The organism is Nocardia pseudovaccinii NBRC 100343, assembly GCF_001613225.1.
GTDB classification, from domain to species: domain Bacteria; phylum Actinomycetota; class Actinomycetes; order Mycobacteriales; family Mycobacteriaceae; genus Nocardia; species Nocardia pseudovaccinii.
The window spans coordinates 1-43165 of record NZ_BDBY01000270.1 but is presented as its reverse complement, the minus strand read 5'-3'; the positions used below and the strand labels follow the sequence as shown (position 1 = coordinate 43165).

Annotated in this window: 45 protein-coding genes; 26 read left to right on the top strand and 19 right to left on the bottom strand. The window is 65.5% G+C overall.

Annotated elements, in window-relative coordinates; all coding sequences use genetic code 11:
- Positions 1-90: 90 nt before the first annotated feature.
- The 3 genes from NP3_RS33525 (at position 91) to NP3_RS33515 (ending at position 2011) form a co-directional block, all read left to right on the top strand.
- Positions 91-735 carry a YqgE/AlgH family protein gene (locus NP3_RS33525; RefSeq protein WP_084509359.1) on the top strand — a complete coding sequence of 215 codons (645 nt, stop codon included), beginning with the start codon at positions 91-93 and terminating at the stop codon, positions 733-735.
- 62 nt (positions 736-797) lie between these two features.
- Positions 798-1307, top strand: a complete 510-nt coding sequence (locus tag NP3_RS33520) for a sigma-70 family RNA polymerase sigma factor (protein ID WP_063045755.1) — start codon at positions 798-800, stop codon at positions 1305-1307.
- Positions 1304-2011, top strand: coding sequence for an anti-sigma factor family protein (locus tag NP3_RS33515; RefSeq protein WP_063045754.1), 708 nt, complete (start codon positions 1304-1306; stop codon positions 2009-2011). The genes NP3_RS33520 and NP3_RS33515 overlap by 4 nt, the downstream gene beginning before the upstream one ends.
- Before the next feature lie 53 nt (positions 2012-2064).
- Here NP3_RS33515 and NP3_RS33510 read toward each other — a convergent pair whose 3' ends face one another.
- From NP3_RS33510 to NP3_RS33500, 3 genes are all read right to left on the bottom strand, one after another.
- The gene (locus tag NP3_RS33510; protein ID WP_063045753.1) at positions 2065-2841 is read right to left on the bottom strand and encodes an ABC transporter permease; all 777 of its coding nucleotides are present in this window, start codon (positions 2839-2841) and stop codon (positions 2065-2067) included.
- Complete coding sequence (locus tag NP3_RS33505; RefSeq protein ID WP_063045760.1) at positions 2838-3815, bottom strand: ATP-binding cassette domain-containing protein; 978 nt, start codon at positions 3813-3815, stop codon at positions 2838-2840. Before NP3_RS33505 ends, NP3_RS33510 begins: the two co-directional genes overlap by 4 nt.
- A 159-nt stretch (positions 3816-3974) precedes the next feature.
- Positions 3975-4490, bottom strand: a complete 516-nt coding sequence (locus NP3_RS33500) for an EXLDI protein (protein ID WP_040697293.1) — start codon at positions 4488-4490, stop codon at positions 3975-3977.
- Between the two features lie 201 nt (positions 4491-4691).
- On the opposite strand from NP3_RS33500, the gene NP3_RS33495 reads away from it, so the two are divergent.
- From NP3_RS33495 to NP3_RS33465, 7 genes are all read left to right on the top strand, one after another.
- The gene (locus tag NP3_RS33495) at positions 4692-6386 is read left to right on the top strand and encodes a thiamine pyrophosphate-binding protein (protein WP_063045752.1); all 1695 of its coding nucleotides are present in this window, start codon (positions 4692-4694) and stop codon (positions 6384-6386) included.
- Positions 6383-7042, top strand: coding sequence for an SRPBCC family protein (locus NP3_RS33490; protein WP_063045751.1), 660 nt, complete (start codon positions 6383-6385; stop codon positions 7040-7042). Before NP3_RS33495 ends, NP3_RS33490 begins: the two co-directional genes overlap by 4 nt.
- A gap of 9 nt (positions 7043-7051) precedes the next feature.
- On the top strand, positions 7052-8095 hold the full coding sequence (locus NP3_RS33485) for a 3-oxoacyl-ACP synthase III family protein (protein ID WP_063045750.1): 1044 nt from the start codon (positions 7052-7054) through the stop codon (positions 8093-8095).
- Positions 8092-9126: an aminotransferase class I/II-fold pyridoxal phosphate-dependent enzyme gene (locus NP3_RS33480; RefSeq protein ID WP_063045749.1), complete on the top strand. Its 1035-nt coding sequence runs from the start codon at positions 8092-8094 to the stop codon at positions 9124-9126. Before NP3_RS33485 ends, NP3_RS33480 begins: the two co-directional genes overlap by 4 nt.
- Before the next feature lie 310 nt (positions 9127-9436).
- Positions 9437-9820: a cupin domain-containing protein gene (locus tag NP3_RS33475; protein WP_063045759.1), complete on the top strand. Its 384-nt coding sequence runs from the start codon at positions 9437-9439 to the stop codon at positions 9818-9820.
- 124 nt (positions 9821-9944) lie between these two features.
- Positions 9945-10139 (top strand): ribbon-helix-helix protein, CopG family, encoded by a 195-nt coding sequence (locus NP3_RS33470; RefSeq protein WP_063045758.1) that lies wholly within the window; start codon positions 9945-9947, stop codon positions 10137-10139.
- Entirely contained in the window at positions 10136-10507 is a 372-nt protein-coding gene (locus tag NP3_RS33465; RefSeq protein WP_063045748.1) for a type II toxin-antitoxin system death-on-curing family toxin, read from the top strand. Before NP3_RS33470 ends, NP3_RS33465 begins: the two co-directional genes overlap by 4 nt.
- 49 nt (positions 10508-10556) lie before the next feature.
- On the opposite strand, the gene NP3_RS33460 is transcribed toward NP3_RS33465, so the two are convergent.
- Positions 10557-10964: an SdpI family protein gene (locus NP3_RS33460; protein WP_063045747.1), complete on the bottom strand. Its 408-nt coding sequence runs from the start codon at positions 10962-10964 to the stop codon at positions 10557-10559.
- 128 nt (positions 10965-11092) lie between these two features.
- Between NP3_RS33460 and leuS the strand changes: the two genes are divergently transcribed.
- Entirely contained in the window at positions 11093-13942 is a 2850-nt protein-coding gene (gene leuS / locus NP3_RS33455; protein WP_063045746.1) for a leucine--tRNA ligase, read from the top strand.
- A 153-nt stretch (positions 13943-14095) separates the two neighbouring features.
- Here the strand turns inward: leuS and NP3_RS33450 are convergent, their stop codons facing one another.
- Together NP3_RS33450 and NP3_RS33445 are read right to left on the bottom strand one after the other, a co-directional pair.
- Complete coding sequence (locus NP3_RS33450) at positions 14096-14866, bottom strand: polysaccharide deacetylase family protein (protein ID WP_373864800.1); 771 nt, start codon at positions 14864-14866, stop codon at positions 14096-14098.
- 192 nt (positions 14867-15058) lie between these two features.
- The gene (locus NP3_RS33445) at positions 15059-15754 is read right to left on the bottom strand and encodes an SDR family oxidoreductase (RefSeq protein ID WP_063045744.1); all 696 of its coding nucleotides are present in this window, start codon (positions 15752-15754) and stop codon (positions 15059-15061) included.
- A gap of 200 nt (positions 15755-15954) precedes the next feature.
- On the opposite strand from NP3_RS33445, the gene ggh reads away from it, so the two are divergent.
- Both ggh and NP3_RS33435 read left to right on the top strand, forming a co-directional pair.
- A complete protein-coding gene (gene ggh, locus NP3_RS33440; RefSeq protein WP_063045743.1) occupies positions 15955-17292 on the top strand; it encodes a glucosylglycerate hydrolase in 1338 nt (445 codons plus the stop codon).
- Between the two features lie 203 nt (positions 17293-17495).
- Positions 17496-18155 (top strand): glycoside hydrolase family 25 protein, encoded by a 660-nt coding sequence (locus tag NP3_RS33435; RefSeq protein WP_245721219.1) that lies wholly within the window; start codon positions 17496-17498, stop codon positions 18153-18155.
- Positions 18156-18221: 66 nt separating this feature from the next.
- Here the strand turns inward: NP3_RS33435 and NP3_RS33430 are convergent, their stop codons facing one another.
- The gene (locus NP3_RS33430) at positions 18222-20291 is read right to left on the bottom strand and encodes a PhoX family protein (protein WP_063045742.1); all 2070 of its coding nucleotides are present in this window, start codon (positions 20289-20291) and stop codon (positions 18222-18224) included.
- A gap of 267 nt (positions 20292-20558) precedes the next feature.
- Between NP3_RS33430 and NP3_RS33425 the strand changes: the two genes are divergently transcribed.
- A complete protein-coding gene (locus NP3_RS33425; protein WP_063045741.1) occupies positions 20559-20804 on the top strand; it encodes a hypothetical protein in 246 nt (81 codons plus the stop codon).
- A 57-nt stretch (positions 20805-20861) separates the two neighbouring features.
- Here the strand turns inward: NP3_RS33425 and NP3_RS33420 are convergent, their stop codons facing one another.
- Together NP3_RS33420 and NP3_RS33415 are read right to left on the bottom strand one after the other, a co-directional pair.
- A complete protein-coding gene (locus NP3_RS33420) occupies positions 20862-21680 on the bottom strand; it encodes a hypothetical protein (protein ID WP_063045740.1) in 819 nt (272 codons plus the stop codon).
- 162 nt (positions 21681-21842) lie between these two features.
- On the bottom strand, positions 21843-22385 hold the full coding sequence (locus NP3_RS33415) for a lipoprotein LpqH (RefSeq protein WP_063045739.1): 543 nt from the start codon (positions 22383-22385) through the stop codon (positions 21843-21845).
- A gap of 146 nt (positions 22386-22531) precedes the next feature.
- Here NP3_RS33415 and NP3_RS33410 point away from each other — a divergent pair, with 146 nt between their 5' ends.
- The 4 genes from NP3_RS33410 to NP3_RS33395 are packed head-to-tail and all read left to right on the top strand — an operon-like array spanning position 22532 to position 27679.
- Positions 22532-23851 (top strand): hypothetical protein, encoded by a 1320-nt coding sequence (locus NP3_RS33410; protein ID WP_063045738.1) that lies wholly within the window; start codon positions 22532-22534, stop codon positions 23849-23851.
- Positions 23851-24882 (top strand): hypothetical protein, encoded by a 1032-nt coding sequence (locus NP3_RS33405; protein WP_063045737.1) that lies wholly within the window; start codon positions 23851-23853, stop codon positions 24880-24882. Before NP3_RS33410 ends, NP3_RS33405 begins: the two co-directional genes overlap by 1 nt.
- Entirely contained in the window at positions 24882-26417 is a 1536-nt protein-coding gene (locus tag NP3_RS33400) for a tetratricopeptide repeat protein (RefSeq protein WP_063045736.1), read from the top strand. The genes NP3_RS33405 and NP3_RS33400 overlap by 1 nt, the downstream gene beginning before the upstream one ends.
- Complete coding sequence (locus tag NP3_RS33395; RefSeq protein ID WP_063045735.1) at positions 26414-27679, top strand: CHAT domain-containing protein; 1266 nt, start codon at positions 26414-26416, stop codon at positions 27677-27679. Before NP3_RS33400 ends, NP3_RS33395 begins: the two co-directional genes overlap by 4 nt.
- Before the next feature lie 4 nt (positions 27680-27683).
- Here NP3_RS33395 and NP3_RS33390 read toward each other — a convergent pair whose 3' ends face one another.
- The 8 genes from NP3_RS33390 to NP3_RS33355 form a co-directional block, all read right to left on the bottom strand.
- Complete coding sequence (locus NP3_RS33390) at positions 27684-28523, bottom strand: alpha/beta fold hydrolase (protein WP_063045734.1); 840 nt, start codon at positions 28521-28523, stop codon at positions 27684-27686.
- A 99-nt stretch (positions 28524-28622) separates the two neighbouring features.
- Positions 28623-29042, bottom strand: a complete 420-nt coding sequence (locus tag NP3_RS33385; RefSeq protein ID WP_063045733.1) for a hypothetical protein — start codon at positions 29040-29042, stop codon at positions 28623-28625.
- A 34-nt stretch (positions 29043-29076) separates the two neighbouring features.
- Entirely contained in the window at positions 29077-29433 is a 357-nt protein-coding gene (locus NP3_RS33380; RefSeq protein WP_063045732.1) for a nuclear transport factor 2 family protein, read from the bottom strand.
- Between the two features lie 174 nt (positions 29434-29607).
- Entirely contained in the window at positions 29608-29904 is a 297-nt protein-coding gene (locus NP3_RS33375; RefSeq protein ID WP_063045731.1) for a hypothetical protein, read from the bottom strand.
- 97 nt (positions 29905-30001) lie between these two features.
- The gene (locus NP3_RS33370) at positions 30002-30727 is read right to left on the bottom strand and encodes an amino acid ABC transporter ATP-binding protein (RefSeq protein WP_063045730.1); all 726 of its coding nucleotides are present in this window, start codon (positions 30725-30727) and stop codon (positions 30002-30004) included.
- A gap of 83 nt (positions 30728-30810) precedes the next feature.
- On the bottom strand, positions 30811-32601 hold the full coding sequence (locus tag NP3_RS33365) for an ABC transporter substrate-binding protein/permease (protein WP_063045729.1): 1791 nt from the start codon (positions 32599-32601) through the stop codon (positions 30811-30813).
- A gap of 186 nt (positions 32602-32787) precedes the next feature.
- Positions 32788-33582 (bottom strand): LLM class F420-dependent oxidoreductase, encoded by a 795-nt coding sequence (locus NP3_RS33360; RefSeq protein WP_063045728.1) that lies wholly within the window; start codon positions 33580-33582, stop codon positions 32788-32790.
- 48 nt (positions 33583-33630) lie between these two features.
- Positions 33631-33906, bottom strand: coding sequence for a hypothetical protein (locus NP3_RS33355; RefSeq protein WP_157124725.1), 276 nt, complete (start codon positions 33904-33906; stop codon positions 33631-33633).
- A gap of 691 nt (positions 33907-34597) precedes the next feature.
- Between NP3_RS33355 and NP3_RS33345 the strand changes: the two genes are divergently transcribed.
- The 7 genes from NP3_RS33345 to NP3_RS33315 all read left to right on the top strand — a co-directional run bounded on the left by NP3_RS33345 (position 34598) and on the right by NP3_RS33315 (position 40735).
- The gene (locus NP3_RS33345; protein ID WP_245721218.1) at positions 34598-35875 is read left to right on the top strand and encodes a sensor histidine kinase; all 1278 of its coding nucleotides are present in this window, start codon (positions 34598-34600) and stop codon (positions 35873-35875) included.
- Positions 35872-36282 (top strand): roadblock/LC7 domain-containing protein, encoded by a 411-nt coding sequence (locus NP3_RS33340; protein WP_063045724.1) that lies wholly within the window; start codon positions 35872-35874, stop codon positions 36280-36282. Before NP3_RS33345 ends, NP3_RS33340 begins: the two co-directional genes overlap by 4 nt.
- Before the next feature lie 2 nt (positions 36283-36284).
- Positions 36285-36656, top strand: a complete 372-nt coding sequence (locus NP3_RS33335; RefSeq protein ID WP_063045723.1) for a DUF742 domain-containing protein — start codon at positions 36285-36287, stop codon at positions 36654-36656.
- A gap of 67 nt (positions 36657-36723) precedes the next feature.
- Entirely contained in the window at positions 36724-37293 is a 570-nt protein-coding gene (locus NP3_RS33330) for a GTP-binding protein (protein ID WP_373864799.1), read from the top strand.
- Positions 37290-38570: a cytochrome P450 family protein gene (locus NP3_RS33325; protein WP_063045721.1), complete on the top strand. Its 1281-nt coding sequence runs from the start codon at positions 37290-37292 to the stop codon at positions 38568-38570. The genes NP3_RS33330 and NP3_RS33325 overlap by 4 nt, the downstream gene beginning before the upstream one ends.
- A gap of 145 nt (positions 38571-38715) precedes the next feature.
- Positions 38716-39810: an ABC transporter ATP-binding protein gene (locus tag NP3_RS33320; protein ID WP_063045720.1), complete on the top strand. Its 1095-nt coding sequence runs from the start codon at positions 38716-38718 to the stop codon at positions 39808-39810.
- A 277-nt stretch (positions 39811-40087) separates the two neighbouring features.
- Positions 40088-40735 (top strand): NADPH-dependent F420 reductase, encoded by a 648-nt coding sequence (locus tag NP3_RS33315; protein WP_063045719.1) that lies wholly within the window; start codon positions 40088-40090, stop codon positions 40733-40735.
- A 5-nt stretch (positions 40736-40740) separates the two neighbouring features.
- Here NP3_RS33315 and NP3_RS33310 read toward each other — a convergent pair whose 3' ends face one another.
- Positions 40741-41253 (bottom strand): winged helix-turn-helix transcriptional regulator, encoded by a 513-nt coding sequence (locus tag NP3_RS33310; RefSeq protein WP_157124724.1) that lies wholly within the window; start codon positions 41251-41253, stop codon positions 40741-40743.
- Positions 41254-41352: 99 nt separating this feature from the next.
- Between NP3_RS33310 and NP3_RS33305 the strand changes: the two genes are divergently transcribed.
- On the top strand, positions 41353-42522 hold the full coding sequence (locus NP3_RS33305) for a thiolase family protein (protein WP_063045718.1): 1170 nt from the start codon (positions 41353-41355) through the stop codon (positions 42520-42522).
- Positions 42523-42566: 44 nt separating this feature from the next.
- On the opposite strand, the gene NP3_RS33300 is transcribed toward NP3_RS33305, so the two are convergent.
- Positions 42567-42860, bottom strand: coding sequence for a hypothetical protein (locus NP3_RS33300; RefSeq protein ID WP_157124723.1), 294 nt, complete (start codon positions 42858-42860; stop codon positions 42567-42569).
- Between the last annotated feature and the right edge of the window lie 305 nt (positions 42861-43165).

Below are 43165 nucleotides of genomic sequence, written 5' to 3'. Positions count from 1 at the left end.
GCCGTGATCTACGTACCGCTGGCCGCTTATCCGCGACTCCACCACGCCGCTTGACCGACGAACCGCCCGCGCCAGTGCGATGATGTCGGAGTGGCACGCGGAGATGACCCGGACGATCGGAAAACTCGCGGCGGACACGGTGACCGCAGGCGACGCGATTTCCGGCAGGGCGAGCAGGTGGTTCGCGCAGGCACCCTGCTGGTGTCGGCGACCGAACTGGTCGAGCCGACCTTCCGGCGCACCGTCGTGTACATCATCGAGCACAACGAGGCGGGCAGCCTCGGGGTCGTACTGAACCGTCCGAGCGATACCGCGGTGCACGACGTGCTGCCACGCTGGTCCGAGGCGGCCGCCGCGCCGCGCACGCTCTTCATCGGCGGCCCGGTCAAGCGGGACGCGGCGCTGTGTCTGGGCACCGTCCGGGTCGGCGCGTCGATCGCGGGCGTCCGTGGACTGCGTCGCATCGATGGCCGCGTGGTGCTCGTCGATCTCGACGCCGACCCGGATCAGATAACTCCGCTGATCGAGGGTCTGCGGATCTTCGCGGGCTATGCGGGCTGGACCTTCGGCCAACTAGAGGGCGAACTGCAGAACAACGACTGGATCGTGCTTTCTGCGCTGCCCTCGGATCCGATCAGCACCGGCCGCCCCGACCTGTGGGCCCATGTGCTGCGCCGCCAGCCGCTGCCCCTGTCTCTCCTGGCGACACATCCGATCGAACTAGAACGCAATTGACATGCCTACGCGCATTGAACCTTTTGGCCCTCCTGATTCGTGGGATGAGCGGGAGGTGACGAATGCCCGAAGAACAAGCCGAGCTCATGCGGGTTCTATATCAGGAACATGCTTCGGCGCTATGGCGGTACACGCTCGGTTTGGTTCGCGATCCAGGTCGGGCCGAGGACATCGTGCAAGAGACGTTGTTGCGGGCGTGGCAGCGCCCCAACGTGCTCGATCAATCGACGACATCGGCGCGGGCGTGGTTGTTCACGGTCGCGCGCAATCTCGCCGTGGATGAGCACCGCAGCGCCCGCAATCGGCGCGAATTCCGTACCGACAATCCGCCGGAGCAGGCCGCTCCGGACCAGGCCGACCGGGCCCTGGACGGATGGCTGGTCGCGGACGCATTGAGCAGACTCAGCGGCGATCATCGCGAGGTGATCGTGCGGGCCTACTATCGAGGCCTTTCCACCCACCAGATCGCCGAGGAACTCGATATCCCGGCGGGCACGGTGAAATCTCGCATGCACTACGGCATGCGGGCGTTACGGCTGGCACTACAGGAGATGGGGGTGACGAATCAATGACGGACATCGCCGACGACTACTCGACGTGGGATGCACCGTACATCCTCGGCTCCCTGTCCCGCATCGAACGGCGGGAGTACGAAGAGCATCTGGACGGCTGCCCGGTCTGCCGGGCGGCGGTTGCCGATCTCGCCGGACTCCCGGGTTTGCTCTCGATGGTCGATCCCAACACCGCGCTCGCCATGATCGAGCCGCCGGAAAAGCCTGTGGCCGAGGCGGATCCCCCCGCACAGCTGCTGCCCCGGCTCGCCGATGCCGCCGAGCGGCGTAGGCGGCGCAGTCGGTGGGCGGCCGTCGGAGCTGCCGTCGCTGCGGCTGCCGCGGCGGTGGCCATCGCGGTTCCGGTGGTCACTTCGGTGACCGCAGTGGATAAGCCGAGCTCCGAACAGGTTGTGGCCGAGCGCAGTATGGAGGCGATCACACCGAATCCGGTGACGGCCAGCTTCAAGGTCGTGCAGGCCGATGGCAAGACCCGGATCGTGATGACCTGCAGCTATGGACCGAGTGACCAGAAGTACAACTGGGATCTCGACCTGTACGTCATCGGCACCGATGGCAGCCAGGCCAAACTCGATCGGTGGCCCGCCGGACCCGGCACCGAGCTGACGATCGACCGGACCCTCGATAAGACGCCGGATCAGATCCAGGCGGTGCAGATCCGGAAGGCGTCGACGGGCGAGACACTGCTGTCGGGCACGGTCTGACACACTTCGATCCCCCCGCCGAACCCGACGGGGGGATCGAAGGTTTCGATGATTCAGCGCTGGGTCTGCTTGCGGAAGACCGAGGTCGACCAGAAGTATCCGACCAGCGTGAGGCCGACGCACCAGGCGATGGAGATGATGCCGTTATTGCCGATCTCCGTGCCCATGAGCAGGCCGCGGAGGGTTTCGGTGAGCGGGGTGAACGGCTGGTACTCGGCGAACTGACGCAATCCGACCGGCATGGTGTCGGTGCCGACCAGGCCGCTGCCGAGAAACGGCAGCATGATCAGCGGGAAGGGCATATTGCTCGCGCTCTCGGGAGTCTGCGCGACCAGCCCCATGCCGACCGCGAGCCAGGTGAGTCCGAAGACGAGCATGCCGAGCAGTCCGAATGCGGCGATCCACTCGACGACATTCGCCGACGGCCGGAAACCGGCGAGCAACGCGACACCGACCATGGCGGCGATGCCGAGCAGGGCCTGGATCAATGCGCCGACCACATGTCCGGCGAGTATCGCCGACTGTGAAATCGCCATGGTGCGAAAGCGATTCACGATGCCCTTGGTGGTGTCGGTGCAGACCGAGACCGCCACGCCCGCGGTCATATACGCCGGGATCATCAACAGCATGCCCGGCGTCAGGTAGTCGATGTAGTTACCGCCGGACGACTTCTCCAGTGCGCCACCGAAAACGAAGTTGAAGGTGAGCAGCAGGATGATCGGCATGAGGATGATGCTGAAGGTCATGCTCGGATACCGCTTCGCATGAAGCATGCTGCGCCGCAGCATCGTCTTCGAGTCGGCGAGTGCGTAGGCCATCGCGCTGCTCATCGCACGGTCTCCTTTTCGGCGGTGGGATGTCCGGTGAGGGTGAGGAATACGTCGTCGAGGGTGGGGGTGTGCACGGAAAGTCCGGCGACCTCGATCTGCTCGTAGTCGAGCCGGTCGAGCACCGCGCGCAGCGATTTGACGCCGCCGTCGCTGGGGACCGCGAGGGTGAATTCCTCCTCGGCCGCGTCATCGACGACGCGCGCCTCCGGCCCCAATGCCGTTGCCGCGGCGGCCAATCCGGGCTGGTCGGCGAATTCCAGCCGGATATGTCCGCCGGGGATCCGCCGCTTCAATTCGGCGGCCGTGCCCTCGGCGACGATCCGGCCGTGGTCGAGCACCGCGATCCGGTCGGCCAGTTGATCAGCCTCCTCGAGGTACTGGGTGGTCAGGAAGACGGTCACGCTGTAGTCGTCGACCAGTGTGCGGATCATTTCCCAGATCGCCCGCCTACTGCGCGGATCCAGTCCGGTGGTCGGCTCGTCCAGGAAGATGATGCGCGGATCGCCGACCAGCGTCATGGCCAGATCCAGCCGCCGCACCATCCCGCCGGAATAGGTGGCCGCGGTCTTGTCGCTCGCCTCGACCAGGTCGAAGCGCTCCAGCAGTTCGGCGGCGAGGCGCTTGCTCTCGCGGCGCGGCAGATGGTGCAGATCGCCCATCAGGACCAGGTTTTCGCGGCCGGTCAGCAATTCGTCGACCGCGGAGAACTGGCCGGTGACACCGATCGCGGTGCGCACGGCATCGGGTTCGGTGACCAGATCGTGGCCGTCGACGCGGATTTCACCCGCATCGGGGCGCAGCAGCGTGGTGAGGATCTGCACGGTGGTGGTCTTGCCCGCACCGTTCGGGCCGAGGAGGGAGTAGATCGTGCCCTCCTGAACCGTGATGTCGATGCCGTCGAGCACCACGTGCTCACCGAACGATTTACGCAGGCCCAGCGCCGAAATGGCGGGGGCACGATGACCGTTGGTCATGGTCTTCCTTTCGAGGATTTTCATAAATCAATGCGAATGACAGCATGATTCAGCCGCACCGCGCCCGGAGTCCGGTGCGGCGTTGTGAGAGGTGGTATTCGGTTGGTATCGAGTTCGACTGTTCTTACCCGCCCGTCGGCTCCGCCGACTGCCGTCCCCCTAAATATCCAGTTCCTCGACCGGTGGACGGTCGGCGATCTGGGCCACCCGCTCGTAGAGCTTGTCCGGAATCTTTCCCTTCAATTCGCCGAGCGAATCGACGATCTCGAAAATGAAATCGCCCCAGTCCTGATCACCGACGCCCAGCATGCGACGCCAGTTCGTCAGATCCTTGACCCAGTTGGTGCTCTGCGGGTATTCGTCCCAGTTCGAATACTGGGCATGCATGACGAATTTGCCCTTCCGGCTGCGATACACCCGGACGTGTTCCATGCGCTCTTCGTTCACGTCGCGATGCTCGCCCAATAGGGCGCCGGAGAAGCGGACCTGACGCACGCCGTTGTGGCCGACCCGCAGCACTACCTCGTCGTAGCCCTCCAGCCTGCCCTCTTCCAGCTCGATGAACCGCCGCAGTGCGGTGGTCACCGCCCCCGAAAGGTTGCCGCCGACGAGCTCCTGCGCGCGCTGGAACAGTGGCAGGTCGTCGTCGGCAACGTAGATCGTTTTGTTGGGCATGAACTCACTATACGTAGATGTATACGTACACGCAAGCAGTGGCGGGTCACAAGAATCTCCCCACCGCCTCATGCGCGGAGTACATCTTGTACGAGGGATTGAACCGCTCAGCAGTCCAACTCGTAGTTCACGTGTACGCGATGCGTGACCGCGCCTGTACTCGCCTTCGGCGCACGGCAGGTCACTGCGAGAGGAGGGCCGATGCCGAGCAGGGTCGTAGATTATCTGGTTCGAGCGGTTTCTACCCTGGGGGTGCAGCACATCTTCGGTGTCGACGGCGCGAATATCGAGGATCTATACGACGCGCTATTCGATGCGCCCGACGACGTCGCGGGAATCGTTGCCAAGCACGAGTTTTCGGCCGCGACCATGGCCGACGGCTATGCCCGCTCGACCGGCGGACTCGGCGTAGTCGCCGCTACCTCCGGCGGCGGCGCGATGAATCTCGTTGCCGGACTTGCCGAATCGTTCGCGTCCCGGGTTCCGGTATTGGCGCTGGTCGGGCAACCGCCGACCGCCCAGGAGGGCAACGGCGCGTTCCAGGACTCCAGCGGGCTCGCGGGCACCATCGACGCGGCCCGGATGTTCGGGGAGATCACCCAATATTGCGCACGGGTGGATGCCGCCGCCGACCTGCCCGACAAGTTGTCCAGGGCGGTCGCCGCCGCCCGGCGCGGCGGACCCTCGGTCCTGTTGCTGCCCAAGGACGTACAGCAGAGCGATATCGGCGATACCCCGCCGTTCCGGCCGACGTCGCCGACGCATCGGCGCGACGAAAGCGGCCTGGCTCGGGTGCGCACCGCGCTGACCGCGGCACGCAAGATCGGCAAGATCGTGATCATCGTAGGCGACCAAATCGCGCGCGACGACGCCCGCGCCGAACTCGCTCGGCTGGCACGCGCATTGGATGCGTCGGTGGGCGTCGCCCCGGATGCGAAGGACACCTACGACAATGCCGACCCGGCGTTCCGCGGTGTCGCCGGGGTTATGGGACATCCGGAGTTGCCAGCGGCATTGCGCTCGGCGGCCCTGTGCCTGATCGTCGGCACACCGATGCCGATCACCGCGCGCACCGGGTTGGACGAGCTGTTGGCCGACCGCACCGTCGCGCATATCGGTGTCGCCGCGCCGTATCTGTCCGCGATCCACGCCACCAGCACCGATCTCGCGCGGGATCTGGCCGAACTCGCGGACGAATTCACCGACGGCATCGAAGAGAACCATCCGTACCCACCGCATGCTCTGACGCCGTTGCGGGTGCCCGAGTCGACCGGACCCGGTGTGCGCTACCGCGAATTGGTCGAGACGATCGAGGCGTTATTGCCCGCGGGCACGGACGTTTTCGCGGATGCTGGCAATACTGGGGCCGCGGTGGTGCACCATTTGCGGGTGCCGCGCGGCGGCCGATTCGTGGTCGCGCTCGGCATGGGCGGGATGGGCTATGCGTTCGGCGCCGCGATAGGTTCGGCATTCGCACGCCATCGCGGACCGTCCGGAACCAGACGCACCATCGTCGTCGCAGGTGACGGCGCGTTCTACATGCACGGCATGGAATTGCACACCGCGATCGAACACCAGCTGCCGGTCATCTTCATCGTGCTCAACAACAACGCGCACGCGATGTGTGTCACTCGAGAACAGCTCTATTACCAAGATCGCTACAGCTTCAACCGGTTTCGGCCCACACAACTGGGAGCGGGCATCGATGCCATGTTCCCTGAACTTCCCGCGTACTCCGTCCGTACTACCGCAGAGCTGGCCATCGCACTGGGGCGATGCGTCGAATCCGAAGGGCCGGCATTCATCTCGATCGACGTCGACCCCGACGAAGTTCCACCCTTCATCCCGTTTCTCGCGACATTGGAGAAGCTCGATACATTGGAGAAAAGGCAGTGACAACAAGCGCCCTCCCCGCCCTCAGCGACATTCCGGAAGACGTAGTCCCCGGCGTGCTGCGGATCGAGAACTCAGATAAGGACGCGACCACTCCGATCATCATGGACATGCTGCGGTCGGTGTATCCGCACGACCAGATCTTCGGCGAATACTGTCCGGTGCAGGCGTATATCGCCGCGCCGCCGGATGAGGTGTGGGAATACCTGGCCGATACCCGCAGCCTGGAGGAGTGGACCTATAGCCTGCGCGGCTTCGTCGAGACCGAGGAGCCGGGTCTGTGGCTGGCCTGGGACCGGCTCGGCCCGGCAACCAAGATCTTCACCCGCACCGTCGCGCATCGCGAGGGCATGACCGTCGACTACCACTGCGCCTGGGATCAGAGTCAGCACCTGTGGATGATCTACCTGCTGCGGGTGATCGATGCCCAGGTGGTGTTCAACAAGCCGGGTTCGGTAGTGCTGTGGGTGAACTGCCGTCACCCGTTCTACGACGAAAACCCCTATCCCGAAACGGCTCCCGAGAAGCGGCCGGTATGGGTGGGCGACTTCTGGGAGATGTTCTCCGCCGGGCACCAGCTCGAGATGGACAACCTCAAGGCGATCTGCGAATACCGTGCGGCAAACGGTCTTCCGATCAAGCCCGACTGGATGAAGTGAGGCCGCGCCATGAACTTCGCTGATCCGAACGGCCCTGGACTGCCCGCCGTCAGCCTTGTCGATGTATCGAGCTATCTGCCGGGTGAGCCGGTCGGCACCGAATACTTCACGCAGTACAGCCGATCCGATCGGATGGCCAAGAACGTCATGTTCCGCTCGCCCAAGGCGCGCCACCACGTGGGCAGGGACGAGACCGCGGTGGACATGGTCGAGCGGGCCGTCGCACCGCTGGTCGAACGCCATGGTGCACAGGCGATCTCGGATATCGACGTGCTGATCACGCATACCCAGCTGCCGGACAATCCGGTGATGGGCTGCGGACCCGAGGCAGCCCGCCGCCTCGGGATGAAGCCCCGCTTCGTATACGACGTGCACAATGGCGGCTGCGCGGCCTTCGTGCACATGATGGCCATGGCCAGGATGATCCTGCAGACCACCGACGCCCGCTCCGCGCTCATCGCGGCGACCCAGAACTGCGCGGGCCCGGTGTTCACCCAGACCGAGATCCGCAAGCTCGCCCAGGCGCCGGTGCCCGGCGACGCCTGCGGTGTCGGACTGCTCGTCAAGGATGATTCCGCGCCGATCCTGGATATCGAATGCCGCACCTATCCCGAATTCGCCGGGGATATGGAGTTCTCGACCAACGGCGAGCGTAAGTACTGGGAGCCGGGCGAGGGCCAGGGCTGTGTCAGTTTCACCGAATCGAAGATCACCAAGGTGTTCGCACGCGGCAATCGACTGGTGCCGGAGGTGGCATTGGCGGTGTGCGATCGGATCGGGGTGAAGGGCCGCGATATCGACACCTTCGTCACCAATCAGCCGAACCGGCTGTTCCTGCGCAACTGGCACGATGCGCTGGAACTGCCGCCGGAGCGGCATCCGGACACCTTCGACCAGTGCGGAAACCTGTTCGCCGCAGGCATTCCGGTCACCCTCGATACCGAGAATCGGGCGGGTCGGCTGCGCAACGGCTCGGTGGTGCTGTTGTCGGCATTCGCGCACGCCGGTGATTTCGCCGGCGCCGCCGCGGTGCGCTGGGGCGCGGCCGGATGAGCGTGCGGGTGGCCGACGAATCTCGGCCCTCGCAACAGCACCGAAGTCAGCGGACGCAGGCTCGGTTCGATCTCAGCCTGAGCGAAAATCCGTTCCCCCCACTGCCTTCGGTACTCATCGCGGTGAACCACGTACTGGCGCAGGCCAATCGCTATCCGGAGTTCCTGCCGCGTCGGCTGCCGAGGTTGATCGCGGGGCGCGTCGGGGTGCATTCGGATCAGGTGGTCGTCGGTTCCGGTGCGACCGGGGTGGCCATGCAGATCATCCAGGCATTGACCAAGCCCGGTGACGGAATCGTCTACGGGGCACCAACTTTCGACGGCTATCCGATCATGGCGGAGATGGCCGATCTCGAGGTCGTTCCAGTGCCCCTGGACGACGCGGGCAATCAGGATCTCTGGGCGATGGCGAAGGCCATCGACAAGCGGACCGGTTTGGTGGTGGTCTGCCGTCCGCACAATCCGACCGGCACCGTGATCTCGGCCGCTGAGCTGAAGGCGTTCTTGTGCTCGGTGCCGCGCCGGATGCCGGTCGTCCTGGACGAGGCGTACGCCGAATTCCTCGGTCCCGCCGATCGGGTCGATACCCTCGAACTGCTCAATCGACATCCGAATCTGATGGTCCTGCGCACCTTTTCGAAGGCGTATGGACTGGCCGGGCTGCGCATCGGCTACACCTTCGGCAGCAGCGAGTTGATCAGCCGCGTCCGCAGGCTGCAGCTGCCGTTCGGGGTGAGTTCGGCGGCGGTGGCCGCGGTCGCCGCGTCCTACGCCGCCGAACCCGAATTGGCCGCGCGCATCCTGCGCATCACCACCGCACGCGAGACCCTGCGCAGTGCGTTGCTGCACCGGCACATCGCCGTGCCGCGCAGCCACGCCAACTTCCTGTACCTGCCGGGACCCGGCGTAGCAACGGCGCTGCGCCGGGCCGGCATCGCGGCCAAGGTGTACCCCGACGGCAGCGCGCGCGTAGCTGTCGGGGACACCGAGGCGGACAACGCGGTGCTGAAGTCGCTGGAATCACTGCGGTAGGTGGTGTTGGAGCGGCGGCGTTCACGGGACCTGTGTGGTTTCCAGCGCCGCCGCCTCCGACGAGCATCATGCGATGACCTTGCGACTCGATGACGGTGACGACCGCAAGCTGAACGAGGAAGCCGCGCGCCGCCGGATCCGAGCAAGAGATCGCGAACGAAGCGGCGCATCCACCCGCGAAACAGGAAGGGTTCGAGGCGATGCCGGCGCGCATTATCGAACGGCACGCCGAATTGCTGGATCGGCTCGGATGATCCGATACCTGCCGGTTCACGAACTTCTTGGGTTCGCCCGGTGGTTCGATGGGGTGATGATGCGGTGGTCGGAGTTCCAGGTGAATGCGGCACCAGCGCGCGGGACGGCGAGTCGGGTGCTGTTCCGGTTTACGCTGGGGCGGCGTGCGGTCATCGGTCGCCAGACTGTCATCGAACCGGGTGGGACCAGTGGTTGGCACTATCACGATGGGACGCTCCTGGTACTGGTCGCCCGCGGCACCCTCGACCATCCGGGCGCGGACTGTGCCCCGGTCGCCTACCGGCGCGGCCGAATCTTCCGGGAACCCAGTGGCCCGTCCTATCCCCACGTGGCGCGGAATCCAGGGACGACACCGGTGACGCTGTTCGTGCTGTACCTGAACCCGGCTGGTAGCCCGCTATCGCGTCACGTCGATCCGCCGGAGTGCGCCGAACAGTAACGCAACCCGCGCGCAACGGACCGCTGCGGAGAAATCGAATCCGTCCGATGGCTATCTCGCCGGCCCCGCCCCAGCACTGCCATGCCGAACCCCAGCATGGTATCTGGCAGGTATCATGTGGATTATGGCGATGACCTTGCGACTCGATGATGACGACGACCGGATGCTGTCCGAGGAAGCCGCGCGCACCGGCCGCTCCAAACAAGAGATCGCGAAGGAAGCGATCCATCTGCATCTCACCGCGAACCAGGAAGTATTCGAGGCGATGCTGGCACGCACCATGGAACGGCACGCTGAATTGCTGGAACGGCTCGCGTGACCCGATACCTGACGGTCCACGAACTTCTCCTGATCGCCCGGGCTGTGAACCGCGGTACCGACGCGGTCCGGGATTACGGATTACTCGCCTCCGCCGCCGCGCGTCCGTCCACCAGGGTCTTCGGCACGGATCCATATCCGGAGTTGTTCGAAAAGGCTGCCGCGCTACTTCATTCGCTTGCTCGCAATCATGCCCTGATCGACGGCAACAAACGCACTGCGTTCCTTGCGGCGGCGCTCATGCTCGAACGTAACGGCGTCGTGCTGGCGGTGCTCCCCGACGAACAGGAACCGATCATGATTGCCGTCGCCGTTGGGGACATGGACGTGCCCGAGATCGCTGAGCACCTGCGGAAATGGAGCGAATAGCCGTCCGCACGACGTCGCGATCAGACCTGTGCTGGCGCCGACCCCGCGTTCAGTCGGTCGGGGCGCAGGCCTCGCGCAACGAGCACGCGCCGCAGGAGGAACCGCAGCCGCCGATCTCTTGGACGGGAACGAGCTCCTCGACCGCACGAGCTGCGGCATTCGCGCCCGCGCCGAGGGTGAACAGCGCCACCATCGCTGTGACCACCGCAACGATCAGCGCCGGAAAACCACCTGCGGCCAAGGCTACGAGGCCGCCTGCGAACAGCAGTGCGCCCGCGGCCACGGAGGTAGGGGCGGCGACGCGGTTGGCGATGCGGAAGGTTTCCTCGTCGTGCAGTGCCGCCTCGGTGTGCACCCCGACGAAGCGGTTGCGTGGCAGCCGGCCGGTCAGTCCGAGCACGCCGGTTGCGATGGCGACCATGGCCAGCACGAACAGGGTGAGAGCGACGACGAACACCTGAGGAGGTTATCGCACCGCCGCCACGCCGGATCCAGCCCGGCCCGATTTTCGGTGTATAAGCCCGGACGTTCTACCCTGATAGACACATCTATGACGGGGATCGGCGAGAACAAGAAGGCAGGACCGTGGCGGACACTCGTGCAACCGAAAGCGATGTACCGGAGCACAGGTACAGCGCCGGCCTCGCCGGCCGCATCGAGCGCCGGTGGCAGCGGACCTGGGATGAGCGCGGGACCTTCCACGCGCCGAACCCGGTAGGCCCGCTCGCGGGTGCGACGCCGACGGACAAGCTGTTCGTCCAGGACATGTTCCCGTACCCGTCCGGCGCGGGCCTGCACGTCGGGCATCCGCTGGGCTACATCGCCACCGACGTCTTCGCGCGCTATCACCGGATGCAGGGCCGCAATGTGCTGCACGCGCTGGGCTACGACGCGTTCGGTCTGCCCGCCGAGCAGTACGCGGTACAGACCGGAGCACATCCGCGCCAGACCACCGAGTCGAATATCGCCACCATGCAGCGTCAGCTGGACCGGCTCGGCCTTGGCCACGACCGTCGGCGCTCGTTCGCGACCACCGATCCGGAGTACTACAAGTGGACGCAGTGGATCTTCCTGCGCATTTACAACGCTTGGTACGACCAGGATCTGGACCGCGCCCGCCCGATCGCGGAACTGCAGGCGCAGTTCGACTCGGGTGCCCGGCCGACCCCCGACGGCCGCGCCTGGAACGATCTGACCGCCGCCGAACGTGCCGAGGTGCTGGACTCGTATCGCCTGGTGTACCAAACCGATTCGGTGGTCAACTGGTGTCCCGGTCTGGGCACGGTGCTGTCCAATGAAGAGGTCACCGCCGACGGCCGCAGTGAGCGCGGCAACTTCCCGGTATTCCGGAAGCGGTTGTGGCAGTGGATGATGCGCATCACCGCCTACTCCGACCGGCTGGTCGACGATCTGGACCACCTGGACTGGCCGGAGAACGTAAAGGCCATGCAGCGCAACTGGATCGGGCGATCCCGTGGCGCGCAGGTGAAATTCGATGCCGACAGTCAGCAGATCGAGGTCTTCACCACCCGGCCGGATACCCTGTTCGGCTCCACGTATGTGGTGCTGGCTCCCGAGCACGAGCTGGTCGACAGGCTGACCGCGGAGGCTTGGCCCGAGGGCGTCGATCCGCGCTGGACCTTCGAGGACGCCGGTGACCCTCGGGAAGCCGTTGCCGGATACCGCAAGGCGATCGCGGCCAAATCGGATCTGGAGCGACAGGAGAACAAGGAGAAGTCCGGCGTCTTCCTGGGTTCCTACGCGACGAACCCGGTGAACGGCGCCCAGGTGCCGATCTTCATCGCCGACTACGTGCTGGCCGGTTACGGCACCGGCGCGATCATGGCCGTGCCAGGGCACGATCAGCGCGACTGGGAATTCGCCTCGGTATTCGGCCTGCCGATCGTGGAAGTCATTTCCGGCGGAGATATTTCGGCCGCGGCCTACTCCGGTGACGGCGCGCTGGTGAACTCCGATTACCTGAACGGCCTGGCCGTCGAAGAGGCCAAGGCCACCGTCATCGCGCGCCTCGAGGCCGACGGCCACGGCAAGGGCACCGTCCAGTACAAGCTGCGCGACTGGCTGTTCGCCCGCCAGCGTTACTGGGGTGAGCCGTTCCCGATCGTCTACGACGAGGACGGCGCACCGCACGCACTGCCGGAATCCATGCTGCCGGTAGAACTTCCGGAGCTGGACGATTTCGCACCGGTCACCTTCGATCCGAACGACGCCGACTCCGAACCGTCGCCGCCGCTGGCCAAGGCCACCGACTGGGTGAATGTCGAACTGGATCTGGGTGACGGTCCCAAGCAGTACCGCCGCGATACCAATGTCATGCCGAACTGGGCGGGCAGCTCCTGGTATCAGCTGCGCTACGCGGACCCGACGAACCCGGATGCGTTCTGCGCCAAAGAAAACGAGCAGTATTGGCTGGGCCCACGCACCTCGGAGCACGGCCCGAACGATCCGGGCGGCGTCGATCTGTACGTCGGTGGTGTCGAACATGCGGTGCTGCACCTGCTGTACGCGCGGTTCTGGCAGAAGGTGCTGTTCGATCTGGGTGATGTGAGCGGTTATGAGCCGTACCGCCGCCTGTTCAACCAGGGCTACATCCAGGCGCACGCCTACACCGACGCGCGCGGTGCGTATCTGCCCGCCGCCGAGATCATCGAGCGCGACGGCAAGCACTACTTCCCGGATCCCACCACCGGCATCGAGATCGAGGCGTTCCAGGAGTACGGCAAGATCGGAAAGTCGTTGAAGAACGCCATCTCGCCGGACGAGATGTGCGATACCTACGGCGCCGACACCTTCCGCCTCTACGAGATGTCGATGGGGCCGCTGGATACCTCGCGGCCGTGGGCGACCAAGGATGTCGTCGGTGCGCACCGGTTCCTGCAGCGGGTGTGGCGACTGGTCGTCGACGAGGAGTCCGGCGCGATCCGGGTCACCGACGCGGCGCCGTCGGAGCAGACGCGGCGCCTGCTGCACAAGACGATCGCGGGTGTGGACGAGGATTACGCCGCGCTGCGCGATAACACCGCCGGTGCCAAGCTGATCGAGCTGACCAACCATCTGACCAAGAGCTACCCCGCGGGCGCGCCGCGCGAGGTGGTCGAGCCGGTGGTGCTGATGCTGGCGCCGATGGCACCGCATATCGCCGAGGAACTGTGGGAACGGCTGGGGCACAAGGAATCCCTGGCCCATGGCCCGTTCCCGGTGGCGGATCCGGCGCTGCTGGTCGAGGAGTCGGTGGAGTACCCGATTCAGGTGAACGGCAAGGTGCGCAGCCGAATTCAGGTGCCCGCCGACGCCGATAACGCGACCATCGAGGCGACCGCGCTGGCCGATGAGAAGATCGTGGCACTGCTCGGCGGGAATGCGCCGCGCAAGCTGATCGTGGTGCCGGGGCGGCTGATCAATATCGTCGCGTAAGCGCTAGCCACCGCTGCGCACGGAATTCGGCCGCACATTTTCGTGCGCGGCGGCGAATTCCGTGCGCGGAGCAGCTGATGTCGACGCAACGGACGGGCCCGTGTGCAGAGCCCTGTCAGCGCGACGGACGGATACCGTGGGCGCCGCGTTCTGTCAGCGCGGCGGCAGCAGCACGTCGTTGAGGGTCACCATGGAGAGATTGCGCTCCTTGATGATGTCCACGAGCTGCCCGTAGACGTGCGTAACCGCGGGCGCGTTCGCGTGCCCGATGATGATCGTCTGCGGATTGAAATACTTACGCGCGCACTCCAACAGGTAATCCTCGGTGATCACACCGGAGTCCGACAGCGAGCCGTACCACATGGTCGGCACGGTGTAGCCGAGATCCGCGGCGACCCGATCGACCGTGCCGTTGTGGCGACCGAAGGGCGGGCGGTAGTAGGGCGTGCCGTCCACACCGAAGTTGTTCCACAGGAAGGACTTCGCCCGCTCCAACTGCGAGGAGATGCCCGACGCGGACAGCTTGGTCAGATCAGCATGATCCCAGGTGTGATTGCCGAGCTGGATCTGACCGGAATCGACCAGGGGCCGCAACGCATCTCGGTGAATCGCCCACGAGTCGTAGTAGGCGGTCACGAAGAAGGTGAATCGCGCGCCGGTATCCCTGGCGAACTTGATGTAGGCCCCGACGACTTCCGGACTCGCACCGTCATCGATCGTGAGCGCCAAATTGGTGCCACCGCCCGGCAGTGCGGTGATGGTCTGCGCCGGAATCGGCGTCTTCGGTCCGATCGGCGGCGGGGGCAGCAGCGGCGCGGGCAGTATCGGCCCGCTGCCCGCCGAACCACTGTTGAACGGCTCCCCCTCGGCCCGCACACAGCCGGTCAATGCCAGCGCGGTGCCTGTTGCGAGCATTGTCAGCAACCGACGTCTATCCACGATCCGAACCCTCTAGCTTCGCTCTATCAGCGCACCGCCGCCCCGTCGACGCAAACGCGCAGGTAACAGACGCGAGGCTACCGAGCGAAACTGTCCCCGAGCTGAACCTCGGAACAACATGTCAAGAAAACGACACCATCTCGGCCGCACATTCGGATGAAATCACAGTGAGCCGAATCAGTAGGGCCGCAGCACGATCTCGGTCGGATGGCCGTCGCGCGGTGTGTCGATCGCGGCACGCACGGTCGCCGCGACAGTCTCCGGGCTGAGGAATTCCTCCGCGTGGTACTCGCGCCCCTCACCCGCGATGATCTCCCGCTGCATATCGGTATCGATGCGGCCGGGATGGATCGAGGTCACCCGCAGCGTCGGCTCCTCCAACCGCAGCGCGTCACCGAAAGCCCGCAAGCCGAACTTGCTCGCCGCGTAAGACGCCCACCCCGCATTCGCCCGCAATCCGGCACCCGAATTGATCAGCACCACATGACCGTTGGCCGCGCGCAATGCGGGCAGCAGCAGCCGAGTCAACTCGGCGATGGCGATCACGTTGGCTTCCAAGGTATTTCGCCACTGCTGCACCGAGGATTCGGCGATCGAATCCAGGTCCGCGATACCGGCGTTGTGTACCAGCACATCCAGGCGCCGAATCGGCGAAACAGCTTCCGCCACTGCGGAATAGTCCGTCAACTCGACCGGCCATCCGGTGGCGCCGGGCAGTTCGCCTAATATCGCGCGCAGCGCCTCGGCCGAGCGGGCGCCGAGCAACAGCTCGTGGGTCGGTGCGAGTTCGCGAGCGATCGCGGCACCGAGCCCCCGGCTGGCGCCGGTGATCAGCGCGGTCGGCTTCGGTGTGCTGGTCACGGCGGAGGTCATGGAGTCACCGTATCGGCCACCGAAGCGGGTGGTAGCACTACCCGCGCGCGGCGATGGATGCATAAAGCGAATAAGTGGAATTCACGGACGGGGCATGCGGAGTGAGATCCGGCGCACAACAGCTGGCCACCAGGGCGCACCAGGACGAGACACGAGTCACTGAGCGGGCGTACTTGCGAGTGTCATCGCAAAATAGGGGGATGGCACACCCGGGTTTCACCCCAACACAGCTCGCGGCTCGCGCCGCCTACCTGCTACGGGGCAATGATCTGGGCACCATGACCAGTGCCGCACCCCGGCTGTATCCGCACATGTGGAGCTGGGATGCCGCCTTCGTCGCGGTCGGCCTCGCCCCGCTGAGTGTCGAGCGCGCGGTCATCGAACTGGACACGCTGCTTTCGGCGCAGTGGAAGAACGGGATGATCCCGCACATCGTCTTCGCCAATGGTGTAGACGGCTACTTCCCCGGCCCGGCCCGCTGGGAGTGCAAGAAGCTGGCCGCCAATGCCCCGGACGGTCCGGACACCTCCGGCATCACCCAGCCGCCGGTGCACGCCATCGCGGTGCAGCGCATCCTCGACCATTCCCGCCGCCACGGCCGCAGCACCAGGGCGGTGGCCGAGGAATTCCTGAATCGGCGCTGGCCGGATCTGGTGCGCTGGCATCGCTGGCTGGCCCATGCCCGCGACCCCAAGGAGAGCGGCCGGATCACGCTGTATCACGGCTGGGAATCCGGGATGGACAATTCGCCGCGCTGGGATCGGGCCTACGCGAATGTGACGCCCGGCGATCTGCCGCCGTATCAGCGTGAGGATCTGCTGGTGGTCTCGGACACATCGCAGCGGCCGAGCGATCGCGAATACGACCGCTATCTGTGGCTGGTCGAGCAGATGCGCCGCGCCGGATACGACGACTACCAGCTCGCCTCGACGATGAGTTTCGCGGTGGAGGATGTCTTCGTCACCGCCATCTTCGCGCTGGCGTGTGAGGTTCTCGCCAATATCGGTGAGGAGTACAAGCAGCCCCATGCCGATGTCCGCGAACTGTATTCGTGGGCGGAACGCTTCCGCACTGGCGTGGTCGCGACCACCGACGCCCGAACCGGCGCGGCCCGGGATTTCGACGTGCGCCTCCAGCGCTGGATCAATACCGAGACCCTCTCGATGTTCGCCCCGCTGCTGTGCGGCGGCCTCCCCCGCGACACCGAACGCAGTCTGCTGCGACTGTTCGAGGGCCCGCGCTTCTGCGGCCATCCGGACTTGCGCTACGCCCTGCCGCCGTCCACCTCGCCGGTCTCCAAGGACTTCCGCTCCCGCGAATACTGGCGCGGCCCGGTCTGGCCGGTGATGAGCTGGTTGTTCTCCTGGGTCTTCGCCCGCCGCGGCTGGGCCGAACGCTCCTTCATGCTCCGCGCCGAGGGTCTGCGCCAAGCCAGCGACGGCAGCTTCGCCGAGTACTACGAACCATTCACCGGCGAACCCCTCGGCAGCATGCAGCAGTCCTGGACCGCGGCCTCGGTCCTGGACTGGCTCGGCTGACGTATCCGGGCCGGTCGCGGCAATGGTGACCGCTGTTGATGCAATTGGCCCCAAGGGGCGACCAGTGAATGCTGTGCAAATACCTCAGATGTAACTCTGGTCACATCAAGTAATGGTCGCTATCGTCGAACAGCATGGATAGTACTTGTTGGAGATCCACTCGCGCCTTGGCGTTGTCCGCGATCACGGCGGGCAGCATCCTGATGGCTACTTCGGCGGGCACGGCGGTGGCCGAACCGAGCGGGCCCGATGTGTCGTCGTGGCAGCATGTCGACGGCCGGTTCATCGACTGGTTCGCGGTGCGAAGCGCTGGGCACGCCTTCGCCATGCTGAAGGCGACGGAGGGCGTGAATTACGTCAATCCGTATTTCGTGCCGGACAGCTTGCTGATGCGGGCGGCGGGGGTCGCGCGCGGGACGTATCACTACGCGCGACCGAACCTGCCGCCGGAGCCGCAGGCGGCGCTGTACGCGACGATCGTGCTCGGACAGAACGGGCCGCTGGATCTGCCGCCGGTGCTCGATCTGGAGAATACGGGCGGACTCGGTCCGGCCGCACTGATCGACTGGACGCATCGATATCTCAATACCGTGCAGGCCCTGACCGGACGGGTGCCGATCGTCTACACCTATCCGAATTTCTGGAAGTCGGCCATGGCGAATACCAATGAATTCACCAGGTATCCGCTCTGGATCGCCGACTACCGCGGCAACGAACAACCCGAAGTCCCGGGTGGCTGGCCGACCTGGACGTTCTGGCAGACCACCGACAGCGGACGCATTCCCGGTATCGCGGGCGGCACCGACGTCAACGTGTACAGCGGCGCCCAAGGCGATTTCGCGCGCTACGCCAATATGGGCTGAACAGCACGAAACCGCTACTCCCTGCAGGTTCGAGTAGCGGCTTCGTGTGTTGCGCGGGGAAATCGACTAGGCGCCGATTCGCCCGCCACCCTTCTTCCACACCGAGACAACGGCGGGTCTGGGCAGACTATCGCCACCATCGGGCCAATGCGAGGCGGGCTTCTCCGCGGTCGCGTCATCGCGCTCGCCCGGATGCTGGACGCACACGGTGACCCGCTGCTCCGACACCGTCGGACCGCAGGTCTCCGCGCCGAACGGGACGGTCAGGAATTGTTTGGTCTCGCCGCGATTCGGCCCGTCGAGCACCACCGAGAACAGGCCGTCATTGGCGCCGTTGGCGCGTGAGGCGTCGGTGGAGATCCACAGATTGCCGTAATCGTCGAAGGCGAGATTGTCCGGTGCCGCGATCGGGCTGACCTTGGCCTTGTCGAAACCGGCGAAGTAGGTGTCGGTGGTCTTCGGATCACCGCACAGCATCAGGATATTCCAGGTGAATGTGGTGCCCGCGTGATCGTCGTCGAGTTCGAGCACCTGCCCGAATTTATTGATGTTGCGCGGATTCGCCTCGTCGATGGCGGGCTTGCCCTGCGCGCCGCGCTGCTCGTTGTAGGTCAGCGCGACATAGACCTTGCCGGACTTGGGGTTCGCCTCGAAATCCTCGGGACGGTCCATCTTGGTCGCGCCGACCTTGTCGGCGGCCAACCGGGTGAATACCGAAACCTCTTCGGCGGTGCAGCCGTCCACCTTCGAGGTGGCCTTGCCGTCCTCGCCGGTGACCAGTAGCGGAATCCACTGGCCGGTACCGGTGAAGCCCTTATCCGAGGGCACCGTGCCATTGCCGTCGATCTTGTCCGGGTGATCGCCGGTGAATTTGGCGACGTACAGCGTGCCCGCGTCCAGAATCGTCAGGTTGTGCCGCATGCTCGCCTGGCCGTTGCCGGACTGCACCTTTCGCGACGAGACGAACTTGTACATGTAGTCGAAACGCTCGTCATCACCCATATAGGCGACGACGGTGCCGTCCTTGGCGACGTGAATGGTCGCGGCCTCGTGCTTGAACCGGCCGAGCGCGGTGTGCTTGATCGGCGCGGCCGCGGCATCCCACGGATTCACCTCGACGACCCAGCCGAATCGGTTCGCTTCGTTGGGTTCCTTCGCCAGATCGAAGCGCGCCTCGTGCCGCTCCCACTTGCGCTCGGAGGCGCCGTTCGGAAAGCCGTAGCGCTTGAGCCTGGCCTTGGCGGCCTCGTCGGTGACCTTATCGCCGTTGGCGAAATACTGGTTGACGTTCTCTTCACCGGAAAGGACTGTGCCCCAAGGGGTCAGGCCGCCGGAGCAGTTGTTGAGGGTGCCGAGCACCTTGGCGCCGGACGGGTCGGCGCTCGTCTTCAGGAAGGCGCTGCCCGCGGCGGGTCCGGTGACCGTGAATTCGGTGGTGCCGGTAATGCGACGGTTGTATTTGCCGAATTCCGGTGTCAGCTTGCCGATTCCGGATTCGCCCTTTACCTGGACCACCGAAAGACCATGCGCGGCAATGGCGGTCTGGTAGTGCTCGAGTGCGGGCTCTTCCTTGTTGTAGCCCTTGAACATCTGTGGTTCGGTGGTGTACTCGTGATTCACCACCAGCAGATAGGTATTCGCCTGCCCCTCGATGGGCAGTAGGGCGGCGAAGTCGTTGTTGAAACCGAACTGTTTTGCCTGCGCGGCCGCGGACTGGGCATTCGCATCGAACTTCGGCGCGTCGGCGAACAGCGGGTCGCCCCAGCGGATCACGACATTGTGCTCGTAACCTTCCGGAATGACCAGTGCGTCATCGGAATTCGCCGCGACGGGTGCGAAGTTGGTACCGACCGGCACACCGTCGACCAGCGAGCCGCCCGCCGCCAATTCGACCTTGTCGTCTCCGCAGGCCGCGAGCACACCGGCCGCGCCGACCGCGACCACGACCCCCGCACTGCCCTTCAACATGCCGCGCCGCGTCAGCGCCGCGCGCACCATATCGCCGAAGTATTCGTTCTCGGAAGTGTTCGGAACCTCGTGGAAGCAGGCGTTGCCGCATTTGTACTGACAGGTGATGGCCGAGCGCTTCGGCGCGCCGTCCCGCTTAACGAACAGGGCGAGGGGCTTCGGTGTCACGACTGCGCCTCGCTAACGCTCGGCTCCGTCGTGCCACCGAGGTGGCCTCTGCTTATGGTTCGCTCGCTTCGCTCGCTCACGATGAACTCCTGACATAGTGCTGACCGGCGCACCGTAAGCCGCTCAGGCAATCCACAGGAAACAGTCAGATGAACGACCGACCAATTAGGTAACCCTCAATTTGCGTAGCGTGCTACTCGTGTGCGACTCCCCGCGCAGGAGGAAGATCGGAATCAAGGACATGAGTACAGAGTCAGGAGTAGTGCGATGACCTTGTCCGGAGGAAAACCCCCGCTCACCTCGAAGGCGCTGGACTATCTCGATTCGATTCTCGCGGGCGCGGTGGCCGAGGCCCGCGTCGTACTCGTCGACCACGACCATATGGGCGAAGACGGCGACGGTGGCTGCAACAGGTGTACCCACCCCACCTGTGTCGGGTTCATCCCGGGCGGTGGTGCGGTCTGCAAGCGCCCCACCTGCCAGCACAGCTTCTTCAGCCACCGCGTCTTCTGACGCAAACAAATATTGCTCCCGTTCGGTAATGAACGAGAGCAACATTCTGTGCCGGGGCTACGCATTGACTTGCAGTGCGATCACGACCTCTTGTTCGTTCTCCGGCAGATAGTGCACCTGGATGATCCGGCCGACCTGCACCTGGGCCACGCTGGCGGGCGGCAGGAACTTGTCCACGCTCGCGGTGAATGTCGTTCCGTCGGGCCGGGTCACGACCAGGCCGAGCTCGATCTTGGAATACCCGTTGCGAATTTCGCCGGGCACCGCAAGCGATTGCACGACGGCCTGAGCGGTAATGCCGCGCTCGGCGATGTCGAGTTTGGCCTTGGTGGTGAAGCCCTTTCGGATCATGGATTCGTTCATGGCGCGCTGGGCTGCCGACATATCGCCGGAGCGGTCGACCTCGACCTTGTCGGTGCGATCGGGCAGATAGCGCACCGGCAGCACGACACCGGGCTGCAGCAGTGCGAGTTCGGTGAGCGGGACGATCATTTTGGCGTGCGAGTGGAAGATCTTGCCGTCAACGCCCTCGACGCTGAAATCGATGCGGATCTGCGGCTGGTCATTGACGGTCAGCCCGGTCTGGCGGAAGGACTTGATGGTGCCGATGCCGACCAGACCATCACGGAACGCCGAGCTGTTGTTGTTACCAGTGAAGGCCGCCATGATGCCCTCCCCGATGCCCTCGCCGGTGAAGGCAAAGACCATCGGGACGATGGTCAGGGCGATGATCGGCAGCGCCATCTGCGGCCCGACCCAGGCCAGCATGCTGTCGTCGAAGGGGCCGGAGCTGGTGTAGGTGAAGCCGTGCCAGAGGTAGTAGCCGATCGAGAGGACGAAGAAGGCGGCGGCGAGCGAGCGGGCGATGTTTTTCATGGTTTCCCCTGTGTATGAAGTGGTTTGCCCCGCTCACGCCCCTTGTGTCAAGGGGCGTGAGCGGGCGCCAGCGAGCGAGCTGAAGACACAGCGCGCCTCCGCGCACGGCGGGAGCCGAGCGTCAGCGAGGCGGAGCCGTGAGCGGGTTTGTCACGGTGCGGATCAGCCACCGACCACGGTGGAGCAGGCGAAGGTGATGTCGAATTTCGAGCTCTTCGGGCTTGCGGTCGGATTGGTGAGGTCGGGCGCGCCGACGCCCTCACCGGTGACCTTGTAGGTGTTGCCGTCCTTGACCACCTTGGCCGAACCGCCGGGCATGCCGTTGCCGAAGCCGAGGGCGTAGGGCAGGCCGTTGGCGCCACCCTTGCTGCCCGCGACCGCGACCGCCTGGACGTTGTCGGTGCCGGTGATGGAGGCGCTCACGCTCAGCGTGCCGTAGGTGGCGTTATTGGTGTCGCTGAGCGCGAGGGCGAGGGTGCCGCCCTGCTTGGCGCAGGTGGTGTCGAACTTGCCGTCGAGCGCCTTGCCGTCGACCGAAGCGGTCGACTTGCCCGACGCCGGTACCGGGGCGGCCGAGGTGCCCGGCTTGGCCGAGGTGGTCGGCGAGCTGCCCGAATCGTCACTGCATCCGGTGACGAAGAGGGCGAAAGCGGCGGCCGAGGCGGCGAGGGCGGCGGCGGAGATGCGGACCGGCTTGGTGTTCATGATCTGTTCCTTTTGCTTCGTTCGGCTCCGGTGTTGGGCCGATACGAGAAAGGTAGGAATCGAACGCGCCCTACCGATCCCAGGTTTTTCGGAGTCTGAAACGGAGGAAGTTCCGTTAACCTGGTCGAATGCGACGGCCGCGCGCGATGGTGCTGGACGAGGTTTGGCGCCGACTCGAGGGCGTCGAACCGCTCAGTGGACCCCACGGCGGGCCGCTGCGGCGGACCGTGAAGCTCATCCTGGACCCACTGGTCATCCGCCCAGTGCAGCATCCGCTGTGCGCGGGCCCGATCCTCACCGCCGACGGCGCGGTAATGCTCGCCACCCGAATCCATGCCGCCGCCGACGTGCTGCGCGCGACTGCGGCCTGGTTTTCCCTGCTCAAACAGGTCCGGCGGGCGCTGCGGATCACCGAGGGCAATCCGCAGGATCTGTATTTCCAGCGCGCCTTCGAACTCGCCACCACATCGGGTGTGCCGGATCCGGACCGGGACCGGGCAACCGCCGAGGCGACACTGCGCGACGTCCACGAATTCGCGGCGGGGCGCACCACACAGGCGCTCAAGGAGTACATCACCGCGGGTGCGCGGACTGCCGAACTCGGCTCATTGATCAATATCGCGTGGGGACGACGTCCGGTGGGCGGTCCGACCGGAGAGCACGCCGAACTGTTCGCGGCGCTGCTCGACGCAGCCGCGGCGCGTGCCGGTCACAGCGCCGACGGGCAGCGGACATTCGATCAGCTCGTCGCCACCCATGCCGGGACGCACGGCGGAATCCGACTATGGGACAACAGCTTCGAGCCGACGGCACATCAGCTGGGGCTGACCGCGGTGCCGATTCCGCAGCCGCCCGCGCTCGGTTCGTCGGCCTCGAAGGCCAGTCTCGGACTGCCGTTCGATCGCACCATCTACGAGCGCGTATTCACCGTGCTGCAGGCGTCGAGTGAACGGGCCGAACTGCCGCCCATTCCGGAATTGGTGACCACGGAGATCGCCCGAAGTTGTTCGCCCTGGTCACTTTTGGATGAATCACTACGGGTCGCGGCGACGGCGGGGGCCACGCTCGCACTCGGGTTGCGGCCGATCGCACTGCATGGCGGGGAGTCGGCGGCGGCCGACACCGCGGCGCATCGGGTGATCAATGGCCGCTGGCAGCGGGAGGCATACGTCCTGCAGGCCCGGCGGCTCGCGGTGCGCACCGATATCGAAATGCCGAGTGGCCCGCTGGCGGCCATCGCGACCGAGCTGCGCACACCGTGGCGGCCATATTTGCGGCGGCTGTGGGTTCGCCTGCACGGACGCGATGTCCGGGAGTTCGGCGTCTACGAGCCGAACGAGCTGTGGGATCTGCTCGACGGTGTGGCGCGCTCGGTCATGCTGGACCATCGTATGCGGGTCAAACAGGCGCTGAGTGTGAGTTCCCTGGTCACTGAGTCGGATCCGGCGGAATCGAGGGCGAGCTGATGAGCGGGATCGTGCGGATCGAACCAGCGGGGGACGGAATCTGGATCATCGCGCCCGACGGAGCGCCGACGGTATCGGACGGCGCCGCGGCGATCGATGCGATGGTGCTGGAGGTGCTCGGCGGTCATTTGTCGTGGAGTCTGCTTGCCGGACAGACGATTCCGGCGGCGGTGATCGATGATGTCGAGCTCGCGCAGGACTGGTTGTGGGCGGTGTACGGCGAACGGATTGCCATTGCCATCGCCGACACCGAGAGCGGTGGCACCGAATTCACCGACGTGGCCGACCCCGCGGTGCCGAATCTGGTGGCCGCTGCCTGGCGGCTCGGGTTCGCGTATTGGGCCGCGCGCTGGTGGCCGGCATCGACGATCGACGGCATCACTCCGCTCGACGATCTGCTGCTGGACCAGGAGATAGCGGCACTGCGCACGCAGTGCGAACCGCTCCTCGGTGATGACGAGCCGGGCTCAGACGATGAGTTGCCTCTTTTTGTCGAAATACCTACTCGTGCAGAGGATTATGCGCTCGCCGCCGGTGGCGGGTCCGATCGTCCGGCCGGTGCGCTGTCGCTCGGTCACGGCACGGGCGGATGGGATTGGCGGCGCTGCCCGCCCGGCCTCATCGACGCGTCCGAACGGGCGGTGTCCTGGGAATCGATCCGAAGTTCGGGCACTACGACGGTCCGCGTCACCGCGGTAGCCGCGCCCCAATTGGGTTCGGACGCACCGGCACACCTGCACCCGCGTGCCCTCATCACCACACCCGTCGGCACCGCCGAGGCCGAGCTGGATCTGGTCGGCGATCTGTGGACCGGCGCGGCCACCACGCCATCCGATTCCGTTTCTACGGTGGATGTCTACGTGCCCGGCGTCGGTGCGCCCGACGCACCCGAGCTGGGTGGTCCCGAGATCCGGCGACAGATTCGTGAGCTCGCAGCCGCACGGCTGCGTCGGGCTACTGCCGCGGACGATGCGGTCGATGCACCCCTTCTTGCCGAAATCGCCGCCGCCGCATCGGATTCGGACTTCTGATGCCTGCCGATGACGGTCGCGAGCGACTCGCCGAAGGAGCGGCCGCCTATCAGCGCGGCGATGTCGCCGAGGCCAGGCGACTGTTCGAGGAAATCGCAAGGACCAGCGCGGATGGCCTGCGGGTCAGCGCACTGGTCAATGCCGCGAGCATGTCCGATGAACTCGGCGATCATGCCGGGGCGATCGTCATGTTCCGCGAGGCGCTCGCGGAGATGCCTGCGGACGCGATCGAAAAGCGGCCCGCCGCACTCATCAACCTCTCCCAGGCATTGCAGCACGTCGGCGATCTCGATGGTGCGCAGAAGGCGCTGGAGCAGGCGCGCGCACTGCTCACCGAGCACAATGACGAGAGCATGCAGCGGGTGGCCTGTCTGCTGTCGCTGACCGCAGTCGCATTCCATCGCCAGAGCTGGGCTTACGCCATCGAACTCGCCACCGAATCATTGGATGCGGCAGTGCGTTTCGCGCCGCACCTGGCCGGACATCCGCTCTCGACGCTCGGCGGGATCTACTTCGAGACCGGACGGCGCGAACTGGCCGTCGACTTCATGGGCCAGGCGCTGGCGGCCTTCGATGCCGCCGGTGATCGCAATGCGGTCGCCGAGACGGAACAGAATCTGGCCGTCATGTACGTCAGGTTGGATCGGTTCGACGAGGCGGAACCGCCGCTGCGGTCCAGCCAGGAGTATTTCGAGCGCGCCGAACTCGGATATCGCGCGGGCGTCGGGCTCAAGACCATGGGTTTTCTCGCCGAGGGCCGTGGCGATACCGATGCGGCGCACCAGCTCTATCGCCGCAGCCTCGACTATTTCCAAGCATCCGGTGCGGTGCTCGATGCCGCCGATGTGCGAGTGCGCCTGGCGACCGTGGCGTACTCGAACGGACAATACGGCGAGGGCGAGGCCCTCATCGGCGAGGCCTTCGCCGCGTATGCCGAGCGCGGTCTCGGATTGCACTGTGCCCAAATCGATTTCTGGCATGCCGCACTGCTGGAGTCGGTCATCGAGGCGGCCGAATCCCCGGATGCCGAGTTATTGGGGCGAGCGATCGGTCTCGCGGTACCGTCGGCGCTGGCCATCGATGCCGTGCGCTACACCCTGCCCAATGGCAATCAACGCGAGAAATGGAACCGCCAGATCGCCGACCCGGCAATGCGGATGGCATTCCGGTTCGCCTATTTGTCCGGCAATGGTCCGCTGATCGTGGACCTCATCGAAACACAGTGCGCGGGTACGACATTGGATATCGCCAGATCGGCTGTCGGCGCGCCGCCGCGGCTGCCGCTCGAACTATTCGATCCACCGGCTGATCCGGCGCAACCCACGGTGCAGGTCGGGACCGGGCCGCAAAGTGGGTCGGCACCGCAGTTGGGCACGGCGCTGGCCTCGGTCGCGGCGAGCGCCGGACTGCCGGTGGTGCCGCCGCCGAGGGTCGCCGTCGCACCGGACGGACATATCGCATTGGCCGGATATATCGAGGCCGCCGAGCTGCGGTACGGGCATCCGGTGCGGGACAGCCGGGTGCTGCCCGCATGACCCTCTCGGCACAACCGACCGTCATTGTGCGGATGGCGGACGCGGGCGATCTGTACATGTCGTGGCGCTGGTTGCACAACGAATACGCCCAGGGTGCGAGCATGCTGCCCGGGGATGCGATCACCGATGCCGTCGCGCAGTTCGCGCAGGCGCTGCCGAATCCGGCGCTGCCCGGCGGACTCGAACATGCCATGACCACCGGCGCTTTCGCGTCGTACGACGCGGAATATCTTGTTGCGCAGTCGCTTTCCCGCGCATTGCTGCCCTATGGCCTGGCGGCGCAGTTGTACAACCTGCACGTACGCGGAGTGCGTCCGCATATTCGGCTGCAACCCTCGCCCCGGGTAGCTCAGATTCCGTGGGAGATCATCGCTCCCAGCCCGGAACTGCGCCTGGTGGATATCGCCGATATCAGTCTGCTCGCTCCCGCCAGCATTGTGCACGGTCCGGACCGCACGGTGCGCACCTGGTCCGAGACGGGTGCATTGCCGGTGGTGGCCGTGCTCGACCCGCGCGTTCCGGGCTTTCGCGCCGATTCCGCGCTCGGCTCCGTCCTCGGCCGCATGGACCCCAAAGCCCCACTCGCCCAACGGGTTGCCGAATATTCGGCCGAGGGCCGACTACTGCCCGCGGTCGACGATCCGATCGACGCGTTCCGCCGCACGGATATCGATCGCACCTGGTTGAGCGAAGCGCTACGCGGCGGTGCCAGCCGCCTGACCTATGTGGGGCACGTAACCGCCGCAGCCCCCGAATCCGGCCAGAGCGAAGCCTCCGAACTACACCTCGCCTGCGACGCCGAATCCATCGGCTTCGCCACCCCCGTCCGAGCCCACCGCCCCCTCTCGGCCAAGGACCTACTGCTCGGCACCCACACCCTGACCACCGATCCCGTTGCCGGACCACAACTCTGGCCCATTCCGAGCCGAGTCGCGCTGATCGCCTGCGAAAGCGGCGGCGATATGCGCTTCAGCGAGGCCCTCGGCCTGGTCGCCGCCATGATCAACGGCGGCGCCGAACTGGTCACCGCCAGCCGCTGGCCGCTCCCCACCGACTTCGCCTTCCAACGCCTCGCGGGCGCACCCCCCGAAGCCCGCCCCCTGCAAGACGCCATCTGCGCCATCGACACCGCCCACGAACACCCGGACCCGGTAACCGCCCTCGCCACCTGGCAACGATCGCGCCTGACCGCCTGGCGCACCACCCACGCCATCGAACACTCCCCCCTCCTCTGGTCCGCCTTCGCCACCGTCCGCACCTGAGCGACTACGTCCGATGGGCGAGGAGGTGTTCCATGATGAGGCGGGTGAGGGATTCGGGGGCTTCTTCGGGGATCCAGTGGGAGGTGTCCTCGAGCATTTCGAAGCGGTAGGGGGCGGTGACGTGGGCGGCGGTGGCCAGGGCGGCGGTGGAGCCGATGGTGGGGTCTTCGGTGCCCCAGACGTAGAGGGTCGGGACGGTGATGGGGACGGTCGGACCGGCGAGCGGGAGGGCTCGGTACCAGTTGAGGGCCGCGGTGAGGGCATCGGGGCGGGTGAGGCGGTGGATGTAGTCGTCGATGCGTTCCTCGGGAATCTTCCAGTCGAAGATCTTGCGGAGGGCGGCGGCATCATCGGCGAGGAGGGCGCGCTCGGGGGTCCGGGGCTGGCGGAAGTAGGTGAAGTGCTGGGCTCGTTGTGCCTGGTCTTCGTCCTCGGTCATGGCCTGTGAGAACGCGGTGGGGTGCGGCTGCGATACAGCGGTCAGGGTTCGGATTCGTGCCGGGTGTTCGGCCGCTACTGCCCAGGCGACGTGCGCGCCCAAGTCGTGACCGACGAGATCGAAACGCTGCCAACCCGATTGGTCGGCGATGGCGATGACATCGGCGACCAACTCCTCGACGCGGTAATCGGCGACCTTGTCGGGACGCACCCCTGACGAATAACCGCGCTGATCGGGCGCGATGACATGGCAGCCGCCGCCACCGAGGGCGGTCAGCTGGAACTCCCATGCGATGGCCGACTCCGGAAAGCCGTGCAACAGCACAACTTCGCGCCCACCTGGTTCGCCGCTGGTCAGGGCGTCGAAGGTGCCGAATTCGGTCGGGATCTTGGTTGCCTCGAGCACGGCCTCGACTCTAGAGGCAGGCACCGACCACAAACGCCGAACGCGGCATCGGACGGTTCCGATGCCGCGTTTTGCGGGTTGGTCGAGTAGATCCAATATTCAGCGGGCCTTGCGAATGCCGAGGTACTGCAGGGCCGCGAATCCGCCGACGGTGGCTGCCTGCATCACGGTCCAGATCGAGCCGACCGTGTTCAGCTCGAGTGCGCCCTCGACGAGGGCGGCGAGGCTGACCACGACCCAGGCGGCATTACCCGCGCCGACCACGGCGGCGGCCTTGGTATTGATGGTCTTGGTCATGCCGACCAGTGCGACACCGATGCCGTAGAGGGTCAGGAAGATTCCGATCGGAATGCCGATCTTGCTGTCCAGGCCGAGCAGGGATTCGAGTGGGCCCGAAAGTGCCAGGTAGGCAAGGCCGTTGACGGTGGTGACGACCGCGTCCAGGCGCAGTGCGGTGCGCAGCAGGTTCTGGCCGGGGGCGAGCAGGGTAGACATGTAGGTGGGAGCGGTCGTGGTCATGACTGGTATTTCTTTCTGGGATAACGAGTTCGGATCAGGCTGCGGCGGGAACTTTGTCGAGGAAGCCGTAGACGTTCGCGATACGTCCGTCCTCGATGACCGCGACGTCGAAGCCGACGACCACAGCGGGGGCATCGGCGGGGCCGAGTTCCCAGGTGAAACGCACCTGGTTGTGGTGAGCGTCGACCGGTCCCGCGAGGGTGAAAACCCAACCCGGGAACTGGGCCTGAACACCTGCGATGGCCGCATCCAGTTGGTCGTGTCCGGCAACCGCGGCCAGCGGGTCGATGTAGCTGGCCTCGGGAGTGAACACAGCCTCGATTCCGGCCTTACGGGCGGCGGCATCGGTGGTGTTCCAAACTTCCAAGTACTGCGCGACGAGCTCGTTCATGTTGGCCTCCAAGGCTTCTGATCTGCGGTTTCGCTGTCGTTCGTGCTGACAGGAACTACGTTATGAGCAGAGCCATGGATGCCGAATCAGTCATCCATAAGTACTTTTCGCCGACCTATACGTATGCGATCGCCGAGCTGCGGCAGAGTCGGGCGGCAGCTCGGCGGGGCGAGCTCAGTGGTCGTCGTAGTGGCCGTTGTGCGCGGCGTGGTGGTGGCCGTCGTGGAGGTAGTCGACGTGATCGCCGTGTTGGACTGCTTCGTGGCCGCAACCCGGGCCGTGGGTGTGGTCGTGGCCTACATGTTCGGTGTGGCCGGTGGGTTCGCATTCGTCCCAGTGGCCGTTGTGCTCGCGGTGCAGGTGGCCGCCGTGGGCGTAGTCGGTGTGGTCGCCGTGCGGAACTTCGGTGTGGCCACAGCCGGGCCCATGGACGTGCTGGTGGTCGGTGTGCTCGTGATGCGCTGTGGTCATCGGACCTCCTCGTTCCCATTGCTGGATATGTGGCGCCGAGTGCGGCAACACATTAACAGGTGCGCATCTATCAAGTTTACTAAATGTGTGCTGCGGGTTACAAAACCTGCGCGAGGAAGCGCTGCAGTCGCGGAGTCCGCGGGTTGTCGAACAAAGCGTCGGGTGTGCCGGTTTCAACCACCTGACCAGCGTCCATGAACAGCACGCTGTCGGAGACGCTGCGCGCGAAACCCATTTCGTGGGTCACCACGATCATCGACATCCCCTTGGTAGCCAGATCGGCCATCAGCGCGAGAATGCCCTTCACCAACTCCGGATCCAGCGCCGAAGTGGCCTCGTCGAAGAACATGATCTCCGGCTGCATGGCCAGCGCACGGGCGATCGCCACCCGCTGCTGCTGCCCACCGGACAGATTGCCCGGCCGCGAATCGGCCTTCTCCGCCAGCCCGACCACCTCGAGCTGCTCGACGGCCAGCGCGCGAGCGGCATCCTTGGACAGCCCGCGCAGCTTGCGCGGTCCGAGCGCCACATTCTCCGCGACCGTCTTGTGCGGGAACAGGTTGAAGTGCTGGAACACCATGCCGATGCGCTGGCGCAGCTTATCCGGATCCTCGGTGAGCACCGACTCGCCGTCCAGCAGCACATCACCCTGATCGGGTTCGTGCAGGCGGTTCAGCACCCGCAGCAGTGTCGACTTGCCGGAGCCGGACGGCCCGATGACGGTGGTGGTCTTGCCCGCGTCGACATGGATATCGACGCCGCGCAGCACATGGTTGTGGCCCAGCGTCAGATGCAGACCGGTTCCGGTGAGAGAAGCACTCATGCCTCCACCTCGCTGGCGCTCGGTTCCGGCATGACTGCCTCTGGCACTGTGTTGTCGATTCGCTCGCTACGCTCGCTCATGGTTTACCCGCGCCCTTCCGTGATCGTGGCCGCCTCGACTTGGTCGATGGGCTGGTCGGGTCTGCCGGTGCGCATCCGGTGGTCGATGTAGTTCACCAGGTGCGTCAGCGGGATGGTCAGCAGTAGATAGACCAGACCGGCGGCGACCAGCGGGGAGAGATTTCCGGTCTGCGCGTTGAGATCTCGTCCGACCGCGAACAGTTCGCGCTGGGTCGCGAGCAGTCCGAGGAAGTAGATCAGCGAGGAATCCTTGATCAGCGCGATGAATTGGTTCATCAGCGCGGGCAGCACCCGGCGCACACCCTGCGGAATCACCACCAGCGTCATGGCCTGGCGGTAGTCGAAGCCGATGGCACGCGCGGCCTCCAGCTGCCCCGCCTCCACGGATTGGATGCCGGAGCGGAAGATTTCACCGATATAGGCCGAGGCCAGCAATGCCAGCGCGATCGCACCGAGCCAATACGGGTTGTTGCCGGTGATATTGCGCACGACCGGGCCGATGCCGAGTCCGATGATCAGGATGATCACGACGGCGGGCAGGCCGCGGAAGATATCGGTGTAAATCCTCGCGGGCCAGCGCAACCAGCGCGTCCGGGAGATGCCAGCGACCGCGAGCAGCATGCCGAGGATGGTGCCGAGCACGCCCGAAACCAGCGCCAGGATCAGGGTATTCGGCAGACCGGTCTTGAACAGATCGGGAAATGCCTTGCGGTACAGCGACCAGTCGAAGAACGTCTCCCGCAGCTGCTGCAACGTCGATTTCGGCGCAGTCTGGCCGCTATCGGTGGTCTTCTTTTCCGCGGCGATGGCGGCGAAGTCCGGGAGTTGCGGTGCGGGAGCGGCTTTCGAGCCCGGCTTCCAACCGGGCGGCAACTGCCTCGGTACCCAGTCGGCGTAGAGCTTGGCGTAGGTGCCATCGGCGATTACGGCGTCGAGGCCGCTGTTGAGCGCGTCGATCAGCGGCTGATTGTTCTTGGCGACTGCGTAGCCGACGAAATTGTCCAGGCTGAAGGTGTTCTGGATGATCGTGGTTCCGTCACCCGACTTCACCTGGCCCTCGGCCTGCGCCGACGGCGCGACCCAGGCATCGACCTGACCAGACTTCAGATTCGCGTACGCGGTGGCGTAATCCGGGAACTTCACCGGATCCAGATGCAGCTGGTTGACCACGTAATCGTCCTGCACCGTGCCCTGCACGACGGCGATCCGGTTACCGCGCCCCAGATCCGAAAAGCCCTTGACGGCACTTCCGTTGGGGACAACGAGGGAGAAGTAGCCGAAGTCGTAGCCGTTGGTGAATCCGACGCGTTCGCGCCGCTCCGCGGTGGTGGTGATATTCGATGAACCGACATCGAAGCGACCGCCGGAAACCTGCGAGAGCAGCGGTGCGAATTCGGTGCCGGAGAACTCCACCTGGAGACCGAGTTTCGCGCCGATCGCCCGCAGCAGCTCATTGTCGAAGCCGGTGAACGAGCCCGCCGAGTTCAGGCAGATACTCGGCGGCGCATCCGAGAGCGTGCCCACCGTGAGCTTGCCCGGCGTGATCAAACGCAGCTTGCCGGTATCGATCGCCGACACCGGCAACGTGCTCGCGGTGGTGTACTTGTCCGCACCCGCCGCGGCCGCCGAGCCGAGGTTCGTCGGTGCGGCCGATGCCGCGCTGAGTCCGGGCGGCGTGCATTGGTCTCGATCGGAGGAATCGTCGCCGGAACCGCAGGCCGTGGCGGCGAGGCCGACGGCAAGCAATAGCACGGCGATCAACGCACGAGACCGCACAGCGGGCAGACCAGCCATGGTGAGGAACCCTAACGTCCGATTCAGGGCTGACAGGCAGCTACCCCGTGGCGCGTGCGGTCGGCCACACCTCGCCGTCAAGGCCTGCGGCCGCCGGGCGTGCGCGGACGCGGCACCATGGCCCGATCCCGGAATTCGAATCACGGTGATTCGAACCCGACCGCCGATCGGCGTTGCGGTCCGGGGCTAGGCCAGACCTCTGACCGGCTCCGGATTCACTTCGTCACGCCAACGGACCGCCCGCTCGACCTCACTCAGGTCGAACTTCGGCCCGCTCACACCGACGGTGAACAGATTCACCCCGGCGTCGACGAATGTCGCCGCCCGCTCCGCACCCGGCCATTGCACCGAGCGCTCGATCTTCGCCTGATCGGTGCCGACGTCCGCGCAGTGGTCGGTGAGCACCTTGTTCTTGTGCGCGATCGCGTCGAGGTCGGCGAAGGTGTGCCATATATCGGCGTACTGCGCGACCAGCCGCAGCGTCTTCTTCTCGCCACCGCCGCCGATCAGGATCGGGATATCGCGGGTCGGCTGCGGATTCAGCTTCTTCAGCCGGGCGGTGAGCCGGGCCATATTCGCCTTCAGCAGCGCGAGCCTGGTTCCCGGCGTACCGAATTCATAGCCGTACTCGTCGTAATCCTTCTGGAACCACCCCGCGCCGATGCCGAGAATGAGCCGGCCATTGCTGATGTGGTCCACCGTGCGCGCCATATCGGCGAGCAGATCGGGATTGCGGTAACCGCCGCCGGTGACCAGCGCGCCGATCTCGATCCGTTCGGTCTGTTCGGCCCACGCTCCGAGCATGGTCCAGCATTCGAAATGCGCACCGTTGTGGTCGCCGCTCAGCGGATAGAAGTGATCCCAGTTGAAGGCGATATCGACGCCCGCATCCTCCGCGCGTAGCACGGCGTCGCGCAGGAGTCCGTAGTCGGAGGCGTGCTGTGGCTGTAGCTGTACACCGATTCGAACCGGTCGCGTCATGAGCCTGCTCCTCGTCGCTCGATCTGGTTCCCCGATCGAGGCTACCGGCTATTGGGCAGCCATGGCCGACCAGCCGAAATACGTCGCGGAGCCACCCGGAGTCACGGTCGCAGCGGGTTCACCGGTGCAGTCTTTGGACGCGTACACCAGGAAATTGCGGGTGCTGCGGTTCTCGAAACGTATGTCGCGCGCGAAGCCACTGGCCCAGCACGAGTCCAGGTTGCTCAGCTCCAGAGTGCCGTCGATGATCACCACTTCTCGGCCGTCCCCGTTCCCGGCCGAGCCCGTAGGGAAGGCGGAGGCGGAGGGGGCTGCCACGGACACCGCGGCGAGGGTAAGAGCACCTATGGTGGAGAGCATTCCAAATTTCACAGATTTGATGCTATGAGTCGCGCGCACACCGTCGGGTACGGCATTTCCCCATTCCTGGTGAGCGCCCATGAGTTCTCCCGCATGATTTCCCGTGACGGGCAAGCGACTTCGCTGACCAGCGGGACCGCCGGTACCGCGTGCGGGGCGGCTCAGTTGTCCGGCGGGAACTGGCCACTCGCCTGGACCGAGTTTCCGTTGAGGGTGAAGGTCATTACGTCGCCGCGGGCTGCGGAGCCGAAGCGGCAAGCATAGCAGCGAGTTTCGGAGCGGACGTACCCGCCAGTGCGGCGCTCGACACGGGATCGGAAGTGCCGATGCCGACAGATGGCGACAACGCGCCACACTGCAGCAAACATAGAAGCCATCGACAAGCTGGACAGATCGACTCAGGGGCGCCCGAATCGGGCGGATTCGTCATCCTCCAGCTATGCTCGACCGCGAGATTTCTAAACCGCGTGGTGGTGTGAGAAATAGAACATGCTGCTACGCAGAGAATGTCGGGAAAACGACGGGGTTCCCGGCAGTGAACGTGGATGCGGAAGTACCGAACGTGTCATCATCATCGAATCCGTCGAATGGACAGCGCCGAGGGCGCCCCGTTCGACAATTACTTCCTATTTCGGCGTTCGTGACGTGCGCCATTGTGACTGCGGCAGTTGCGGTAGCCGTGCTGTCCGCCGCGCCTGCAGGTTTCCGTACCCCGGTAGCGATCGGCAGCATTGTGGCCTCGATCGCGTTGTGCGCCACGGTAACCGCGACGGTGTACTTCCACGGTGAAGCCACGCGAGCCCGCCTGGCCATCACCGCGTATGAGGCCGCGGCCACACGAACGCGGGAATCCGATAGAGACGCGGCGGCACGCATCGCGGCCGCGAACGAGGCTGCGGATGCACATGCGCGCGACGCCAAGGGCCACGAAACCCGCCGTGCCGCAGCGATGGCGGCGTTCGCGGGTGCGGCGAGCCGCATGCAGGCGATGACCACCAGCATGCTGGCGGAGTTGCGCGAGATGGAAAACCGGCACAGCGATCCCCGCGTCCTGGAAGACCTCCTGCACCTGGATCACCGCGTTGCACAAGCGGGCCGTCTCGCCGACAGCATCGCGGTGCTCAGCGGTGCGCGATCGGGGCGCCGATGGGCGAAACCGATTGCGATGGAATCGATTCTGCGTGGCGCGATGGGACGCGTGAAGGGCTATCAGCGGGTCCGGCTACGCGCCGTTGCCGTTATCGCGATCGCCGGACATGCCGCCGAGGGCGTGATGCACACGCTGGCCGAACTCATCGATAACGCGTGCAATTTCTCCCCGCCGACCACCGAAGTGCACGTTTACGCGGCTGAAGTTCCTGCCGGTGTCGTGATCACCATCGAGGACAGCGGTCTGGTGATGAGCGAATCGGCGCTGCAGCGGGCCGAACAGGCTGTGTCGGGCGCAGGCCAGAACGGACCCGACGGCGCTTTGGATCTGTCCTCGCTGAGCGGAACTCGGCTCGGCCTGGCGGTGGTCGGCCATTTGGCCCGCAAGCACGGTCTCACCGTGTCTTATCGCCCTTCCGCGATCGGCGGAACCGCAGTGGTGGTAGTTGTCCCACGGGATCTCACCACACGCCTGGATCGTGCTCCTGGCGCGACGGCCGTACTCACGTTGCCGACGCCGGTTCCGGTCCCCGCCGCCGCGCCGCCGAAAACTCCGCCCGCTGATGCGGAATCAGTACTGCCGAAGCGGCAGCGGGGCAGCACGCTGGCTGCGGTCCACCCCGAAGGGTTGTCCGCGCCGCCGCGCCCCGCGGCGGCGGTACCCCCGCCCGCGTCGGATCCCGCCGCATTCGGTGCGTTCCAACGCGCTTTCGCCGCCGAAAGCACCGAGGTCCCTGACCCGCAATCACCTTCCCTTTCTTATGCCGTGGAGAACGATCGATGACAACGTCTGTGCCCTCGCAGTTGGGTTGGCTGTTGGAACAACTGCTGGACCGTACGCCCCGAACCCGGCATGCCCTGTTGCTATCCAGCGACGGGCTGAAGATGTGCCACACACCGGAACTCGGCACCGACAGCGCTGATCAGCTCGCTGCGATCGCAGCGGGTATCCAGAGCCTGTCCCACGGTGCCTCCGTCGAGTTCGGCGACGCCCGCGGCGGGGTCCGTCAATCGATGATCGAGTTCTACGGCGGCATCCTGTTCGTTGTCGAAGCCGGTGCGAGCGCACATATAGCCGTCGTCGCCGCCGAGGACGCGGACGCCGGCCTGATCGGCCACAACATGCGGGAACTGGTGGAACAACTGAGTGAGCACCTCGCGGCCGCGCCGCGCGCCGGGGTACAGGGGTAGTCGTGGTCCGGGCAGGCCGCGACGATGAACCGGACCGGCTGTACACCTTGACCGGAGGACGCAGCAAACCGGACTCCGACGCCTTCGACCTGGTCACCCTGGTGGTCAGCGAATGCGATCCGATACCGGGCATGCAGTCCGAGCACGTGGCGATCCTCGATATGTGCCGGGCGCCGACCGCAGTGGTCGAGATCGCCGCCGAGTTGCGGCTACCGGTCGGCATCGCCACGATCTTGCTTTCCGACCTGTTGCACGCGGGCAAGATCACTGTGCGGCATCCGCACGTCAGCCCCACAGTTCCCGGCGCACCGTGGAATTCGGTGCCCGACTCCACCACCCTCGAGAAGGTGCTCGTTGGACTCCGCAATCTTTGACGCCGCCACACCGAACGCCAAGCCCTCGCGTGCCGACGCACCGCTGGACAGCACGACTCAGCGCGGATTGAAGATCGTCATAGTGGGTGGTTTCGGCGTCGGAAAGACCACTCTGGTCCGCTCGGTCAGCGAGATTCGCCCGCTCGACACCGAGGCGACGATGACCGACGCGGGCCTGGGTATCGATGACCCGAGCGGCGCACCGGGCAAGTCGACGACCACAGTAGCGTTCGATTTCGGGCGGATCACCATCGACGCCGAAAACGTGCTGTACCTGTTCGGCGCCCCGGGGCAGGAACGGTTCTGGTTCCTGTGGGACCGCTTGTTCACCGGAGCGCTCGGCGCGATCGTGCTGGTGGACCAGCGCCGCATCGCCGACTCCTGGTATGCCATCGACCGGCTCGAACATCAGCGGACCCCGTTCATCGTGGCCTGCAACAACTTCGGTGCACCGAATCGGCCCGACGAGATCCGTGCCGCCCTCGATCTGGATCCGCTGGTGCCGCTCGTCGACTGCGATGCTCGTTCCCGCGATTCCGCCAAACGTGTCCTCATCACGCTCGTCGAGCACATCTATGCCGCGGCCTCGAGCCTCGCGGTCCCGCATACTCGCACCACCCCGGAGATCGCGTCATGACCACCTCCAGCGCCGAATCGACCGCGAGCACCGGCTGCCCGATGCGGCCGAACTCCGCGGCCGTGCCATTGGCCGGGCCGCGCTTCCACATCGATCCGCATCATCTCTATCGAGAAATGCGCCGCGACCACGGCCCCGTGGTCGCCGTCGAACTGCCCGGCGGCGTACCGGCCTGGTTGGTCATCGGCTACCGCGAACTGCACCAGGTCACCAGCGACCCGGAGCTGTTCCCCCGCGACGTCGGCCTGTGGAACCAGTGGCCGAATATCCCCGAGGACTGGCCCTTGCGGCCGATGTTCGGGGCGAGGCGGCCGTCGATCTATTTCACCGTGGGTGCGGAGCACCGCAGGCACGTGGCGCTGGTGGAACCCGCCCTGGAGTCGGTCGATCCGTTCGAATTGCGGCGTACCTGTGAGGAATTGACCGATCGGCTGATCGACGGCTTCTGTGGCAGAGGCAGCGCCGATCTGATCGGGGAGTTCGCCGCGGTACTACCCGTACTGACCCTCGCCTCGGTCATCGGCTTTCCCGACGAGGAGGGGCCGCGGCTGGCGTGGGCGATGAACGAGATAGCCGACGGTGGGCTCGAAGCCCCGACGGCGTATGCGCTGTTCCAAGAGCGCATGCGATATCTACTGGCGGCGAAGAAGGAGCGGCCCGGCGCCGATCTGGTGTCACGCATGCTGGCTCATCCGATGCCGTTCACCGATGAGGAGTATGTCGAGGACCTGATGACGATCACTGCCGTGGCGCACCTGCCGACCGCGGACTGGATCGGGAACTCGGTGCGGCTGATGCTTACCGACGATCGTTTCGCCGCGGCGCTCGGCGGCGCGCGCTCCAGCGTGGGGGAGGCGATGAACGAGGTGCTGTGGGAGGACACACCGTCGCAGATCCACGCGGGACGTTGGGCGGCACGCGATACGCGGCTGGGGGAAAAAACAATTCGTGCGGGCGACTTGCTGTTGCTCGGACTGGCCGCCGCCAATGCCGATCCACACGTCCGCCAGCATCTCGGTGTGGATACCGATGCCCATTCCGGCAACAGTGCGCACTTCGCCTTCAGCTACGGCGAATACCGCTGCCCGTTTCCAGCGCAGCAGATCGCGGAGATCATCGCATGCACCAGCATAGAGGTGCTGCTGGACCGGCTGCCCGACCTGGATCTGGCCGTGCCCCCACAGAACCTGGTCCGGCGACCGTCGGCCTTCTTGCGCGGTATGACCTCCCTGCCCGTGATTTTCACACCTGTTCGGGCTTTGCGAAGTACCCCGTGAGCGCACCGACGACTGAGGTCTAGCCCCGGCGTGCGCGCGAACTCGAGCGCATCGTGTGCGGATCGAGCACATCCAGTAATATCGCCGGTCAACCCTTACTCGGATCGTCCGGCACGTTCCTGCCGGTGATGGGATGTGATTTGTCATGGCCACCGTGACCTTCGATAGCGCGACCCGGCTCTACCCCGGCTCGACCAAACCCGCCGTCGACAAGCTGAATCTGGAGATCGCCGACGGGGAATTCCTCGTGCTGGTCGGCCCGTCCGGCTGCGGTAAATCGACCTCGCTGCGGATGCTCGCCGGGCTCGAGGATGTCGACGACGGGCGCATTCTGATCGGCGACAACGACGTCACGCACGCCGAACCCAAGGAACGCGATATCGCCATGGTGTTCCAGAACTACGCGCTCTACCCGCATATGACCGTCGCGGAGAATATGGGCTTCGCGCTCAAGCTCGCCAAGGTCGCCAAGGCGGAGAAGGAGCGCCGGGTGCTGGAGGCGGCCAAACTGCTCGACCTCGAGCCGTATCTGGACCGCAAGCCGAAGGCGCTGTCCGGCGGTCAGCGTCAGCGCGTCGCGATGGGACGGGCGATCGTGCGCCAGCCGCAGGTATTTCTGATGGACGAGCCGCTGTCGAACTTGGACGCCAAACTGCGCGTGCAGACCCGCACGCAGATCGCCCAACTGCAGCGCCGTCTCGGCACCACGACCGTGTACGTCACGCACGACCAGGTCGAGGCTATGACCATGGGCGATCGGGTCGCCGTGCTCAAGGACGGACTGCTGCAGCAGTGCGCGACGCCGCGCGATCTTTACCGGGATCCGGCGAATGTGTTCGTCGCCGGATTCATGGGTTCGCCCGCGATGAACCTGTTCACGCTGCCGGTCGCCGACGGCGCGGTGCAGCTCGGCGGCGCCGAGCTGGCGGTGCCGCGGTCGGTCGCGGATGCCGCAGAGGGTTCGGTAGTGGTCGGCGTGCGGCCCGAGCATCTGGAAATCGGTGGGGCGGTGGACAAGTCGGGCATCCAGATGGAAGTCGACGTCGTCGAGGAGCTGGGCTCGGACGCCTACATCTACGGCCGCACGGTTGCCGAGGGCGCGACGAACGGCGCGGCCGAAACCATTGTGGCGCGGGCGGATTGGCGCAACCCGCCGGAGAAGGGCACCCGGGTGCAGTTGACGCCCACACCGGAACACACCTACTTCTTCTCCGCCGTCGACGGTCGCCGCCTGTCCTGAGACCGCTGCGCGTGCACTTTCGCCGATCCGAAACTTCCCACCGGATACCAGCGAGCGTGCACGCGCAGAAGCGAAGGTGCCGCCCTTGCCCTCGTCGTTGCAGGCAGCACAGGCCGCCTCCCCAGACCGCTCGCAACGTGGAACTGTCCGGTGAGCGCGCTGATTCACGCCCCGCCGAGTCGATGCCATTGGCGTTCGCCCACGGCGGAAGACCACGCGAAGACCACGCCGCACTCATAAACTCGACGCTCGAACGGATCTGCGTGAGGAGTGGACGTTGAAGATAGCGGTGCTCGGTACCGGGCAGGTCGGACGCAGGCTCGCGAGCAAGCTGGTCGAACTGGGACACGCGGTGACGCTCGGGTCCCGGACCGCCGACAATGCGGCGGCAACCGAGTGGGCGAACGAAACCGGCGGCAGCCATGGCACTTTCGCCGACGCCGCGGCCGATGCCGAGCTGGTGTTCAACGCGACCTCCGGCACCGCCTCGCTGGCCGCGCTCACTGCGGCGGGCGCGGCGAATCTGAGCGGGAAAGTGCTGGTGGACGTGTCGAATGCGCTGGATTTCTCCGGTGGATTCCCGCCGAAATTGGCCACCCCCGAGGCGGGCAGCGTCGCCGAGGCGATCCAGCAGGCCTTCCCGGACGCGCGGGTGGTCAAGACCCTCAACACCATGAACAACCAGCTCATGGTGGACCCGTCCCGAATTCCAGGGCGGCACAATGTCTTTCTGAGCGGCGATGACGAGTCGGCCAAGGCCGGGGTGGCGGCGCTGCTGAAATCCTTCGGCTGGTCCGATGAGCAGATCATCGACCTGGGCGGCGTCGTGACCGCGCGAAGCACCGAACCCCTTGTGCTGCTGTGGGTTCACCTCTACAACAAGTTCGGCACCGAGGACATCAACTACGCGGTGGTCACCGCCTGAGGGGACTACCTCGCCGAGCGGATGGCGCGCGAATATTCGGGGTTGAGCCGGACGCGGAGTTCTTCGAGGTCGATCTCGCGACCCGTTTCGCTGCGCACCTCCACTCGAACCGGCGCACCGCTGGATTCCTCGACCAGCAGCAGCGGCGCGGGTCCCGGCTGCAGGTACGCATCGCCCCACTGCATGAGCGCGAGCACCACGGGCAGTAGATCGCGACCCATATCCGTCAGCACATACTCGTGGCGAGTCCGCTTGCCCGACTCCTGATACGGCCGCTTGGCGAGCAGGCCCGCCTCGGTGAGTTTGCGGAGCTGGCCGGATGCCGCGGCGTCGGTGATGCCGACCCGAGCGGCGAAACCGTCGAACCGGGTGGTGCCGTAGTAGGCCTCGCGCAGGATCAGGATCGCCGAGCGGGTACCGATGAGGTCCATCGCCTTCGCGATCGAGCATTCCGTGGGTTTCCACGCGCTCAGATCTGCCAACGGTCCTTCCATCACGGCTGCCATGACGAACATCATAGCGAACTCTGACTTGAGTCGACTATACCCAGGCGTTAATCTGACTATAAGCCAATAGAGCCAGGCGAAAGATCGGCTCACGGTTCGAAAGGAACCACCATGAGAGACGCGGTGATTGTCGAGGCGGTACGCACGCCGATCGGCAAGGGGAAGCCGAACGGGGCACTGCACGATGTCAACGCGGTGGACCTGCTCGCACACAGCCTGCGCGCGGTGGTCGACCGCAGCGGCATCGATCCGGTGCTCATCGACGATGTGATCGGCGGCATCGTCACCCAGATCGGCGAACAGGGCGCCAACATGACCCGGCGTGCGGCGCTGGCCGCGGGCTATCCCGAATCGGTACCGGCGACGACGGTCGATCGCCAGTGCGGCAGCAGTCAGCAGGCCATTCATTTCGCCGCACAGGGCGTGATCGCCGGTGCCTACGACATCGTGGTCGCGGCAGGTGTCGAGTCCATGGGACGAATTCCGATGGGCGCAAATATGATCGGATCTCATGACTTCTCCGGTGTCGGCTTCGCCGAGCGTTATCCGGAGGGGCTGGTATCCCAGGGCATCAGCGCCGAACTGATCGCGGCCCGCTGGGGCCTGACCCGCAACCAGCTCGACGAATTCGCCCTCGGCAGCCACGAAAAGGCAGCGCTGGCAACGAAGAACGGCTCGTTCGCCGGTCAGCTCGCCCCCATCGCCGGACTGGAAACCGATGAGGGCATCCGGGTCGGCAGCACCCTGGAGACCCTCGGCACACTGCGTCCCGCCTACTACGACGAGGCCATGGGCGCGCGCTTCCCGGAAATCGGCTGGCAGATCACCGCCGCGACGGCGAGCCAGGTCAGCGACGGCAGCGCGGCGGTGCTGATCATGACCAGCGAACGCGCCGCAGAGCTCGGACTGAAGCCGCTGGCCCGGCTGCACAGCTTCGCCGTAGCCGGTGACGATCCGCTGCTCATGCTGACCGCCGTGATCCCGGCGACGCGGAAGGTGTTGCAGCGTGCCGGACTTCAGCTCTCCGATATCGATCTGGTCGAGATCAACGAGGCCTTCTCGCCGGTGGTACTGGCCTGGGCGCACGACACCGGTGCGGACATGTCGAAGGTCAATGTGAACGGCGGCGCCATCGCCATCGGACATCCGCTCGGCGCTTCCGGCGCACGCCTGATGACCACGCTGGTGCACGCCATGCAGGAGCGCGGTGCGCGCTACGGTCTGCAAACCATGTGTGAGGCAGGCGGTTTGGCCAACGCCACCATTATCGAACGGCTCTGAGTCACCGAGTAGCGCGGCACCGGTCTCGCATCGGTGCCGCGGGCTCAGATCGAAACCAGCACTACCGCGATCAAAAAGCCGAGCAACCACGACTCGGCAATCAATGGCACCGCCACCAGCGGCGTCCAAGCGATGCGGCGTCGGTAACGGATCTTCTGCACAACCATGATGCCCACCGCAACCACGGAAAGGGCAATCCCGACCCACGCAACGCAATACGCGATCGGCAGATAGCGCACACCCCCATCGGGATCGGCATCACGTCCGAGAAATTCATATAGCGGCACGGAAGAGGCCACCACCCACCCGAACCCGACCGCGAACACCGACCCGAGCACCGCCCGAACCGCATTCGCCAACCGCAGCTCGAACCGACTCGACCCCATACCCCAGCATGACCGTTAGGTCGGACTCGCACATCCCAGTTCCACTCCGCTCCAGTACCACCCACCCGCACTTGCCCCACCGTCCACAGCGGCAGCAGGGGCGCTGAACGCCGACAATGAGAAGCTGGCCGCGCAGCAGCCCCGCTCCACGCGAACAATTCACCGATCCCTGCGCCCCTGCCAGCCACACCAGGCACGCCCAACCGGAAGCCAGCAGCAGTCCAACTCCCTGCACGAACAATTCACCGATCCCTGCG

What these genes read in the sequence shown, in the direction of transcription:
- NP3_RS33400 (WP_063045736.1), top strand. Translation starts at nt 24,882, where the DNA reads ATGCCTGCCGATGACGGTCGCGAGCGACTCGCCGAAGGAGCGGCCGCC.
- NP3_RS33375 (WP_063045731.1), bottom strand. Translation starts at nt 29,904, where the DNA reads ATGACCACAGCGCATCACGAGCACACCGACCACCAGCACGTCCATGGG.
- NP3_RS33475 (WP_063045759.1), top strand. Translation starts at nt 9,437, where the DNA reads ATGATGCGGTGGTCGGAGTTCCAGGTGAATGCGGCACCAGCGCGCGGG.
- NP3_RS33395 (WP_063045735.1), top strand. Translation starts at nt 26,414, where the DNA reads ATGACCCTCTCGGCACAACCGACCGTCATTGTGCGGATGGCGGACGCG.
- NP3_RS33340 (WP_063045724.1), top strand. Translation starts at nt 35,872, where the DNA reads ATGACAACGTCTGTGCCCTCGCAGTTGGGTTGGCTGTTGGAACAACTG.
- NP3_RS33510 (WP_063045753.1), bottom strand. Translation starts at nt 2,841, where the DNA reads ATGAGCAGCGCGATGGCCTACGCACTCGCCGACTCGAAGACGATGCTG.
- NP3_RS33385 (WP_063045733.1), bottom strand. Translation starts at nt 29,042, where the DNA reads ATGACCACGACCGCTCCCACCTACATGTCTACCCTGCTCGCCCCCGGC.
- NP3_RS33515 (WP_063045754.1), top strand. Translation starts at nt 1,304, where the DNA reads ATGACGGACATCGCCGACGACTACTCGACGTGGGATGCACCGTACATC.
- NP3_RS33480 (WP_063045749.1), top strand. Translation starts at nt 8,092, where the DNA reads ATGAGCGTGCGGGTGGCCGACGAATCTCGGCCCTCGCAACAGCACCGA.
- NP3_RS33320 (WP_063045720.1), top strand. Translation starts at nt 38,716, where the DNA reads ATGGCCACCGTGACCTTCGATAGCGCGACCCGGCTCTACCCCGGCTCG.
- NP3_RS33310 (WP_157124724.1), bottom strand. Translation starts at nt 41,253, where the DNA reads ATGATGTTCGTCATGGCAGCCGTGATGGAAGGACCGTTGGCAGATCTG.
- NP3_RS33485 (WP_063045750.1), top strand. Translation starts at nt 7,052, where the DNA reads ATGAACTTCGCTGATCCGAACGGCCCTGGACTGCCCGCCGTCAGCCTT.
- ggh (WP_063045743.1), top strand. Translation starts at nt 15,955, where the DNA reads ATGGCACACCCGGGTTTCACCCCAACACAGCTCGCGGCTCGCGCCGCC.
- NP3_RS33410 (WP_063045738.1), top strand. Translation starts at nt 22,532, where the DNA reads ATGGTGCTGGACGAGGTTTGGCGCCGACTCGAGGGCGTCGAACCGCTC.
- NP3_RS33370 (WP_063045730.1), bottom strand. Translation starts at nt 30,727, where the DNA reads ATGAGTGCTTCTCTCACCGGAACCGGTCTGCATCTGACGCTGGGCCAC.
- NP3_RS33360 (WP_063045728.1), bottom strand. Translation starts at nt 33,582, where the DNA reads ATGACGCGACCGGTTCGAATCGGTGTACAGCTACAGCCACAGCACGCC.
- NP3_RS33305 (WP_063045718.1), top strand. Translation starts at nt 41,353, where the DNA reads ATGAGAGACGCGGTGATTGTCGAGGCGGTACGCACGCCGATCGGCAAG.
- NP3_RS33420 (WP_063045740.1), bottom strand. Translation starts at nt 21,680, where the DNA reads ATGAAAAACATCGCCCGCTCGCTCGCCGCCGCCTTCTTCGTCCTCTCG.
- NP3_RS33520 (WP_063045755.1), top strand. Translation starts at nt 798, where the DNA reads ATGCCCGAAGAACAAGCCGAGCTCATGCGGGTTCTATATCAGGAACAT.
- NP3_RS33500 (WP_040697293.1), bottom strand. Translation starts at nt 4,490, where the DNA reads ATGCCCAACAAAACGATCTACGTTGCCGACGACGACCTGCCACTGTTC.
- NP3_RS33365 (WP_063045729.1), bottom strand. Translation starts at nt 32,601, where the DNA reads ATGGCTGGTCTGCCCGCTGTGCGGTCTCGTGCGTTGATCGCCGTGCTA.
- NP3_RS33495 (WP_063045752.1), top strand. Translation starts at nt 4,692, where the DNA reads ATGCCGAGCAGGGTCGTAGATTATCTGGTTCGAGCGGTTTCTACCCTG.
- NP3_RS33445 (WP_063045744.1), bottom strand. Translation starts at nt 15,754, where the DNA reads ATGACCTCCGCCGTGACCAGCACACCGAAGCCGACCGCGCTGATCACC.
- NP3_RS33435 (WP_245721219.1), top strand. Translation starts at nt 17,496, where the DNA reads ATGGCTACTTCGGCGGGCACGGCGGTGGCCGAACCGAGCGGGCCCGAT.
- NP3_RS33415 (WP_063045739.1), bottom strand. Translation starts at nt 22,385, where the DNA reads ATGAACACCAAGCCGGTCCGCATCTCCGCCGCCGCCCTCGCCGCCTCG.
- NP3_RS33380 (WP_063045732.1), bottom strand. Translation starts at nt 29,433, where the DNA reads ATGAACGAGCTCGTCGCGCAGTACTTGGAAGTTTGGAACACCACCGAT.
- NP3_RS33325 (WP_063045721.1), top strand. Translation starts at nt 37,290, where the DNA reads ATGACCACCTCCAGCGCCGAATCGACCGCGAGCACCGGCTGCCCGATG.
- NP3_RS33505 (WP_063045760.1), bottom strand. Translation starts at nt 3,815, where the DNA reads ATGACCAACGGTCATCGTGCCCCCGCCATTTCGGCGCTGGGCCTGCGT.
- NP3_RS33405 (WP_063045737.1), top strand. Translation starts at nt 23,851, where the DNA reads ATGAGCGGGATCGTGCGGATCGAACCAGCGGGGGACGGAATCTGGATC.
- NP3_RS33470 (WP_063045758.1), top strand. Translation starts at nt 9,945, where the DNA reads ATGGCGATGACCTTGCGACTCGATGATGACGACGACCGGATGCTGTCC.
- NP3_RS33425 (WP_063045741.1), top strand. Translation starts at nt 20,559, where the DNA reads ATGACCTTGTCCGGAGGAAAACCCCCGCTCACCTCGAAGGCGCTGGAC.